Source organism: Algibacter luteus (assembly GCF_030344935.1).
Lineage (GTDB): Bacteria > Bacteroidota > Bacteroidia > Flavobacteriales > Flavobacteriaceae > Arenitalea > Arenitalea lutea.
Genome location: NZ_CP128313.1, coordinates 3435485 through 3493155, shown reverse-complemented (window position 1 = coordinate 3493155; position 57671 = coordinate 3435485). Strand labels below are relative to the sequence as shown.

General features: G+C 33.6%; 56 protein-coding genes and 1 tRNA gene (2 of these 57 running past the window's edge). 28 read left to right on the top strand and 29 right to left on the bottom strand.

What is annotated here, in order from left to right:
* From O5O44_RS14975 to xerA, 9 genes are all read right to left on the bottom strand, one after another.
* Positions 1–911, bottom strand: the 5' portion of a protein-coding gene (locus O5O44_RS14975; protein ID WP_289195023.1) for a transglutaminase domain-containing protein. 109 nt of this gene lie to the left of the window's left edge; 911 of the gene's 1020 nt are visible here — the first part of the coding sequence; the start codon lies at positions 909–911; the stop codon falls past the left edge of the window.
* 345 nt (positions 912–1256) lie between these two features.
* Positions 1257–1496 carry a PLD nuclease N-terminal domain-containing protein gene (locus O5O44_RS14970; RefSeq protein ID WP_289195022.1) on the bottom strand — a complete coding sequence of 80 codons (240 nt, stop codon included), beginning with the start codon at positions 1494–1496 and terminating at the stop codon, positions 1257–1259.
* Positions 1497–1678: 182 nt separating this feature from the next.
* Entirely contained in the window at positions 1679–2257 is a 579-nt protein-coding gene (locus O5O44_RS14965; RefSeq protein ID WP_289195021.1) for a hypothetical protein, read from the bottom strand.
* A gap of 36 nt (positions 2258–2293) precedes the next feature.
* Positions 2294–2776 carry a GIY-YIG nuclease family protein gene (locus O5O44_RS14960; protein WP_289195020.1) on the bottom strand — a complete coding sequence of 161 codons (483 nt, stop codon included), beginning with the start codon at positions 2774–2776 and terminating at the stop codon, positions 2294–2296.
* A 161-nt stretch (positions 2777–2937) separates the two neighbouring features.
* Entirely contained in the window at positions 2938–3330 is a 393-nt protein-coding gene (locus tag O5O44_RS14955) for a hypothetical protein (protein ID WP_289195019.1), read from the bottom strand.
* 151 nt (positions 3331–3481) lie between these two features.
* The gene (locus O5O44_RS14950; protein WP_289195018.1) at positions 3482–4048 is read right to left on the bottom strand and encodes a hypothetical protein; all 567 of its coding nucleotides are present in this window, start codon (positions 4046–4048) and stop codon (positions 3482–3484) included.
* A gap of 231 nt (positions 4049–4279) precedes the next feature.
* A complete protein-coding gene (locus O5O44_RS14945; RefSeq protein ID WP_289195017.1) occupies positions 4280–4825 on the bottom strand; it encodes a TPM domain-containing protein in 546 nt (181 codons plus the stop codon).
* A 160-nt stretch (positions 4826–4985) separates the two neighbouring features.
* Positions 4986–5750, bottom strand: a complete 765-nt coding sequence (locus O5O44_RS14940) for an alpha/beta fold hydrolase (protein WP_289195016.1) — start codon at positions 5748–5750, stop codon at positions 4986–4988.
* Positions 5751–5824: 74 nt separating this feature from the next.
* Positions 5825–7015, bottom strand: a complete 1191-nt coding sequence (gene xerA / locus O5O44_RS14935; RefSeq protein ID WP_289195015.1) for a site-specific tyrosine recombinase/integron integrase — start codon at positions 7013–7015, stop codon at positions 5825–5827.
* A gap of 141 nt (positions 7016–7156) precedes the next feature.
* On the opposite strand from xerA, the gene dnaG reads away from it, so the two are divergent.
* Positions 7157–9115, top strand: a complete 1959-nt coding sequence (gene dnaG, locus O5O44_RS14930) for a DNA primase (protein ID WP_289195014.1) — start codon at positions 7157–7159, stop codon at positions 9113–9115.
* Between the two features lie 2 nt (positions 9116–9117).
* Here dnaG and O5O44_RS14925 read toward each other — a convergent pair whose 3' ends face one another.
* Both O5O44_RS14925 and nadE read right to left on the bottom strand, forming a co-directional pair.
* A complete protein-coding gene (locus O5O44_RS14925) occupies positions 9118–9747 on the bottom strand; it encodes a response regulator (RefSeq protein WP_019388200.1) in 630 nt (209 codons plus the stop codon).
* A gap of 97 nt (positions 9748–9844) precedes the next feature.
* Positions 9845–10633, bottom strand: coding sequence for an NAD(+) synthase (nadE, locus tag O5O44_RS14920; RefSeq protein WP_289195013.1), 789 nt, complete (start codon positions 10631–10633; stop codon positions 9845–9847).
* 92 nt (positions 10634–10725) lie between these two features.
* Here nadE and gldB point away from each other — a divergent pair, with 92 nt between their 5' ends.
* Positions 10726–11688: a gliding motility lipoprotein GldB gene (gldB, locus tag O5O44_RS14915; RefSeq protein WP_289195012.1), complete on the top strand. Its 963-nt coding sequence runs from the start codon at positions 10726–10728 to the stop codon at positions 11686–11688.
* Positions 11688–12023, top strand: a complete 336-nt coding sequence (gldC, locus tag O5O44_RS14910; RefSeq protein WP_019388203.1) for a gliding motility protein GldC — start codon at positions 11688–11690, stop codon at positions 12021–12023. Before gldB ends, gldC begins: the two co-directional genes overlap by 1 nt.
* A 24-nt stretch (positions 12024–12047) precedes the next feature.
* Here the strand turns inward: gldC and O5O44_RS14905 are convergent, their stop codons facing one another.
* The 9 genes from O5O44_RS14905 to O5O44_RS14865 all read right to left on the bottom strand — a co-directional run bounded on the left by O5O44_RS14905 (position 12048) and on the right by O5O44_RS14865 (position 21270).
* A complete protein-coding gene (locus O5O44_RS14905; protein ID WP_289195011.1) occupies positions 12048–12524 on the bottom strand; it encodes a hypothetical protein in 477 nt (158 codons plus the stop codon).
* A 48-nt stretch (positions 12525–12572) separates the two neighbouring features.
* Positions 12573–13196 (bottom strand): peptide deformylase, encoded by a 624-nt coding sequence (gene def / locus O5O44_RS14900; RefSeq protein ID WP_289195010.1) that lies wholly within the window; start codon positions 13194–13196, stop codon positions 12573–12575.
* 31 nt (positions 13197–13227) lie between these two features.
* A complete protein-coding gene (rodA, locus tag O5O44_RS14895; protein WP_289195009.1) occupies positions 13228–14505 on the bottom strand; it encodes a rod shape-determining protein RodA in 1278 nt (425 codons plus the stop codon).
* On the bottom strand, positions 14505–16442 hold the full coding sequence (mrdA, locus tag O5O44_RS14890) for a penicillin-binding protein 2 (RefSeq protein WP_289195008.1): 1938 nt from the start codon (positions 16440–16442) through the stop codon (positions 14505–14507). Before mrdA ends, rodA begins: the two co-directional genes overlap by 1 nt.
* Positions 16439–16945: a rod shape-determining protein MreD gene (locus O5O44_RS14885; RefSeq protein WP_289195007.1), complete on the bottom strand. Its 507-nt coding sequence runs from the start codon at positions 16943–16945 to the stop codon at positions 16439–16441. The genes mrdA and O5O44_RS14885 overlap by 4 nt, the downstream gene beginning before the upstream one ends.
* The gene (gene mreC / locus O5O44_RS14880) at positions 16946–17761 is read right to left on the bottom strand and encodes a rod shape-determining protein MreC (RefSeq protein ID WP_289195006.1); all 816 of its coding nucleotides are present in this window, start codon (positions 17759–17761) and stop codon (positions 16946–16948) included.
* Between the two features lie 23 nt (positions 17762–17784).
* Positions 17785–18813, bottom strand: coding sequence for a rod shape-determining protein (locus O5O44_RS14875; protein ID WP_019388210.1), 1029 nt, complete (start codon positions 18811–18813; stop codon positions 17785–17787).
* Positions 18814–19118: 305 nt separating this feature from the next.
* Positions 19119–20651 carry a bifunctional phosphoribosylaminoimidazolecarboxamide formyltransferase/IMP cyclohydrolase gene (gene purH / locus O5O44_RS14870; RefSeq protein ID WP_289195005.1) on the bottom strand — a complete coding sequence of 511 codons (1533 nt, stop codon included), beginning with the start codon at positions 20649–20651 and terminating at the stop codon, positions 19119–19121.
* Between the two features lie 163 nt (positions 20652–20814).
* Positions 20815–21270 (bottom strand): GAF domain-containing protein, encoded by a 456-nt coding sequence (locus tag O5O44_RS14865; protein WP_289195004.1) that lies wholly within the window; start codon positions 21268–21270, stop codon positions 20815–20817.
* A gap of 71 nt (positions 21271–21341) precedes the next feature.
* On the opposite strand from O5O44_RS14865, the gene xrtF reads away from it, so the two are divergent.
* The 7 genes from xrtF (at position 21342) to O5O44_RS14830 (ending at position 26573) form a co-directional block, all read left to right on the top strand.
* Positions 21342–21893, top strand: coding sequence for an exosortase family protein XrtF (gene xrtF, locus O5O44_RS14860; RefSeq protein WP_289195003.1), 552 nt, complete (start codon positions 21342–21344; stop codon positions 21891–21893).
* Positions 21886–22314, top strand: a complete 429-nt coding sequence (locus O5O44_RS14855) for an exosortase F system-associated membrane protein (protein WP_072794748.1) — start codon at positions 21886–21888, stop codon at positions 22312–22314. Before xrtF ends, O5O44_RS14855 begins: the two co-directional genes overlap by 8 nt.
* Positions 22315–22371: 57 nt before the next feature.
* On the top strand, positions 22372–22773 hold the full coding sequence (locus O5O44_RS14850) for an HYC_CC_PP family protein (protein WP_434088356.1): 402 nt from the start codon (positions 22372–22374) through the stop codon (positions 22771–22773).
* A gap of 81 nt (positions 22774–22854) precedes the next feature.
* Positions 22855–23583: a heavy metal translocating P-type ATPase gene (locus O5O44_RS14845; RefSeq protein WP_289195001.1), complete on the top strand. Its 729-nt coding sequence runs from the start codon at positions 22855–22857 to the stop codon at positions 23581–23583.
* A gap of 1 nt (position 23584) precedes the next feature.
* Positions 23585–25825 (top strand): TonB-dependent receptor, encoded by a 2241-nt coding sequence (locus O5O44_RS14840; RefSeq protein ID WP_289195000.1) that lies wholly within the window; start codon positions 23585–23587, stop codon positions 25823–25825.
* Positions 25826–25835: 10 nt separating this feature from the next.
* Positions 25836–26189, top strand: a complete 354-nt coding sequence (locus tag O5O44_RS14835; protein WP_019388217.1) for a heavy-metal-associated domain-containing protein — start codon at positions 25836–25838, stop codon at positions 26187–26189.
* Between the two features lie 42 nt (positions 26190–26231).
* Complete coding sequence (locus O5O44_RS14830) at positions 26232–26573, top strand: ribose-5-phosphate isomerase (protein WP_289194999.1); 342 nt, start codon at positions 26232–26234, stop codon at positions 26571–26573.
* An 83-nt stretch (positions 26574–26656) separates the two neighbouring features.
* Here O5O44_RS14830 and groL read toward each other — a convergent pair whose 3' ends face one another.
* From groL to miaB, 7 genes are all read right to left on the bottom strand, one after another.
* A complete protein-coding gene (groL, locus tag O5O44_RS14825; protein ID WP_019388219.1) occupies positions 26657–28288 on the bottom strand; it encodes a chaperonin GroEL in 1632 nt (543 codons plus the stop codon).
* 102 nt (positions 28289–28390) lie between these two features.
* Complete coding sequence (locus O5O44_RS14820) at positions 28391–28666, bottom strand: co-chaperone GroES (RefSeq protein ID WP_019388220.1); 276 nt, start codon at positions 28664–28666, stop codon at positions 28391–28393.
* A gap of 165 nt (positions 28667–28831) precedes the next feature.
* Complete coding sequence (gene secG, locus O5O44_RS14815; protein WP_026010101.1) at positions 28832–29191, bottom strand: preprotein translocase subunit SecG; 360 nt, start codon at positions 29189–29191, stop codon at positions 28832–28834.
* On the bottom strand, positions 29191–30135 hold the full coding sequence (locus tag O5O44_RS14810; RefSeq protein WP_289194998.1) for a DUF8458 domain-containing protein: 945 nt from the start codon (positions 30133–30135) through the stop codon (positions 29191–29193). The genes secG and O5O44_RS14810 overlap by 1 nt, the downstream gene beginning before the upstream one ends.
* Before the next feature lie 27 nt (positions 30136–30162).
* The gene (gene lptE / locus O5O44_RS14805) at positions 30163–30672 is read right to left on the bottom strand and encodes an LPS assembly lipoprotein LptE (protein ID WP_289194997.1); all 510 of its coding nucleotides are present in this window, start codon (positions 30670–30672) and stop codon (positions 30163–30165) included.
* 51 nt (positions 30673–30723) lie between these two features.
* Positions 30724–32004, bottom strand: a complete 1281-nt coding sequence (locus O5O44_RS14800) for a sigma-54 interaction domain-containing protein (protein WP_019388224.1) — start codon at positions 32002–32004, stop codon at positions 30724–30726.
* A gap of 92 nt (positions 32005–32096) precedes the next feature.
* Positions 32097–33545: a tRNA (N6-isopentenyl adenosine(37)-C2)-methylthiotransferase MiaB gene (gene miaB / locus O5O44_RS14795; protein ID WP_289194996.1), complete on the bottom strand. Its 1449-nt coding sequence runs from the start codon at positions 33543–33545 to the stop codon at positions 32097–32099.
* A 144-nt stretch (positions 33546–33689) separates the two neighbouring features.
* On the opposite strand from miaB, the gene O5O44_RS14790 reads away from it, so the two are divergent.
* The 11 genes from O5O44_RS14790 (at position 33690) to O5O44_RS14740 (ending at position 46851) form a co-directional block, all read left to right on the top strand.
* Positions 33690–34130 carry a hypothetical protein gene (locus tag O5O44_RS14790; RefSeq protein WP_289194995.1) on the top strand — a complete coding sequence of 147 codons (441 nt, stop codon included), beginning with the start codon at positions 33690–33692 and terminating at the stop codon, positions 34128–34130.
* A 15-nt stretch (positions 34131–34145) separates the two neighbouring features.
* Positions 34146–35390, top strand: coding sequence for an LVIVD repeat-containing protein (locus O5O44_RS14785; RefSeq protein WP_289194994.1), 1245 nt, complete (start codon positions 34146–34148; stop codon positions 35388–35390).
* A gap of 88 nt (positions 35391–35478) precedes the next feature.
* On the top strand, positions 35479–36249 hold the full coding sequence (locus tag O5O44_RS14780) for a hypothetical protein (RefSeq protein ID WP_289194993.1): 771 nt from the start codon (positions 35479–35481) through the stop codon (positions 36247–36249).
* A 12-nt stretch (positions 36250–36261) separates the two neighbouring features.
* A complete protein-coding gene (locus O5O44_RS14775; protein ID WP_019388229.1) occupies positions 36262–37029 on the top strand; it encodes a hypothetical protein in 768 nt (255 codons plus the stop codon).
* A 138-nt stretch (positions 37030–37167) separates the two neighbouring features.
* Positions 37168–39678, top strand: a complete 2511-nt coding sequence (gene topA, locus O5O44_RS14770; RefSeq protein WP_289194992.1) for a type I DNA topoisomerase — start codon at positions 37168–37170, stop codon at positions 39676–39678.
* A 6-nt stretch (positions 39679–39684) separates the two neighbouring features.
* A complete protein-coding gene (locus tag O5O44_RS14765; RefSeq protein ID WP_289194991.1) occupies positions 39685–40851 on the top strand; it encodes a formimidoylglutamase in 1167 nt (388 codons plus the stop codon).
* 164 nt (positions 40852–41015) lie between these two features.
* Complete coding sequence (gene porK, locus O5O44_RS14760) at positions 41016–42383, top strand: T9SS ring complex lipoprotein PorK/GldK (protein WP_489884280.1); 1368 nt, start codon at positions 41016–41018, stop codon at positions 42381–42383.
* Between the two features lie 82 nt (positions 42384–42465).
* Positions 42466–43101: a type IX secretion system motor protein PorL/GldL gene (gene porL, locus O5O44_RS14755; protein ID WP_019388233.1), complete on the top strand. Its 636-nt coding sequence runs from the start codon at positions 42466–42468 to the stop codon at positions 43099–43101.
* Positions 43102–43163: 62 nt separating this feature from the next.
* Positions 43164–44729 (top strand): type IX secretion system motor protein PorM/GldM, encoded by a 1566-nt coding sequence (porM, locus tag O5O44_RS14750; RefSeq protein WP_026010104.1) that lies wholly within the window; start codon positions 43164–43166, stop codon positions 44727–44729.
* A 69-nt stretch (positions 44730–44798) separates the two neighbouring features.
* The gene (gene porN / locus O5O44_RS14745; RefSeq protein ID WP_019388235.1) at positions 44799–45689 is read left to right on the top strand and encodes a type IX secretion system ring subunit PorN/GldN; all 891 of its coding nucleotides are present in this window, start codon (positions 44799–44801) and stop codon (positions 45687–45689) included.
* 118 nt (positions 45690–45807) lie between these two features.
* Entirely contained in the window at positions 45808–46851 is a 1044-nt protein-coding gene (locus O5O44_RS14740) for an NAD(P)/FAD-dependent oxidoreductase (RefSeq protein WP_289194990.1), read from the top strand.
* 143 nt (positions 46852–46994) lie between these two features.
* On the opposite strand, the gene O5O44_RS14735 is transcribed toward O5O44_RS14740, so the two are convergent.
* Positions 46995–47378, bottom strand: a complete 384-nt coding sequence (locus tag O5O44_RS14735; RefSeq protein ID WP_019388237.1) for a DUF983 domain-containing protein — start codon at positions 47376–47378, stop codon at positions 46995–46997.
* Between the two features lie 85 nt (positions 47379–47463).
* Here O5O44_RS14735 and O5O44_RS14730 point away from each other — a divergent pair, with 85 nt between their 5' ends.
* The 7 genes from O5O44_RS14730 to O5O44_RS14700 all read left to right on the top strand — a co-directional run bounded on the left by O5O44_RS14730 (position 47464) and on the right by O5O44_RS14700 (position 56481).
* Complete coding sequence (locus O5O44_RS14730; RefSeq protein WP_289194989.1) at positions 47464–49374, top strand: ABC transporter ATP-binding protein; 1911 nt, start codon at positions 47464–47466, stop codon at positions 49372–49374.
* An 82-nt stretch (positions 49375–49456) separates the two neighbouring features.
* Entirely contained in the window at positions 49457–50584 is a 1128-nt protein-coding gene (locus O5O44_RS14725) for an efflux RND transporter periplasmic adaptor subunit (protein WP_289194988.1), read from the top strand.
* Positions 50584–53781 carry an efflux RND transporter permease subunit gene (locus O5O44_RS14720; RefSeq protein ID WP_289194987.1) on the top strand — a complete coding sequence of 1066 codons (3198 nt, stop codon included), beginning with the start codon at positions 50584–50586 and terminating at the stop codon, positions 53779–53781. Before O5O44_RS14725 ends, O5O44_RS14720 begins: the two co-directional genes overlap by 1 nt.
* Complete coding sequence (locus tag O5O44_RS14715) at positions 53771–55087, top strand: TolC family protein (RefSeq protein WP_289194986.1); 1317 nt, start codon at positions 53771–53773, stop codon at positions 55085–55087. Before O5O44_RS14720 ends, O5O44_RS14715 begins: the two co-directional genes overlap by 11 nt.
* Before the next feature lie 126 nt (positions 55088–55213).
* Positions 55214–56038 (top strand): leucine-rich repeat domain-containing protein, encoded by an 825-nt coding sequence (locus tag O5O44_RS14710; protein WP_289194985.1) that lies wholly within the window; start codon positions 55214–55216, stop codon positions 56036–56038.
* Between the two features lie 68 nt (positions 56039–56106).
* Positions 56107–56289 carry a CPXCG motif-containing cysteine-rich protein gene (locus O5O44_RS14705; RefSeq protein WP_289194984.1) on the top strand — a complete coding sequence of 61 codons (183 nt, stop codon included), beginning with the start codon at positions 56107–56109 and terminating at the stop codon, positions 56287–56289.
* A gap of 119 nt (positions 56290–56408) precedes the next feature.
* Positions 56409–56481, top strand: a tRNA-Met gene (locus O5O44_RS14700).
* A 271-nt stretch (positions 56482–56752) separates the two neighbouring features.
* Here the strand turns inward: O5O44_RS14700 and O5O44_RS14695 are convergent.
* On the bottom strand, positions 56753–57671 hold the 3' portion of the coding sequence (locus O5O44_RS14695) for a phospholipase D-like domain-containing protein (protein ID WP_289194983.1). It continues 227 nt past the right edge of the window; 919 of the gene's 1146 nt are visible here — the last part of the coding sequence; its start codon lies beyond the right edge, outside the window — the gene reads right to left on this strand; the stop codon is at positions 56753–56755.

The following is a 57671-nucleotide window of genomic DNA, read 5'->3' as shown; positions in this document are numbered from 1 at the left end:
ATAATCTCTTTTTTTAATATTTCTACACTTGGAATAACTAAATTATATTTATTTTTTTCTTCGTCAGATAATTTGGAATATTCCTCATCGCTTGGAAATTCCAAGTTGTTTTTTGAAGCATAAGTTTCCCAAGGGAATCCACGTAATAAAATCCAACGTTCTGTATTTTTTGTCTCTAATTCGATTTTAATAATTCGGTTTTTTTCTACATCAATTATTTTTTTATTTGGAATTAGAATTTTGATTCCATCTTCGAAAAAAGTTCGGTCAGTAATTGTTGGTAATTGGTCAAATTCTTTTTTTGTAAGTCCATTTTCAAGCAAAGTCCACTTTTCGTTTTCAGGATAATGAGAATAGACAAAGTATTCTGGGTTTGTCATAAACCAAAAGTCATCTCTCTCTGTATTATCTTCATTTTTACTTGCCCAAGTTACATCAATTAAAAACCAATTATCACCAATAAATACTGCATTCCAAGCGTGGTCAGATACATTCTTTGACACAAAACTATCTAACCATTGTTTAGAGTAACCGTTCACAACTTTACATTCTATTTCAAGGTCGTCACATAACTTTTTAAACAAAAGTGAATAACCGCTACAAATTGCTTTTTTTCGTTCCAATGTTTTATCAATTACATTTTCCTCTGAAGTATAAAATTCTTTTTTTAAACTGTCGCTTTCGTATAATTCAAAATCGTAAGAGATATTGTCAGTTATCCACACAAACAAAGCACGAACTTTTTCCAAATCAGTTTTATATTCCGACGTGATTTTTTCGGCAAGTTTGTCTTTCGAAGTAAATCCAATATTAGCTACTTGTTTATCAATTTCGATAAATTCAGATTGTGCATTGGAAGTAAATCCAATGAAAAGTAGAAGGATTAATATGTTAGATTGCAGTTTCTTCAAATTATTGGCAACGGTTTTGTGTATGGTTAGTTGCGTGTTTCAGCAACTAATTTAGTAAACAAAAACGAACGCGAGAAAATTCCGAAGGAATTTTCCAAATAAACAACGACCAAAGCAATTAATTATACACGTTGTTGGCTTTTAGTGCTTTGATTCAGATTATTTTTTTCAGATTTCAAGTTTTTCAGAGAATACTTATCTAAAATTCTAAAAAAATCGAAAAACTAAACCAAGCTTTTTTCATTTCCGATTTTCATTCCGCAAACTGGCTAAAATTCCGCATGAGTGAGTTTTCGAGTAAGTAGCTCAAATTCCTTTCTGTAATTCAATTCAGATTTGAGAACTTCAATCAATTTTTTTCACCTGTTTTGTTTGTATTTTTTGTTCTTTTCCAATTAAGAAATATATAACTGCACCAAAAAAATTAAACAAAAGAACAACCAAAACCCAAATCAGTTTATTATTCCCTTTAAATTCACTTTTTAAAATATCAATCAATGCAACAATTGTTGGCACTATTCCGATTAATAAAATAAACAATATTGTAATTATTTGCCAAGGTCCAATTGCTCCGAAGTAATTCATAATTCACTTTTTTTATTCTTGTTCAGTTTTTTTGCATTAAAGCCAACGTTGTTGTGTATGGTTAGTTGCGTGGTTAAGCAACTAATTTAGTAAACAAATACTTGCCAGAGAAAATTCCGAAGGAATTTTCCAAATAAGCAACGACCAAAGCAATTAATTATACACGTTGTTGCCAACTGGCTTTATTTTATTATTTCAGTCAGATAAACGATTCCGAAAATCCAACCAACATAGAGTAGAGTATAAGTCAGTGAGTATACAGCTGAAATTCCAATATCTCCTTTTGTATCTTTTGATTTATTAAAAACGAATTTTAATGCTCTGAAAAATATCCAATATAACATTGCTAAAATAATGAATAGCGAAAACCAAAAAACAGCTTCTAAAACTATTAGTAAAATCACAAACAATATTGACATTCCAATCCAGAGTAAAATTGATAAAATCAATCCGCCAATTCCATCTCCAACTGATGGTAATTCCATAGTAGGTCCAGTTCCGCTATTTGCAATGAAATCTCCACTTTTAAAATTCCGAAATTTTGGAAAATCGTCAATTAGTCCAGTTCCGCTATAAAGTCCATAAGTCATAAAAAGAAATAACGCTGTCGCTATAATTCCGAGTGATAAATACAGGTTAGAAGTCAAACTCCGATTGTAATTTATTCCAGTTAGATAAACAGTCAGAATTGTAATTCCGATTACGAGTAATGAAACTATGAAAACGGATTTTCCTTTCAGATATGGTTGTTTAGTTTTCAATTCAGAGTATTTGGTCAGCTTTTAGGAATTTGGTTTTTATTTAAAATCATTCAAATAGTTGATAACACTATTAAGTTTTCTTTCACTCATTGAGTTTATAAGAAATTGTTGGTGATTAGATATTAGAAAAGCTTCGATTTCAAGTCTTCCAAAAAAAACTTCAATAAAAGCCACATAAAGTTCATCATTAAAATACTCATCAAGTTTGGACTCAACCAAATCGTTGAATTTTTTGCTTGTTTTGATTCCATTAAATTTTTGATGTCCAATTTGTTTTCTGAAAGAGTGATTAACAGTTCTATTGATTTCACTCATTCTTTTTCTCAAATTGCCACTTTCTCCAATGTATAGAAGTTTATTATTCTTTTCGAATAGGGCATAAATCCCAGGCGAATCAGGAATTGTATTCCGTCTCCATTCAGCACTTTTTATAAACTTATGTCTTTCCGCTCTTAAAAGCTTTTCTTGGGCTAAATGTAAGGTGTCCAGAAGTTCTTCTGAAGGTTTATAAATATTCATTTGATTTGCTTTCAGCTTGTTGGCAACGGTCTTGTATAAGATTAGTGCGGTTTTGTGTGCGAGGATTTTCCGAAGGAAAATCAGATGTAGCAAAACAGGACTAATCGTTGGATTAAGCACTAGCCCAAGCATTAATTTTATACATTGTTGTACACTGGCTTTTATTTATATTTTTCCGAGTATAAAAATTCAGCACGTTCATTTAATTCGTCCGTCATTTTTATTTGATTCGGTTTATTTTGATTCAAAATCCACGCTTTGTTTCCGATATCGCTACTTTGAAGTACGATTGTATCTCCAATTTCAGTCCAACCAATTGTCCATTTATTAGCATCTCCAGCTCCAGTATTCAATTCAGTCAGTTTATTACTTTCCTTATCGAATAAGTGAATAAAAACATAAGCGTAATTCTCCACATTTTTGTCAGTCCGAATTACAGTTGCTTTAATTCCAAAATTTCCAGTTGGTGACTTTAACAATTCACTTTCATAATCGCTGAAAAAGCAACTTGTAAAAGTCAAAGTCAAAAGTATTAAAGTCAGTTTGCGTTTCATTTGGTAGCTTGTGTACAACGGTTTTGTGTATGATTAGTGGCGTGTTTAAGCACCTAATTTAGGAAATAAAAACCTAATAGAAAATCCGCGAGGATTTTCGTAAGCAAGCTCGAACTAGCCATTAATTATACACGGTGTTGTACTGCGTTTTTTATTTCAATTCCACGTCATAATCCAATGTCCAACTGTCGTTTTCTCTTGTCAAATTAAAGTGTTCTATTTGGTTTTTAGCTTCTATTTTATAATTCCAATTTTCTTTAAACTCAAAATGATTTTCTAATTCTGGGAATAGGTTTTCTATCAGCCAAATTTTCATTTCTTCAAGCACATTTTTGTCATAAACTGAAAATCCCCAAGTTCCACTAACATTAAAAATCCGTTCTGATTGTTGGTCGGCAGAAAAGTAAACTATTCCGCTTATGTATGAGTGTTTTCCAATTTTATAAAGAGAAAGTTTGTCTTCTGCGATTAAATAGTCTTTTATCGTTGGAAAATAATCTTGATAATCCAAATTTGGGTCAATTCTGTAAGTTAGAGTTGAGTCAATTTCGGATAGTTTTTGTCCAATTGAAAAGATTGGTTTTCCGTTGAAATGTAGGCTCAAAGGTTTGTAACTTGAATTTATATTTAAATTCTCCGCTTGATAAATTGAGTCAACAATATTTGTTCTTTGCTCAATTCCATTTTCGGTAAATTTGTTGTCAGCTCTTTTTCCCATAGAAGTTCCGATAAAAATCAAAATTCCTATTAGCAGTAAACTCGCAATTCCGAGCAAGATTAATAATATGTTCAGGACTTTTTTCAAATGCAGTACAACGGTTTGTATATGGTTTGTTGCGTGTTTTAAGCACCTAATTTAGCAAATACAAACCGAATAGAAAATCCGCGAGGATTTTCGTAAGTAGGCTAGAACTAGCAATAAATTATATACGTTGTTGTAAACAGTACTTTATTCCCATTTTGCTATTAATTCCGCCACTCCTTTTTCAATTCCGCTGTAATAATCTCCATTTTTAAATTCAGGAATAATGGTTTGGTCAATTATGTTTTTACAAATTTCGTCCGTCAGAATCTTTTCAGTTCCAAGTCCTGTTGAAATCCTTATTTTTCTCAAGTTTTTGCTGAAAACAATAGAAAGTCCATTGTTCATTTCTTTTAATCCAATTCCGTTATAATTCGATAAGTCAACCGCAAACTTGTCAAAATCCGTATAACTTCCGATTGATTTTATGGAAACGATAGCTATTTGATTAGATGTGTTTTTCTTAAATTCCCTAATCATTAAAGTCAATTTTTCCAGTTGCTCAACAGTAAAAATTAGTTCAAAGTCATTTACTTCTCTTTTTAATTTCGGCAAATCACTTTCTCCTAAATCAAATTCCGAAAATTCAACTTTTGGTGGATTAGTATTCGGTTCTGTTTTTTCGATTTGCTTTGTTTTACAACTATAAATTGTCAAAAAAGCAAAGAATATTATTTTGAATATCAGTTTCATTCGTATTGTTTACAACGTGTTTGTGTATGGTTAGTTGCGTGTTTCAGCACCTAATTTAGTAAACAAAAACGAACGCGAGAAAATTCCGAAGGAATTTTCCAAATAAGTACTTGCCAAAGCAATTAATTATACACGTTGTTGGCTGTAGTTATTTTTGTTATCAGTTTTTGATTAAAAATTTAATAACTGATTTATGTGCTTTCCTTTCAGTTGCTAATTCAAAATGATTAGCACCTTTGATTTCCAAATATTCTCCATTAGGTAAAGTTTGAGCAACTTTTTGCCCTTTTCCAAGTACCAAATCCATTTCACCACTAATTATCAGAGTTGGAACTTCAATTTTGGCAGCATTTTCTGCAGTTAGAGTAGAATACTTTCCAAGACTCATGGCAATCATAGATTCTCTATCTAATCCAACTTCATTTAAAAAATTCCAATAAGCAGATACATGTTTTGGTAAATGGTTTGGGAAGCTATCATATGAAAATACTTTTGCAAAGCCTGGTAAAAGATTTTCTAAAATGTATGGAGGAACTCCAATAAGTCCATCACCTGTTGCCATCAAAACCGCTTTTGAAAAATATTCAGGATGCTTACTTAATAAATCAAAAGCTATTAGTGTTCCCATTGAATATCCAATTAAACACACATTATTTAAATCTAAATGCTTAATTAAATTAATTACATCATTTGAGAAGTTCGTTGTTCCATAAAAGTTTGGATCATTACTTTTATCACTTTCTCCGTAACCACGAAAATTAATACCAATTACTTGAAATCCGTTTTCTGTTAAAGTCTCAATCCATCCAGTTTGTACATAGTTATAATTGAAATCAACTGCTCCACCGTGAAGAAGTACTATTGGTTTTCCTTTGCCGTGAACTTCATAGCTTATTGTAACTTTATTTGTTGTGAATTTCGGCATTTATCTTCTTGTTTAGATGTTCCCTTTAATTACTGCCAACTTATTATATGTGGATAAATATATTATTTAATTTCTTATTTCATTCCGTTTCGGGATGATAAGAGGAATTTTTCTTCCTCTTTTTGTGATTTTGATAATTGCTCTAAAGCGTTGTCTAAAGGACTTGTAATCGACAAAATATCTTTCCGTGCTACATGTGTATAAATCATCGTGGTTTTAGGGCTCGAATGCCCTAATAACTCCTGGATGTGTCTCAACCCAACACCACGCTCTATTAAATGTGTCGCGTAACTATGCCTTAAAGTATGTGGCGTCACCTTTCCTAAAATCCCAGCTTTTTTACAAGATTGATACATAAATTTTCGAACACTGCTCGCAGTGTACGCCTCCTTTTTCTGGCCTTCAATTAAATAAACCGTTGGTTTATAAATTCTTAAATAATGATGCAACAAGGGCAAGGTGCTTTCAGCTAAAACAACATACCTGTCTTTTCTGCCTTTGGCGTTTTTTATATGTATTTGTTTCCTGTCTATTTTTAAATCTTCAATTTTTAAATTAATTAATTCACTTATCCTTAATCCGGCCGAATAAATTAAAGCCAATATCGTTTTATGCTTTAAATTCTCAGTCACTCGCAATAACCTTATCACTTCGTTTTGCGATAACACATTAGGAAGTTTTTTTGAAGCCGATGGGCGCATCAGTTTTAAATCGTCAATATGGGTATTTGGGCAAAAAACAATAAATAACTTCAAAGCACTCACAAATTGTCGTTGTGTGCTAATGGCGTATTTTCGCTTTACAAAAACGGTTTCTATAAATATTTCAGCATCCCTATTATTTAATTTAGAAATATCCTTTGCATTGTAAAACTCTATAAAATCTGCAATAAAATGAGCGTAGGTATCTACGGTACTTTTGCTATAACGCTTCCCTTTTAAGTACAAATAAAAACCATTTAATAAGTTCTTGTTGTCTAGCGTCAAGTTTCTTATGCGTTTTTTAGGAAATTGTTTGGTGGGCATGCTCGTATCTAAAACGGCATCAGCATTCACCTTGGCTTTTCCCTTTAATAACTCAAGAACTAGTTTTAAATGTTCGGGCGTATTCTTTATATACCATGTTTTTAGATTTTGACTCCATGTAATTTCTGGAATGTCTCGCAGAATATTAATTAAAGTCGCATTATACTTGAAATTAATGGTAATTTGATGTGTCTTTCTATGATATTTACGATCTAAAGTAACTAAGGGCAATACGCTCATGTAATGAAATATTTTCTTAAAAATAATAAATTCCTACAAATAATCCATGTTCAAAACTAGGAGTTTATCAACCATGTACATTTTATATATTTTAAAATGCATTATTTTATCTTACTTTTACATTCCACAAAAAAATCAAATTTGATATCACCAGCATCCATAGATCAAGTGTTTGAAACCGCCCGAGTAGAGGAGGTTATAGGTGATTTTGTGCAACTTAAAAAAGCAGGAAGTAATTTTAAAGGACTAAGCCCTTTTAGCGACGAGCGTTCACCAAGTTTTATGGTATCGCCAGTGAAACAAATCTGGAAAGATTTCTCTACCGGAAAAGGCGGTACAGCCGTATCTTTTCTTATGGAACACGAGCATTTTACCTATCCTGAAGCCATAAGATATTTGGCAAAAAAGTATAATATTGAGTTAGAAGAAACACAGCAATCTTCAGAACAAAAAGAAAAAGCTAACGAGCGTGAAAGTTTGTATTTGGTAAGTGAATTTGCAAACGATTATTTCAAGAAAATACTTCATAAAACCGATCAAGGTAAGGCCATAGGTTTAAGCTATTTTAAAGAACGTGGTTTTACTGAAGAAACTATTAAAACATTCGATTTAGGGTATGCCTTAAACGAATGGCAAGCCTTTACCGATGAAGCTTTAAAGCAAGGCTATAATATTGATTATCTTCAAAAAACTGGGCTTACCATTGTAAAAGAAGATAAGCGTTTTGATAGGTTTAAAGGGCGCGTTATGTTTCCTATAAAAAGCATGAGCGGACGTGTTTTAGGTTTTGGCGGACGTATTTTAATTTCCGATAAAAAAGCAGCCAAATATGTAAACTCGCCAGAGAGCGATATTTACCATAAAAGTAAAGTGTTGTATGGTATATATCATGCCAAACAAAGCATTGCTAAAGAAGATAATTGTTATTTAGTTGAAGGCTATACCGATGTCATTCAGTTTCATCAAACAGGAATAAAAAATGTAGTATCTTCTTCCGGAACTGCGTTAACTTCAGAACAAATAAGGCTTATAAACAGACTTACCAAAAACATTACCGTGCTTTTTGATGGTGATGCAGCTGGTATGCGCGCATCGCTTCGCGGGATAGATTTAATTCTAGAACAAGGCATGAATGTTAAGGTGTGTTCGTTTCCTGAAGGTGAAGATCCGGATAGTTTTGCGAAACAAAACACCCTTGAAGAGCTAAACACCTATTTAACCGAAAATGCCAAAGATTTTATTCAGTTTAAAGCCTCTATTTTATTTGAAGATTCAAAAAACGATCCTATAAAAAAGGCAGAAACCGTTCGCGATATTGTAAATAGTATTTCTAAAATTCCAGACCGAATTAAAAAAGAAATCTACATTCAAGAATGTGCCCGAATAATGGATATTAGTGAAGAAGTCCTCTTTAGTACTTTGGCGCAAATCAATAAAAAAGATGTTCAAGAAGAAAATAAAAGGTATAAAACTGAACAAAAAGCCTTCGATGTTATAAAACACGAACAACCTGTTAAAAAAGTTGATGTACAATATATCTTAGAACGAAAAATTATTGAAGTGCTTTTGCTTTACGGTAATAAAACTGAAAATTTTGAAGACCTTGTTTTAAAAGAAAACGATAAAGGCGAATTGGTTTTAGAACCTGTAATCCATCAAGCCAAAGTATTCGAAAAAGTATTTTTAGACTTGCAAGACGATGAAATGGAATTTAGTAATGAAAAGTTTAAAAACCTGTATTACACCATTATTGATAGGTTGAACCAAGATCAAGAGTTTGAACTGAAAACCTTCGTAAATTCAGTAGACCAAGATATGGCTAATGAAATTACAACTATTTTAATGGAAGACGAGCGATATGCTCTAGACAATTGGAATAGAATGAATATTTTTCCTAAAGAAAAAACACACTCCATCGCACAATTGGTAAGCGAAACCATTTTAAGTTTGCGCTGTTTTTTAATCGACCAAAAGGTTAAAGAATTTCAGCAAGAAACACTACAAAATAAAATAGACTCGAATAGAAATATACTTGAAGAAGTAAAAGACTATTCGGGTCTAAAAATGTTGTTGTCTAGAAAATTAAATAGGGTATTGTAAAACTATACCTGTTGGCTAAGTTTTGCTTGGTTTACCAAATCAACTAAATTAGTAACCTTAAGCTTTCTCATAAGTCGAGCTTTGTAAGTACTAACTGTTTTTTCGTTGATATCTAATTCCTTAGAAATTTCTTTGTTTTTTCTACCTATCGTTAGAAGTTTCAATACTTCAGCTTCTCTAGTAGAAAGTTTTTTGTAAAAAGCACCGCCTTTGTTTACTCGAGTACCTAAGGCTAGTTGCTGGGTTAAATCGTTACTTAAATGAATACCGCCATCATGTACTTTTAAAATGGCTTCATTAATAGTAATTACATTTACCGATTTGTTTAAATACCCTGCAGCACCAGCTTTAATGGCGTTTATGGCATAAACTTCTTCGGGCTGTGCACTAAGAATTACGGTTTTAATATCCGGAAAATCATTCTTTAAATGACGCAATACTGTAAGTCCGTTTAATTTCGGAAAATCAGTTTCAGTCAAAATAATGTCTACTGGATTTTTCTTTACAAAATCTAAGATGGCTTCGCCATCGTTCACGCTTCCTACAACTTTAATGTTAGGAGAAGCAGAAAAAAGAACCTCTAGTCCCTTTCTCGTAATTGGGTGGTTGTCTGCTATTAATAATTTTATCATAATTGAAAAGCTTTTTTAAATAACTACGTGAGAGATAGTTAGGTTGAGAGAATAAGCTTGCTGTAAATGTAATACTTTTTTAAATAATCTGCAAAAATTACTGTAAATTACTAGGAATTTCGCAAATCGGTATCGGGATCATCTTGTGTTTGTTAGAATTGTTATAGCGTTTATAAATTTTAAATACCTCTTGTTCTCTACCTTTAAAGTCGTTTGCTGTCTTGCCTTCATCATCCATTTTCATAGCCCACTCTAATTCTGGGTAAGAGGCGCCAATTTGGTCTTCATCACTTCTGGCATCGCCAAATAAACCGTCACTAGGCGCTGCTTTCATAATAGATTCTGGTACTTTTAAAAATTCACCTATTTGGTACACTTCAGATTTTAATAAATCGGCTATGGGGCTTAAATCGACACCACCATCACCATATTTAGTGTAAAAACCAACACCAAAATCCTCCACTTTATTTCCTGTTCCGGCTACCAGTAATTTGTAAAGTCCTGCGTAATAATAAAGAGTTGTCATTCTTAATCTGGCTCGAGTATTGGCTAAAGCCATATCTACAGTGGCTTGGTCGCCTTCCATAAATATTTCAGTTTTAAATTCTTCAAAAACGGGAGTTAAATCGCAACGGGTTTCATCAACATTATCAAAGCGCTCAATTAACTGTGCAATATGCTCATGCGCTCTACTTACATGACTTTCGGCTTGGTGTATGGGCATTTCTACGCATAAAACATTTAAGCCTGTTTTAGCACAAAGGGTAGAGGTTACAGCCGAATCAATGCCGCCAGAAACACCAACTACGAAACCATTTACGCCAGCATTTGTAGCGTATTCTTTTAGCCAATTAACAATGTGATTTACTATTTTTTCTGTTTGCATTATAAATGAATTTTAATCTAAGAATAGTACCTTTGCAAACAAAAATAACCCATACACTCAATTTATAAAAATTTATGCCGTTTAAGTTTTCTATGAAACCTACATTATTGTTTTTATTTATTGGAATAATGGCTGTTTCTTGTAAAAAAGATAAGTCTTTAGAACAAGATATCGCAAAAATAAATACCAATGTGCAGATAGAACGTTTTGATAGACTATTTGCAAATGTTGACTCCCTTAAATTAGATAATTTAAAGACGGCTTATCCTTTTATGTTTTCTGAAAAATATCCGGATTCGCTGTGGCTAGCAAAAAGTAGTGATACCTTGCAAGTACAATTGTTTGAAGCTGTTGAAGAAACTTTTGCTGATTTTGAGAACACAGAAACCGAAATAGAATCCTTATTCAATCATTTAAAATATTATTTTCCAGAGTTTAATCCACCTAGGATTATAACCACAACAAGCGATGTAGATTACAGAAATAAAGTGATTGTTACAGATACCATCGCACTCATTGCCTTAGATACGTATTTAGGAACTAATCACGAATTTTATAGTGGCATTGCAAATTATTTAAAAGCCAATTTAAACAAAGAACAAATTGTTGTCGATTTGGCTGAGGCCTACGCTAAAAAATATGCCTTTCAGCAAGAGCGTAAAACCTTGCTAGATGAAATGATTTACTTTGGTAAACTTCTATATTTTAAAGATGTTATGCTGCCTTTTAAAACCGAAGCGGAGCGTATAGGTTATACCGAAGCGCAACTTAAATGGGCTCAAGCTAACGAAAGTTATATTTGGCGTTATTTTGTGAGTAGGGAAATGCTATTTAGTACAGATTCTAAATTACCGGGCAGATTTATAAATCCAGCACCGTTTTCTAAATTCTTTTTAGAAGAAATAGATACCCATTCACCAGGTAGAATAGGGCAGTATATTGGTTGGCAAATTGTAAGAGCTTATATGTACCAAAACGATGTATCCTTAAAAGAGATGCTGATAAAAAGCACCGAAGATATTTTTAATAATTCTAAGTTTAAACCACGTAAATAATGGCAAATACAATAACTTCAAAAATAGAGCTTAATGTTGAATTGGATGAAAATCGAGTGCCAGAAAAACTGCACTGGACAGCTCAAGATGGAGGCATTACCAATGAAGAAGCTAAAGCTATGATGCTTGCAGTTTGGGACGCCAAAACCCAAGAAACGTTGCGTATTGATTTATGGACCAAAGATATGCCTGTTGATGAAATGAAAGTGTTTTTTCATCAAACCCTTGTGGCCATGAGCGATACCTTTTACCGTGCAACTCAAGATGAAAAAATGAGCGCGACTATGAAAGATTTTTGCGATTACTTCGCCGAAAAACTAGAATTAAAGAAATAAAAGCTTTACCGTTTTTACTAAGGTTTAAAAATTCATAGATAAGCCTAATCCGTTACTATTGGCGATTAAACTAAATTCTGGTTTCATCCAATTCGATGCTTTAGAGTCAACCGACGCGTTATAAAGTTCTACTGCTTGGTTTATGTTTTTGTTAGCACGAGATGCGATTGGTATAGCAACTACGATAATACCTGCACCAACAGCAGCCAAAGTCCAATTCGGATTACCACCACCTATAGAATTCCCAATAGGCCATCCTACGAGCCCGCCACCTACAAAGCCTAAAACTCCAGATAAACTACGATTGGTTCTTCCTTTTTTCATGATTTCAAAGGCTTCTGTGTTCGATTCTATAATATTGGCCAAATCGCCAATAGAAATCAGTTCATCATTATAAGTGTATTTATAGCCTCCAAACACTTTTTCAATATCTATTTTTTGAGCGTTACAAAAGGCTAGACTTAACATCATTAAGGTTAAAGTAAGAAATGGCTTTTTCATTTTTTCAAGATTTAGGTTAAACATGTTTAGCGATGCTTTGATTTTTATTTAAAGTTTTATGGGTATGTTTTCATTTAAATGATCAAGATATAAAATACCATTTAAATGATCTATTTCATGCTGAAAAATAATTGCTGTAAAATTGGTTATCGATTCGGTCTTTTGTTCGTTTTGCATGGTGTCATACGTAATTGTTATGGTATTTGCTCGATTATAAAGCGTTTCACTTCTATCAGGAATGGATAAACAACCCTCGCGCATCGTCTGTTTTTGTTCAGAATAGGAAATAATTTTCGGATTTAAATAAACTTCAAACGGAAAGTTGTCTTTATCAAAACGCTGTACCCAAATGATGTTCTTTAAAATACCTACTTGAGGTGCCGCAATGCCAACACCTAAAGAAGTGCTATCTCTTACCGTGGCGTATAGACGCTTTATGAAATTTTGTAAAATGAGATTGTTAGCATCTGGTTTGATATAGCTGCTTTTCATTCTAAGTAACAAAGAATCTTTTTCATTAGTAATCTTATAAACGCGCATAGGTTTTAAGCTGTCTGCATTCATAATCAATTTAATTTCTTCTTCCGAAAAAGACTTTTTAGTTATGTTTTTCGAACTAGAACATCCAAAAACTAAAACCAATCCAAAAACTAAAATTAATTGTTTTCCCATCCTGGTGAGATAATTAAATGCCGATTATCGGCTACCATTCGTTTATTCTGTTAGAATCTAATTTAATAAAAATAAAAATGAGAATGGTAAAAGCCCATAATCCAGAACCACCATAACTAAACATGGGCAAAGGAATTCCAATGGTTGGTATTAAGCCCATTACCATACCTACATTAATAAAAAAATGAATAAATATAATGGAAGCCACCCCATAACCGTAAACGCGACTAAACTGCGATTTTTGCAATTCTGCCAAATGCAGAATACGCAACAATAATAAAACAAATACAATCACAACAAAGGCACTCCCTAAAAAGCCCCATTCTTCACCAACCGTACTAAAAATATAATCGGTATGCTGTTCTGGAACAAATTTCCCTGTGGTTCGTGTGCCTTCCATAAATCCTTTTCCTGAAAAACCACCAGAGCTTATGGCTTTTTCCGATTCGTTTAAGTTGTAGGCAAACGTGCGTTTCATTTGTTCAAGCTTTTCTGGATCTTTTTCTAAACGCAACCAAAGACTAATCCTATCTTGTTGATGTGGTTTTAAGATGCTCTCATAGAAAAATTTTACACCAAAAGAAATTGCTATGGCAACTAAAACAACGAATATAGATTGAAAAACACGGAGTCTTTTTTTGCTTAAAAAATGAAATCCAATCACTAAAATTAAAGTCACAAATGATGCAATTGTAGCTCCGAATTTTAGAGAAAGAATGGAAACGATAATGGCGCCAACACCAATAGTTAAGTAATATTTAGGCAAGCCTTCGCGATATAAAACAAAAAAGAAGGCGCCATAAACAATCGTACTACCCGTGTCATTTTGAAGTAATACCAAAATGGCAGGAAGAATGATTATTGCAAATGTTTGCAATTGGTCTTTCAATGAATTTATATTCGTGTTAATATCACTTATGTGTTTAGCAACCGCGAGGGCAGTAGCCATTTTTGCAAATTCGCTGGGTTGAATGGTCATGCCGCCAATAGCATACCACGACGTGGCACCATTTACATTTTTTCCAAACAGAAAAAGCCCGACCAAAGACAACATGGATATGATGTAAATGACACTAGAAAACCTTTCGAAAAACTTAGCATCAATAGCCAATAATAGTATGACTAACCCGAATGTTAGAAAAATAAAAACAAGCTGTTTACCAAAAGGCTGAGAAAAATCGAAGTAATTGATGTCTGTTCCCGTATGAGAAGCCGATAAAATATTCAACCAGCCAAAGCCAACCAATAAGAAGAAAAGAATGATGGTTATCCAATCGAATTTAAAGTGCCTGTTAGTTTCTCTAACCATTAATTTTCAGTCTTTTTAATTCGGTTTAATTCTTTTTTTAACCGGTAATATTCTTGCTCTTCAACAATTTGTAAGCTTGTATAGCCATTAATTTTAAAGGGTTCGCCAGAATAAGGTTTGGCATATTCATTTTCAAGACTATGTTTTAAAAGCCATTCTTCTAAATCACGTCTGGTAATATACCCTTTAATGTGTTTTTCAATCATTAAACTCGCTACTTTACCTGCAAATCTACTTCCCCAATACCCATTTTCAACAAAAACGGCAATTGCTATTTTGGGGTTGTCTTTAGGTGCAAAGGCTACAAATATAGAATGGTCGGTTAATTGAGTTTTTACGCTATCAATAATCGCAAAATTTTCAACCGTTCCTGTTTTTCCACAAATATCAATATCCTTTACTTGCAGCGAAGAGGCGGTACCTTTTTTATACACTTGATACATACCTTCAATTACAGGTTCAAAATGTTCCTTGTTTATACTAGTATATTTTGGTTTTGTAAATTGTTCCGGCAAGGTTTCGCCCTCAATATGTTTTATAATGTGAGGGGTGTAATAATACCCTCTATTGGCAATAGCAGCAGCCATATTTGCTAATTGTATAGGCGTTGTAGCTACTTCACCTTGCCCAATAGCATTAGATATGGTGTACGTGGAATAAAACGTACTTGGATAAATACTTTTGTAATAGTCTCTGTCTGGAATTCTTCCTTTTTGACCCACATACAAATCGTTATTTAAGAACTGACCCAAGCCGAAACTTTGGGCGTGATTGCTCCAGGTATCAATTCCCTGGGAAGCGCTTCCAGTTTTGTCTAAAATTTTCCTGTAAGTGGTTGCAAAATAAGCGTTACAAGACCGCTGTATACCTGTAACCATATTATTTCGAGTGCCACGGTTACAATGGCATTTCATAAACCGATTACCGTATTTATAACCTGCATAACATGTTACGGTCTCTTCAGGCGTTAAAACACCTTCTTGAAGCGCGATTAAAGCATTCATTAATTTAAAAGGAGAACCAGGTTCGTAAACACCTTGTAAACTTCTATTAAAAAGAGGTTTTGCAATGGAATCGTTATACAGTTTGGTGAAGTTTTTGGAGCGCGCTCTTCCTACCAATATATTCGGGTCGTAAGTTGGTGCCGCAACCATAGCTAGAATTTCTCCAGTTGAAGGTTCAATGGCAATTACACCACCGCGTTTATTTTTCATTAACAGCTCGCCATAAGCTTGCAATTCGGCGTCAATGGTTATGGTAATGTCTTTCCCTTGCACAGGTATGGTATCAAATTTACCATCTTTATAAGGGCCAATATTTCTATTAAAACGGTCTTTCTGAATGAACTTAATACCTTTTTCGCCTCTCAAGGTTTTTTCATAGGAGGCTTCAATACCTTGTTTTCCTATTAAATCACCCATTTTATAGTACGGGTCTCTTCTAATATTCGCATTGTTTACTTCACCAATATCACCAAGGACATTGGCGCCTATAGTAGTTTCGTAATTACGTAACGATCTTTTCTGAATGTAAAACCCTTCATATTTCCGCATTTTCTCCTGTAAAACGGCATAATCTTCTTTGGATAAATGCGATACAAAAACAGAAGGTAATCGGGGTGAATAATGTCTTGCTCTGTTATACTTTTTTACGAATGTAGCTTTGTCAATTTTTAATAACGAACAAAACTCCAAGGTGTCTAAAGGTTTTACTTCTCGAGGAATAATCATCACATCATAGGATGGTTGATTCGCCACTAATAATTGCCCGTTTCTGTCGTAAACAAAGCCGCGTTTAGGGTAATCATATACCTTTCTAATGGCGTTATCTTCAAAAAGACTATAATTATTAGAATCGTATACCTGTAGATAAAACAGTCTCGACAGAAATAATATGCCTACTGCTATTATCGATATAAAAAGTAATAATTGTCTCATTTGGGTTTTCTACTAAAAATTATGGTTACTACAACACTTAATAAAATAGTAAATATACTTGAGAATAACGTTTTTTGGAAGATTAAAATTATCTTAGAAATGCTAAATATTTCTAAAGTAAATAAAACGAAATGATGTAACACCGCAAGAAATGTAAAATAGGTGAGTTTCGAACCAAAATCTACAGTATTAAATTTCACACTTTGGTGCTCGTAAACAGTGCCAAAAGAAGATTTTAAAATGACTGGGCGCGCATAGGCTATTAATACCGAAGCACCGGCATGAATACCACCTGTGTCTAAAAACATATCGATAGTTATACCTAATAAAAAACTAAGTAAAATAAGAATAATACGATTGTTTTTTACAGGAAATAACGCAATAAATAAAATGTAGATATAAGGGTTTACATACCCCAAAAAGTTAATGTGGTTTAATATTAAAACCTGCACAAATACTAAAGCAATAAAGCGTACGGTATGTATGGAAAAAATACTGTTCATTTAGTTATTGCTTAATAGGTTTTCAATCTCCTCCTTGTCGGCATTTTCAATAATGTAAACATGCTCAACGCTGGTCATATCGTTAAACAACTTCACATTTATTTCGTAATAATTTTCGGCTAAATCCAGCTTAAAATCTTCAACAATCCCTACAGGAACGCCTTTCGGGAAAATCGAGGAACGCCCAGAAGTAACAATAGTATCGCCCTTGCTTACAGGTGCTATTTTAGGAATGTCGATAAGTTGGTTGTATTCTGGCGATTTCCCATCCCAAGTTAAGGTCCCGAAATGATTCGATTTTTTTAATTGCGCACTAATTCTGCTTGTGGTATTTAAGATAGAAATAACCGTAGCATAATTGGCACTTGTTTTATCTACAATGCCAATAATGCCTTTACTTGAAATAACTCCAAAATCTTGCTGTACACTATCGTTTCTGCCTTTATTTATAGTTAAAATATTATTACTTAACGAGTAACTGTTTTTTATAATATTCGCGGTGTAAAAGCGATACAATTGTTTAAACATTACACTGTCGGTAAAAACAGAATCAGCATGTATTTCAGAGTTTCTTAAAAGCACGCGTAAGCGCGTGTTTTCTTCTGAAAGTAGTTCATTTTGCGACTTTAAATCAAAATAGCTATTGATGTTGTTTAAAGAATTATAAACGCCTCCAGTTAAAAAGTTAGCCGAATTTATAAACTTACTTTTATGGTAAGAATGTGTTTGAATAGTAAACAAAAGCGATAAACCAAACAGCAACAAGAACAACAAAAAGTTTTTGTTTCTTATTATAAAATTAATAATCTGTTGCATGGGTTATATACCTGTTTGGAGCTCTATTTTATCAATACACTTTTGTATTTAGGTAAATTTTTAAGTGTAATACCAGTTCCTCTCACTACCGCACGTAATGGGTCTTCAGCAATGTAAACAGGTAGATCTGTTTTTTGCGATAAACGTTTATCTAAACCGCGTAACATCGATCCACCACCAGCTAAATAAATACCTGTATTGTAAATATCGGCAGCCAATTCTGGAGGGGTTTGAGATAAGGTTTCCATTACGGCATCTTCTATACGAAGTATTGATTTATCTAAAGCTTTAGCAATTTCTCTGTACGATATAGAAACTTGTTTAGGTTTACCAGTTAATAAATCACGTCCTTGAACACTCATATCTTCTGGTGGCAACTCTAAATCTTCAGTAGCCGCACCTATTTGTATTTTTATTTTTTCAGCAGTACGTTCTCCAACGTATAAGTTGTGTTGCGTACGCATGTAATACACAATATCATTAGTAAAAACATCACCCGCAATTTTAACCGATTTATCGCAAACAATACCACCTAAGGCAATTACCGCAATTTCTGTAGTACCACCACCTATATCAACTACCATGTTTCCTTTGGGTTGCATAATATCAACACCAATACCAATAGCCGCAGCCATAGGTTCGTGTATTAAATACACTTCTTTACCATTCACACGTTCCGCACTTTCTTTTACCGCTCGCATCTCCACTTCTGTAATCCCCGAAGGAATACAAATTACCATTCGTAATGCAGGCGTAAAAAACTTCTTTTTAAGTGCAGGTATGTTTTTAATAAACATACTTATCATTTGTTCAGAAGCATCAAAATCGGCAATTACACCGTCTTTTAACGGACGTATTGTTTTAATATTTTCATGAGTTTTTCCTTGCATCAAGCTAGCTTCCTGCCCAACGGCAATAATTTTACCAGAAATGCGATCGCGAGCCACTATCGATGGCGCATCAACAACAACCTTGTCATTGTGAATTATAAGTGTGTTTGCAGTACCTAAATCTATTGCAATTTCTTCAGTTAAGAAGTCAAAAAATCCCATGTGTTATTAAAAATTATTAGTGGTTTTAAATCGAATGTTGTAAATGTAATAAAAGTAAATAAATATATATGTTTTATGGTATTCAAATTTCATTTAAGCTTCAACTCAATATGCTAAACGCATTTCAACGATAATTATTTGGGCGCCTGCCTGCCGGCAGGCAGGTTACCACAAGGGTCGGGCTTTCCGCTATATCTTTTTTACAGAAAAAGTAAAAAGGATGCCGCTGCAATCCCTAACGCACTTGCCAATTAACTCACCTCATAATTGTAAGTTGGTTGGGTCTAGCGCAGTTCAGTGGTCGTTTAATGCTTAAAGTGACGTGTACCAGTCATTACCATAGCAACACCATTATCGTTACAATAATCAATACTCAGTTGGTCTTTTATAGAACCTCCAGGTTGAATTACTGCCGTAATTCCGGCATTGTTGGCAATTTCAACACAATCCGGAAAAGGAAAGAATGCGTCACTAGCCATTACAGCACCATTTAAATCGAATTTAAAAGTCCCAGCTTTATGAATGGCTTGCTCTAAAGCATCAACACGACTTGTTTGTCCGGTACCACTAGCGCATAACTGCTTGTTTTTAGCTAAAACAATGGTGTTCGATTTGGTGTGTTTACATATTTTCGATGCGAAAATTAAATCGTCTATCTGTGCCTGAGTTGGCGCAGTAGTCGTTACATTCTTTAAATCTTCAGCCTTATCGGTAATGTTATTTCTATCCTGTACTAAAACACCATTCAAGCAACTTCTTACGTTGGTTTGTGGCATTTCAACATCATGAATTTTTAATAAAATTCTATTCTTTTTACCTTTAAGAATGTCTAAAGCTTCAGCAGAAAACGAAGGCGCAATAACCACCTCACAGAATAATTTATGAATTTCTTCAGCCGTAGCTAAATCAATTTCTGTATTACTAATTAACACACCACCAAAAGCAGAAACAGGATCGCCAGCTAAGGCATCAACATAAGCTTGGTGTAGCGTTTCGCGTTGTGCTAAACCACAAGCATTATTGTGTTTTAAAATCGCAAACGTTGGGGCATCATTTTTAAACTCTAACATTAAATTTACTGCGGCATCAACATCTAAAAGGTTGTTGTAACTCAATTCTTTACCGTGAAGTTTGGTGAATAATTCGTCAAAATTCCCAAAGAAAAAACCGCGTTGGTGTGGGTTTTCACCGTAACGTAGCACCTTACCATTCGTTTCGCTAATTTTTAAAACTGCTTCATCATGGTTTTGATTAAAGTAATTAAAAATTGCTGTATCGTAATGCGATGATACGTTAAATGCTTTTCCTGCAAAACGTTTTCTGTCTTCTTCAGAAATGCTTCCATTATTTTTTGAAATCAACTCTAAAAACTCTGCGTAATCATCAACAGACGAAACACATATCACATCAGCATAATTTTTAGCTGCAGCGCGAATTAGAGAAATACCACCTATATCAATCTTTTCAATAATATCTTGATTGCTAGCACCCGAAGCTACTGTTTTTTCAAACGGATATAAATCAACAATAACCACATCAATTTGTGGGATTTCATATTCCGATAATTCAGCAACATCACCGTCGTGGTTTTGTCTGTTTAAAATACCACCAAATACCTTTGGATGCAACGTTTTTACACGACCACCAAGAATAGATGGGTAAGAAGTTACATCTTCCACCGGAACAACATTAACGCCTAAATCGTTTATAAATTTCTCGGTACCACCAGTAGAATATATGGTTACACCTTGTTTGTCTAGTTCTTTTACAATGGGTTCTAAACCGTCTTTACTAAATACAGAAATTAAAGCCGATTTTATTGTTTTTTCGTTGCTCATTAGTGTTTTGTTAGTTTTCTAAAATGAAATTATTGCTTGTTTTTCAGGGTTTTAGCATGAATTTTTCAATGCTCTGCAAAAGTAGTTATTTCCTTTAAAAAACAAGCCTCGAATTATCAAAAAACGGGGTATTTTTTTAACGAAAAATGGAAGTTGTTAACAACTATAAAATTTCAGAAATTTTTTGGCAAACAAACTCTAAAAATCGCTCGTCGGCTTCAGTAAATGGGTCTGGAGTATTCGAATCGATATCTATCTGTCCAATATTCTCACCATTCACAAAAATAGGAACCACAATTTCTGCTTTTACCGTGAAGCTACAGGCTATATAATTATCTTGTGCCGATACATCTGGTACCACAAAGTTTTGATTACTTAGGGCCACTTGTCCGCAAATCCCCTTGCCAAAAGGAATTACCGTATGGTCTGTGGGCTCACCTACATAAGGACCTAAAAGTAATTCTTCTTTTTGCCCATTTCTAAAATAAAAACCAACCCAGTTATAATAATCAATGTTCGTTTCAAGTAATTGGCAAATTGATAACAGGCGCTCATCAACCGTTTTAGTGCTGTTCGAGATAATGTTTTCAACTTGAGGTTTTAGGGTTTCAAAAATCATAACTTTAAAAGTTTTGGTAAATGTATTTAAAAAGGTGTAATTTCGATATTCTGTTACGCAAAAATTTATAATTGAAATCACTTTTCGTTAAATATAAGTCGGTAATAAAATTTATCATGACATTTTTGGTGGTGTATGTGGTGCTTTCAGTTTTTTATAAATTGTACTTGCAATATTCTGACGGCTCTAAATTTTACCCCGATTATGTAACCAACTTAGTGGCTATTCAAAGTCAAGAGTTGTTACAATCTTTCGGCTACCAAACACAAGTATTACCGCATCCAGATGAGCCTTCCATGAAACTAATTTTAAATGGCGAATATCTCGGGCGAATTATTGAAGGCTGTAACTCCATAAGTGTAATTATCCTTTTTGTTTCTTTTATTGCAGCGTTTTCTGGAAAACTGAAAACAACATTTTTCTATATTTTGTCGGGTAGCGTTTTAATTTACATTGTTAATTTATTGCGTATTGTTGTTTTAACTGTCGGGTTGTATCACTACCCAGAATATGGCGATGTGTTACACACCGTAATATTTCCAGCTATTATTTATGGAATGGTGTTTTTACTATGGATCTTTTGGGTGAATAGATTTTCTAAATTGAATAAAAAGCATGCATAGAGCTACTAAATTAATATTGATTTCAATACTCATATTGATGCTGATGTTAATTCGGTATTTTGAAGACGTACTGTTCTATGATCCTTACTTAACTTTTTTTGAAAACGATTATTTGTACATTGATAGTCCTAGACGGGAAGTGCTTAAATTGGTTGCCTTTACAACTTTGCGCTATTTGCTGAATACACTCATTTCTCTAGCAATACTGTTTGTTGTTTTTAAGGATAAAAGCATTATAAAATTTTCAACATTGGTATATGCAGTCGCCTTTTTTATTTTGATGCTTTTCTATTTGTATTTTGTTATCAACCCAAGACAAGAAGATTATTATTTGTTTTTTAATATCAGAAGATTTTTAATTCAGCCTATTATATTAATTCTGTTACTGCCCGCATTCTACTATCACAAGCTTAAAAATTGAATGTTAATCATTTGATAAAGTCAACCGCTTCACTTCAAAATTTTGTATTTTTGTATTGTGATAAAAGCCATTTTACATAAAACGTTTTCGGTAACTTTAGCATTACTGGTGTTGTTTTCAACGGTATCTTTTACCATTGAAAAGCACTATTGTGGTGATGTTTTAGTTGATGTTGCAGTATTTACTGAAGCTGAAAAATGCGGAATGGAAGCTATGGAAATGCTTCAGAAAAAAACCTGCTGTAAAGATGAAGTAGATCTTGTAAAAGGACAAGACCAACTTAAATTCTCTTCTTTTGATGATTTAGAATTTGAAAAGGTTCAGTTCCTAACGGCCTTTTTTCACACTTATATTTCTGGTTTCGAAAGCCTACCTAAAGAAACCATACCTCATAAAGATTATTCTCCACCCAATTTGGTCACCGATATTCAGGTGTTAGAACAAGTTTTTTTGATTTGATTTATTAATTTTTTTTCTGAAATAGATTCGGAATCTATTTCCATTGAAAATTTTATTTAAAAATTGATAATCAAATAAATCATGAAACATACATATACAATTACAGGCATGACCTGTAATAATTGCAAAGCATCAGTTGAAGAAAAACTCAACAAGCTAGATTATGTCGTTAATGCAGCGGTAGATTTAGAAAGGGCTGAAGCTACCGTTGAAATGTCTCAACATATTCCAGTCGAAACACTTCAAAAAACATTACCAAATAAATATACAATTTCTGAAAAACAGAAGATAAATGTGTTTAAATCTTCAGGAATTGTTGAACCAGAAAAAACCGATTTACAACAACTATTTCCTTTGTTTTTAATCTTTGGATATATTACCATAGCGTCTGTTCTTCTCAATTACAATCCGTGGAATAGTAGTGAATTTATGCTCGATTTTATGGGCTTATTTTATATTGTCTTTAGCTTCTTTAAAATACTTGATTTAAAAGGGTTTCCAAAGTCGTTTAGAATGTACGACCCAGTTGCCAAAGTAGTCCCCGTTTACGGTTGGATTTATCCTTTTATTGAAACCATTCTTGGTGTGATGTTCTTAATGCGTATTGAAATTCCAATAGCATTAATCATTACCTTAATTATTTTAGGAATCACCACGATAGGTGTTACTAAAACATTACTTGATAAAAAAGCAATACAATGTGCTTGCCTAGGGACAGCATTAAAACTGCCCATGACTAAAGCAACCTTTATTGAAAACTCCATCATGATTGTGATGGCTATAGTTATGTTAATAAAAACCTTCAATTAAAATGAAACAGTTCTTATATATACTATGGCTATTCCCAATTATGGTTTTGTCTCAGGATAAAATTACAGGTGTAGTCTTTGAAGCCAACGATAAAAATCAAGAAATAGCATTGGCAGGAGCCAACGTGTATTGGTTAAATACCGAAGTTGGAACAGTAACCGATATTGATGGTAAGTTCAATTTAACCTACAAACCACAGTACAAAAAGCTTATTATTAGTTACGTTGGCTTTAAAACCGATACGTTAACCATCAATGGACCAAAAACTATTAAACATTGGTTACAATCCACAGATAATTTGGATGCTGTAACTATAAAATCTAGAAAGCAAACAACGGCAAAATCGTTCTATAAAGCCACAAATGTAATTAATGTAAGTAGTGAAGAGTTGTTGAAAGCGGCCTGTTGTAACCTCTCTGAAAGTTTTGAAACTAACCCGTCCATCGATGTTAATTTCGCCGATGCCATTTCAGGAACACGACAAATAAAGATGTTAGGATTAACAAGTCCGTATATTTTAATTGCTACTGAAAATATTCCATCCATTCGTGGTGCGTCACAAGCCTACGGATTGAGTTTTATTCCCGGAACATGGGTGGAAAGTATTCAAATTACCAAAGGCGCGGGGAGTGTAGTGAATGGTTTTGAAAGTATTGCAGGCCAAATTAATACGGAGTTGGTCAAACCATCTACCGATGATAAATTGTTTGTTAATTTATATGGCGCATCAAGCGAACGTTTGGAACTCAATACACATATAAATACGAAAGTGAATGATAAATGGCATACCGGATTGTATATCCATGGAAATACACATAACAAGGAACACGACGTTAACAACGATGGGTTTTTAGATATGCCGAAATTCAATCAAATCAATCTGATGAATCGTTGGCAGTACATCGATACCGAAAAAGGGTTTGTAAGTTTCATTAATTTGAAGTTTTTAAACGACGAAAAGCAAACGGGCCAGTTAGATTTTAATCCGGATTCCGACAAATTAACAACCAATGCCTGGGGCAGTGAGATTGATACTCAACGCTATGAAATATCAACGAAATTTGGTTATGTAAATCCAGAAATACCTTGGCAAAGTTTGGGGGTTCAAACGGCATTTAGTAGTCATAAGCAAGATTCATATTTCGGATTGAATTTTTATGATATTACCCACAATAGTTTATATGCAAATGCCATTTATAACTCTATAATTAGCGATTCTCGTCATAAAATAAAAACCGGAATTAGCTATACTTACGATCATTATGATGAGCAGGTAAATGCCTCTGATTATGAACGAACAGAAAACTCTGTTGGTGCCTTTTTTGAATACAGTTTTGATAATTTAGAACTACTGAATTTAACAGCAGGGGTTCGTGTGGATCATCATAATTTATTAGGCACATTCATAACGCCTCGAGTGCACGCACGCTATTCACCTTGGAGTAAATCTGCCTTTAGGGCTTCATTTGGAAGGGGAAAACGTAGCGCTAATATTTTTACTGAAAACCAGCAATTATTTTCAACATCCAGACAAATACAAATTTTGGATTCTGGCGGAACAATTTATGGCTTGGATCCAGAAATTGCATGGAATTATGGATTTTCATATTTACAAGGATTCAATCTTTTTGGAAGAAAAGCAGATATCACCTTTGATTATTATAAAACCGATTTTAAAAATCAGGTGGTAGTAGATTGGGAAACACCTACTGAAATAAATTTTTACAACCTTAATGGCAAGAGTTTTGCCAATAGTTTTCAAGTAGAATTGAATTATAATGCTTTTGAAGGATTCGATTTAAGAACCGCCTACAAGTTTTATGATGTAAAAACAGATTATAATTCTGGACGATTAGAAAAACCATTAACACCCAAACACAGAATTTTTGCTAATATGGGTTATGAAACAAAACAAGAAGTTGAAGAATCTGGACATTGGAAATTTGATATTACCTATAATTGGTTGAGCGATCAGCGTTATGCTTCAACAGTAAGTAACCCTGTGGAATATCAGTTGCCAGAAAGAACACCAACCGTGGCGACTTTAAATGCGCAAATTACAAAGGTATTTTCGCCAAGATTTGAAGTATATTTAGGGGGTGAAAACATAACCAATGTGAGACAGCCAAATCCTATTTTAGGGGCTGATGATCCTTTTGGTGCGAATTTTGATTCTACTTTTGTATATGGCCCCATTTTTGGGAGTATGTATTATGCAGGATTACGATATAAATTAAATTAAAACAAATAAAATGAAAAAATTAATAATTATAGCTTTAATGCTAATCGGGACATTATCCTTTGGGCAAAATAAAAATGCCAAAGCTTCTCTTGAAGTAGATGGAGTTTGTGGCATGTGCAAAGCACGAATTGAAAAGGCATGTTTAAATACCAAAGGTGTTAAGTTTGCCGATTGGAATATTGATACCCACGAGCTGAAATTAATTTTCGATGCACGTAAAACAGATGTTGAAACTATTGAAAAGCAAGTATTAGCTGCGGGTCATGATACCAAGGCATTTAAAGCTACTGATGAAGCTTATGCATCTGTACATGCCTGTTGTAAGTATCGTGATGATGAGGTTATAGATGATCACAAAGATTAAATCACATAGCTTTATTTGATATAGATTTTAAGTTTATCTAGAATGCCATATAGAATTTATGTTGTTGAATTAAAAAAACGGGTTTATAGTGAAAATGCTAAATTTCGGGCCGCAAATCCGCAGTTTAATGGCGTTTTGGAATGTTTGTATGTTGGTATGACCAGCAAAACTCCAAAAGAACGTTTTCTTCAGCATAAAACTGGTTATAGAAACAAAAAAGGCTATAAGTTATCGTCTAATATTGTTGAGAAATATGGCTCTTATTTAAGACCGAGCTTATATAATCACATTGATCCTCTTGCTACTCGAGAAGAAGCACTTAAAATGGAAAAAGCTTTAGCTTTAGAGTTACGCCGACAACGCTACGCGGTTTGGTTTAACTAAAAAATAATTTGTTACAAATAAAAAAACGCTTCAAAATGAATTGAAGCGTTTTTTTTATATGATTTGTGTGTCGAAGTTTTCGACTACATCATTCCTGGCATTCCGCCACCTCCCATTGGAGGCATGGCAGGAGCATCTTCTTTAACATCAATTAAAGCACACTCAGTCGTTAAAATCATACCAGCAACAGATGCGGCATTTTCTAAGGCGATACGTGTAACTTTTTTAGGATCGATAATACCAGCTTTAAGCATATCTACATATTCTTCAGATTTAGCATCGTATCCAAAGTCTTTTTTCCCTTCTAAAACTTTATTGATAACAACAGAGCCTTCGCCACCCGCATTTTCAACAATAGTTCTTAATGGCGCTTCAATAGCTTTATTTACAATTTGAACACCTGTTGTTTCATCTAAATTATCGGTAGTAATTTTAGTTAATACTGCTTTTGCTCTAACTAAGGCAACACCACCACCAGCAACAATACCTTCTTCAACAGCTGCTCTTGTAGCATGTAAAGCATCATCAACACGATCTTTCTTCTCTTTCATCTCCACTTCACTTGCAGCACCTACGTAAAGTACAGCAACACCACCAGCTAATTTAGCTAAACGCTCTTGAAGTTTTTCTTTATCGTAATCCGAAGTTGTTGTTTCAATTTGTGCTTTAATTTGGTTTACTCGCGCTTTAATATCCGCAGCTTTTCCAGAACCATTTACAATAGTTGTATTGTCTTTATCAACGGTTACAGTTTCAGCAGTTCCTAACATTGAAAGATCTGCATTTTCTAAAGTAAATCCTCTTTCTTCTGAAATTACTGTTCCTCCAGTTAAAATTGCGATATCTTCAAGCATCGCTTTACGTCTGTCGCCAAATCCTGGAGCTTTTACAGCAGCAATTTTTAAACCACCACGTAATTTGTTAACTACTAAGGTTGCTAAAGCTTGTCCGTCAACATCTTCAGCAATAATTAATAACGGACGACCAGATTGTGCTACTGGCTCTAAAATAGGTAGGATTTCTTGTAAGTTAGAAATCTTTTTATCGAATAATAAAATGTATGGATTTTCTAAATCGGCAATCATTTTATCTGCATCTGTAACAAAGTAAGGTGATAAATAGCCTCTATCGAATTGCATACCTTCAACAACATCAACATATGTTTCCATACCTTTTGCCTCTTCAACAGTAATAACACCTTCTTTTCCAACTTTACCAAACGCTTGAGCGATTAACTCACCAATAGTGTCGTCGTTATTAGCAGAAATAGCTGCAACTTGTTTTATTTTTTCAGAAGAATTGCCAACTTGCTTTGATTGCTTTTCTAAATCTGCAGTAATAGCTTCAACAGCTTTGTCAATACCACGTTTTAAGTCCATTGGATTTGCTCCAGAAGCAACGTTTTTTAAACCTTCTTTTACAATAGCTTGGGCTAAAACGGTAGCGGTAGTTGTTCCATCACCAGCTAAATCGTTAGTTTTGCTAGCTACTTCTTTTACCATTTGAGCGCCCATATTTTCGTGCTCGTCTGCCAATTCAATTTCTTTTGCAACCGAAACACCATCTTTGGTTACTTGTGGCGCACCAAAGCTTTTGCTTATAATTACGTTACGTCCTTTTGGTCCTAAAGTTACTTTAACTGCATTTGCTAATGCATCTACACCGCGCTTTAAACCGTCGCGTGCTTCAATATCAAATTTTATATCTTTTGCCATTTTTTTAGTTTTTGCTTTTAGCCTTTAGCTGTGTGCTATTGGCCAAGTATTAATAATAATTTATTTTGAGCTAAAAGCCAGAGGCTAATAGCAAATAGCCATTTAAATAATAGCCAATATGTCGCTTTCGCGCATGATTAAATAATCGTTTCCTTCTAATTTAAGCTCTGTTCCAGCGTACTTTCCATATAAAACGGTATCACCAACTTTAACTGTAATCGGGTCGTCTTTTGTGCCAGGTCCGGCAGCTACAACGGTTCCTTTTTGTGGTTTCTCTTTTGCATTATCTGGAATTATAATTCCTGATGCCGTTTTAGTTTCGGCGGCAGCTGGTTCAATTAGAACTCTATCTGCTAATGGTTTAATGTTTAATGCCATTTTTTATATGTTTTTGATTTTAAAAATTTTTATTAACGCTTATGCGTTATGCTAAAAATGTGCCAATGCTTCCGAACTGACAAACTTACAGACTCTTCTACCGATTGGTAGAAATAAAAAATGCCAACTGTTAAGGTTGGCATTTTTTGTTTTGTTTTATGTCGCTTAGTTACCCGTTGAATCTGCAGGGGTAGCCGTTGTATTATCTGTAGCAGCAGGAACTGCTGGTAAAGGTTGTGCAGTTTGTGTATCAGGATCTAAGGCTTTAGATTCTGTATTAGCTGAACCACCTCTGTCAATAGCTACATTTGATATAAGTATTAAAACCAATAATAATGTTGCTAATGTCCAGGTACTCTTGTCTAAAAAGTCGGTTGTCTTTTTAACACCTCCTAATTGTTGTGTGCCACCACCACCGAAAGATGATGATAAACCTCCTCCTTTTGGGTTTTGCACCATGATTACTACAACTAGTAAAAATGCTACAACGACGATAAGGACTAAAAATATTGTAAACGTACTCATTATGATTTATTATTTTGTTCTTGTAATTGTTCTACCGCTTTAATTTGGTTTGCAAAGAAACTACTTTTTTCTGGATATTTCAAACTTAAAATTTTATAAGATTGAATAGCTTTTTTGTAATTTTTTTGTTCAACATAAATACGTGCTAAAGTCTCTGTCATTAAAGACTCTGGCTGTATCATTTGGGCTTGTGCTAAGTTTATATTTGGCGTACTCGTTTTGCTCGGTTTAATTTTTGGATTTTCTGAAATAAATTTATCGATAAGTTCAAATTTCTTTTCTTTATTCAAACTTTCAGAAGTTTTATTTTCAACGAGTTCTTCTTCTTCTTTAGTTGATCTTTTTATAGGCTTGAAATGCGCTAATTTTAGCCATTCATTGAAAGAATGCTTTTCTTTTTTATCAAATTTAAGAGGTTCTCCTAATTTTAAAATATCTTCTGCTGAAGCTTCTTGGGTTTTGGTTTCTTCGGTTACGTTTTCAATGGCTTCAGATTCATCTAGTCTGAAACTCGACACCTTAATTGGTCTGGGTTCTTTAGGTTGAAATAAAGTAGGGTCTAAAACACCAGCAGTTTCTTTTATTTGTTGTTTTAAGGCATCATCAATAGCAACACTTTTATTGACTGAGAGGTCTTCTATATCAACACTAATACCTTTGAGGTTTTCTGTATTGCTTTTTATATGTTTTGAAACTTCATTTTGAAGAAAAGCATCCGATGTAATAAAATCGAATAGTATACTTCTATCAGTAGTGTAAGCAGCAGTTGTTTTGAGTTCTTGATTATAAGAAATACTACTTTGGTTTTTTAAACCTTTAAGGTAAATGGCGCGTGCCGGTTGAAAATAAGGATAGGCGTCAATAATAGATTTTACATCCTCGATTTGCCCATGAGATATGGCTTGAGGGTTTTGTAATAAATATGTAAAATCTGTTTGATGCATTGGTTTATCCCAATTTAATTAAAAATTTTACCATTTTGCTAATGTAGCATTAAAAATATCTTGAGTAAGGCGTTCAAATATTTCTTCGTGCGCTGTGGTTTTTTGTGAGCCTATAAGCTGTTCGCTTCCTGGATAATCATAAAAGAATGTAAAACTTTGTTCTAAATCGTCTTCTTCTTTTTTTCTGTTGAAAAACCTCAGTTTTACACCAATAGTTAATCTGTTTTGAGCTGCCGTATTATCAGAGGTTGCTGTAGTTGGCGAGATTCTATATTCTGTAATTTCACCTTCATAAACCAAATCGCCATTAGATGGAACCAATCGTAAGTTCGTTTGATTTTGTATTAGGTCTTCCAAAGCCAATTTAAAATCTCGTTCTAACCCTGGTTCAACTAATAACGCCGTATTTTCGAACCTATTGACTTGATATGTCTCCGTTCCTGGAGGTATGGAAGCACCCGTAAAAGAGTAAATGCCACAACCTACAAGCGTAAAGCAGAAAGTTAAAAATAAAAAAGGGATACTATATTTTTTCATATTCACAAATTCTGATGAATTAAGAACTTTAGTTTCTTGTTTAACGATAAGTTATAAATCGTATTGTTTTATCTTTCTGTACAACGTACGTTCGCTAATGCCTAATTCTGCAGCTGCTAATTTACGTTTTCCGTTGTGACGTTCAAGCGATTTTTTAATTAATTCTAATTCTTTGTCTTGTAATGATAAGGTTTCTTCTTCTTCAATTTCTTCAGCAAAATAATATTTATCTTGAACTGGAGTTGCTTCTTCTTCAGTAGTTTTATGCTCTGGAATAGCAATAATATCGTCGTTTATGGTGTTTTCTTCAAAATCTAAATCCATGTCCTGCTCCTCTTCATCATTGCCATAAATTTTTTGGATTAAGCTCTCGTTATTTTTTTCAACATCCTTAACATTACCATTTTTCATTAATTCTAGCGTTAACTTTTTTAGGTCGTTGAGGTCGCTTTTCATATCAAAAAGAACTTTGTACAAGATTTCGCGTTCGCTACTAAAATCGCTTTGAGATTTTGATGTTTTTATAACCGCAGGCAAGTTTGTATTTGCAGTAGCTGGTAGGTACCCACGCAATGTTTCAGCAGAAATAGTTCTGTTTTGCTCTAATACAGAGAGTTGTTCTGCAATGTTTCTTAACTGTCTTATATTACCTGCCCATCGGTGTTTCAATAAAACTTGTACAGCATTATCGGTTAATTTGATGGTAGGCATTTTGTATTTCAATGCAAAATCACTAGCGAATTTTCGGAACAATAAATGAATATCTTCTTGACGATCTCTTAGTGGAGGTAAATGAATATCTACCGTGCTTAATCGATAATATAAATCTTCGCGAAATTTTTCTTTTTCAATGGCTTCGAACATATTCACGTTTGTAGCGGCTACAATACGTACATTGGTTTTCTGTACTTTACTGGAACCTACTTTTATGAATTCACCATTTTCTAAAACACGCAATAAACGCACTTGAGTTGTTAAGGGCAATTCGCCAACTTCATCTAGAAAAATGGTTCCGCCATCAGCTACTTCAAAATACCCTGCACGTGTTTGTGTGGCACCTGTAAAAGATCCTTTTTCATGTCCAAATAACTCACTGTCTATGGTGCCTTCTGGTATAGCACCACAGTTTACAGCAATGTATTTATTATGCTTTCTGTGAGATAATTGATGTATTATTTTAGGAATACTTTCTTTACCAACACCACTTTCTCCAGTTACTAAAACCGAAATATCTGTAGGTGCTACTTGAATCGCCTTTTCAATAGCACGATTTAGCGCTGGTGCATTACCAATAATACCAAAACGTTGTTTTATAGCTTGAACTGATTCCATGTTTATTTAGATGAGAGAATCAAGAAACAAGAGGTTAGACTTTAATTTTGGGGTCTATTTTCTCTATTCTATTTTCTCTGTGCTTTTTTTAATTAATTATTCTCACTCAACCCAATACCCTCGCCAATAAGCGTTGCACTGGTGCAATCTGTAACTTTTACATTTACAAAATCGCCTACTTTATAGTTTGCTTTTGGAAACACACAGACAATATTTTGAGGTGTGCGACCAGACCATTGGGCATCTGATTTTTTTGATTCTTTTTCAATTAAAACTTCCACAGTGGTGTTAAGCCATTCTTTGGTTTTAATTTCACTGTGAATCCGTTGTAAGTCTACTATATCTTGTAGTCTACGTTTTTTAATTGCTTCAGGAACATCATCTTTCATATTTCTACCTGCCATAGTTCCAGGGCGCTCAGAATAAGTAAACATATAACCGAAATTATATTTTACATAATCCATAAGTGAAACGGTATCTTGAAAATCGGCTTCCGTTTCGGTAGGAAAACCAACAATCATATCTTGACTTATAGCACAATTTGGAATAATTTTTCGGATGTTATCAATTAAAGCCATGTACTCTTCGCGGGTGTGTAAACGATTCATTTCTTTTAAAATACGATTACTACCGCTTTGTACAGGTAAATGAATATGATTACAGATGTTTTGATGTTTCGCCATGGTTTCAACAACATCTAAAGTTAAATCTTGAGGATTCGATGTTGAAAAACGAATCCGCATTTTGGGTTGTGCCACTGCGCAAAGATCTAACAACTTCGAGAAGTTTACCGATGTTGCCTTTTGAATATCGCTAGCATCCTTAAAGTCTTTTTTTAGTCCGCCGCCATACCAAAGGTAGCTATCAACATTCTGGCCCAAAAGAGTAACTTCTTTATAGCCTTTATTCCATAAATCGTTTATTTCTTCAATAATACTCTGCGGGTCTCTACTGCGCTCTCTACCACGCGTAAAAGGTACTACACAAAATGTGCACATGTTATCGCAACCGCGGGTTATCGATACAAAAGCTGTAACACCATTGGTGTTTAAACGCACTGGCGAGATATCGCCATAGGTTTCTTCTTTTGAAAGAATGACGTTTATAGCATCTCTTCCTTCGTCAACTTCGGCCAATAGGTTAGGCAAATCTTTGTAAGCATCCGGTCCAACAACTAAATCTACAATTTTTTCTTCTTCAAGAAATTTAGTCTTTAAACGTTCAGCCATACAACCTAATACGCCTACTTTCATTTTAGGGTTATGGTCTCTTTTTACAGCGTTATATTTTTCAAGACGTTTACGAACTGTTTGTTCTGCTTTATCTCTAATGGAGCACGTGTTCACTAAAACCAAATCGGCTTCTTCAAGGTTTTGTGTCGTATTAAACCCTTGATTTTGCATGATAGATGCTACAATTTCGCTATCGCTAAAATTCATAGCACATCCGTAACTTTCAATAAAAAGTTTACGTTTGTTCCCCTCTTTTTGATCTAATACTAAAGATTCTCCTTGTTTTTTTTCGTCTATTGTCTTTTCCATAATTTACTGAATCCTATCTGAGTCAATAAGCATGCAAAGATACAATTTATTTGTATTTTATGACAAAGTGTCAGTTTATTTTATTATATAATTAACGCAACCAAAAGGCATTCGCTGCATCTTTTGTAAAACCATACATTTAATATGCAGCATTTCAAAAAGATAGTATTTATATTACTTACGGCGTTTTGTTTTATGAATACCCAATGTGATGAAGATGATGATTATTATTTTGGAAATTGTGATGATGTCGTAATAGTAGACGAAGGCCTATATAATAGTTTGAGTTCTGAAAACTTTACATTTATTGATACTGAAATTATTGATGACTGCTTAAGTATAACTATTGGAGCTTCTGGTTGCGATGGAAATTCATGGAGTTTTAGTTTAGTAGCTTCTGAAGCTATTGCTGAATCGTTCCCAGAACAACGTTATTTAAAGTTTCAATTAGATAATAAAGAAGAATGTTTGGCCGTTTTTGAACGAACGGTAACATTTGATTTAACCCCAATTCAAATTGAAGGAAGTCAAGAAATAATATTGAATATTGAAGAATTAGAGTCTTCATTAAATTATAAATATTGAATAAAACCAAGTCGTATGAAATTAAAACACCTTTTTTTGCCTCTATTTTTTTTAATGGCTTTGTCTTGCGATAAAAACGACGATGCCGATTATGAATTTATTCAAGTGGCATCGCCAAAGCTCATGAGTAAGGCGGCGTTTAGAAGTGCTGTAAAAGTCAATGCTCCTAAAACCATAGAAGAGCCAGGTAAAATTTATGTATACCAGGACTATATTTTTGTAAGTGATGTAGATTCTGGGGTCCATATTATAGATAATACTAACCCTGAAATGCCACAGGCGATAAAATTTATTGAGATTCCAGGAAATGAAGATATCTCGGTTAAGGACAATTTTTTGTTTGCTGATAGCGCCACAGATTTAGTTGTTTTTGATATTTCAGATATCAATAATGTGGTTATGTCTGAACGTTTAGAAGATGTTTTTACGGTATATGATTACGATATCCCTATTGAAGCGCAAGAGGTTGATTATGGAAAATACAATTATGAAGAAGAAATTATAATTGGTTGGACGTTAAGTACAGAGCGTCGGAAAAAAGTGGATAATACACGTGTTATTGACGTTATTTTTAATGATGGTATGGTAGGCTCACAAGCCGAATCATCAACAGGAACGGGAGGATCTTTAGCACGTTTTCAAATTGTGGATAATTATTTGTATACCGTTGGAAATTATGAAATGGCTATTTTTAATATTCAGAATTTGGAGGAGCCATTTCTTGTAAATACGCAATATGCAGGATGGAATATAGAAACTATGTTTCAAGCAGAAGGCTATTTATATCTTGGTAGCACAAACGGCATGTATATATATAATTTAAAGAATCCGTCCGCTCCAGAATATGTTTCGGAATTTACACATTGGGAAGGTTGCGATCCTGTGGTTGTAAATGGTGACTATGCCTATTTAACTTTAAGAGGCGGTAATCTTTGCGGGCAATTAGAAAGTGTGTTAGAAGTTATAGATATTAGCAATAAATCGAATCCTACCTTATCAGCACGTTACGATTTAGAAAATCCTTATGGCTTAGGAATAAGAAATAACATGCTTTATGTGTGCGACGGAACAGCGGGCTTAAAACTATTTGAACTAGAAACGCCAAAAGATTTAAAACTAGTAAATACCTTAGACGATATTCAAGCTACTGATGTAATTCCTCTGGAAAATAATTTAATTATGATAGGAGGAAATACCTTGTATCAATACGAATATAAAGAAAACAACATCGAGCTGATTAGCTCATACTTGCTAAACTAAACTAAACAAATGTTGTTTACTAATCTGCCTTCGGGCAGATTTTTTTATGTATAATTGTAAAGAAAATCATCGACTAACCAAACCAATAATGAATTCATTTGATAGTTTATCAAAAAAAATTGATAACGCCAAAGCATTAGATTTTAGTAACTTATTTGATAGCATAATCGCATTATTTAAAAAAATCTGGATTAAAGGATTTTTAGTTGTTTTACTAATTGTTGTATTTGCCATGGGAATTAATATTGTATTCTCATTAATAGGCTTAGCACCTCAAACTACGCTACCCTTTGGTCAATTTAATATCGACTCTTTTGTTGATTTTTATTTAGAATCTATAATTTTTAGTATTCCTCAAACTATTTTAGTAACTACCATATCCATGGCTATCGTAGCTGGATTTTATAGAATTTGTAGAAATCAAGTTTCAGGTATTATAGAGCCAGACGATTATTTTTATTTTTTAAAAAAGGCCTACTTTTCTAAATTACTCATGCTTGGTTTAATTCATACCGGTATTGCGGTAGTAGCCCAGTTCATGTTTTTTATTCCTTATATTTATGTATTTGTGCCATTGGCTTACTTTACTATAATATTTGCTAATAATCCAGATTTAAGCGAGGCTGAAATTGTAAAAGCAAGTTTTAAATTAGGAACAAAAAAGTGGCTTATTAGCTTTGGGACAATCTTCGTATCGGTTGTCATTGGTATGTTGGGTGTTTTAGGATGCGGTATAGGGCTTCTGTTTACCATGTCTATTATTTATTTGCCCGTATTTTTTATTTATAAAGAGGTTATAGGTTTTGAGGATACCAATGAAATAGAACAAATTGGGGTTAGAGACGATTACGAAAATTAAAATATATTTATAATGAACACAACTGAAACATTACTCACTAAAATTGAAAATGCAAAAGATCTAGACTTTGGCGATATTTTTAATAAATCAATCGAGCTTTTTAAGAAAGTTTGGTTACAAGGATTGGTTATAATGCTTTTAACAATGGTTATGATGATACCTTTTTACATCATCATGTATCTGCCATTAATAGCAATGGGGATTTTAGATCCAGATTCTTTACAACAAGGCTCAGAGGCTAATATGATGTTGTTAATACCATTTTATTTATTAATGACGGTATTTATGTTTTTCGCAATGATTATTACTTTCGGATTTAAGTCGGCATTCTTCAGAATTTGTAAAATGAAAGATTTGAATGAAGCAGGGTCAGATGATTATTTTTATTTCTTTAAAAAACCATACTTGGGAAAAACTATAAAACTCGCCGCCATAACTTTTGGTATTAGCTTGCTTGCTATTTTACTTTGTGTTTTACCAATGTTTTATGCGATGGTGCCCATAGCTTTAATTAATGTAATTTACGCCTTTAATCCAGATTTATCGGCTTCAGATATCACAAAAATCGGATTTAAACTAGGAAACAAAAAGTGGCTTATCACCTTTGGTTTAATTATAGTTGCTGGGTTTCTGGCACAATTAGTTGGAATTGTCTTGTGTTTTATTGGTGTTTTTGTAACCAGTTCATTCGCTTACGTGCCACTATATTATATATACAAAGATTCAATTGGGCATAACGAGCAAAGTGTTATAGATGAGATAGGAATCGTAACAGAATAATATTTATAATAATTAAATAAAAACCTGTTTTTAAAATGTTAAAAGCAGGTTTTTTTATTCAAATATCATCCAGATAATCCATAAAATGCTACAGATAAACTTTTTTTCATATACATTTGTAGCTTCAAAAAACGAAGTATGGCGAAGAATTTAGTGATAGTAGAGTCACCTGCAAAGGCAAAAACCATTGAAAAATTTCTAGGAAAAGATTTTAAAGTAGAATCTAGTTTTGGGCATATAGCCGATTTACCTTCCAAAGAATTAGGGGTAGATGTGGATGGTGATTTTAAACCAAAATACGAAGTTTCCAAAGATAAAAAAGCAGTAGTAAAAAAGCTTAAAGATTTAGCTAAAAAAGCAGAAATGGTTTGGTTAGCAAGTGATGAAGATCGCGAGGGAGAAGCTATTGCGTGGCATTTAGCAGAAACTTTAAAATTAGATAAAGACAAAACTAAACGTATTGTTTTTCATGAAATCACTAAAGATGCCATTTTAAAAGCAATCAATAACCCAAGAGGTATAGATTACGATTTGGTGGATGCACAACAAGCGCGTCGTGTTTTAGATAGGATTGTAGGGTATGAATTATCGCCAGTACTTTGGAGAAAAGTAAAAGGCGGTTTATCTGCTGGTCGAGTACAATCGGTTTCTGTGAGATTAATTGTTGAAAAAGAACGTGAAATTCAAGAGTTCACACCTGAAGCATCCTATAGAATTGATGCTGAGTTTTCAAATGAAGACGGGCAAACTTTTAAAGCTAAACTACCTAAGAATTTTTCAACTAAGGCAAAAGCACAAAAATTTTTAGAGCAAAATGCAACGGCTAATTTTAAGGTAGCAGATTTACAAAAAAAACCTGCTAAAAAATCACCTGCTGCTCCATTTACAACGTCAACATTACAACAAGAAGCCTCTAGAAAGTTATATTTCTCAGTAAGTAAAACCATGACGATGGCGCAACGCCTTTATGAAGCAGGTTTAATTACTTACATGAGAACAGATAGTGTAAATCTATCAGATGAAGCTAGAAAAGGTGCCGAAGCCGAAATCAAAGATGCTTACGGTTCAAAATATAGTAAACCAAGAAATTATAAAGGCAAAGCTAAAGGAGCTCAAGAAGCGCATGAGGCTATTCGACCAACAAATTTCGCAACGCATTCAGTGGATATCGATCGTGATCAGGCTCGTTTATATGATTTAATTTGGAAACGCGCTATAGCCTCACAAATGAGTGAAGCTGAGTTAGAGCGAACGAATGTGAAAATTAGTGCTTCTACGCATAACGAAACTTTTACTGCAAATGGTGAGGTTATTACTTTTGATGGATTCTTGAAAGTATATCTTGAAGGTACGGATGATGAAGATGTAGAACAAGACGGTATGCTTCCAGCAATGAAAGTAAATGAAACGCTATTAAACAATTACATCACGGCTACAGAGCGTTATACGCGTCCGCCAGCACGATACACAGAAGCGTCATTAGTAAAGAAATTAGAAGAGCTAGGTATTGGTCGTCCATCAACTTATGCACCAACAATTTCAACAATTCAAAATAGAAATTATGTGGAGAAAGGTTCTGTTGAAGGTGAAGAGCGTAATTATACACAACTTACCTTAAAAAGCGGAACAGTTAAGGATGTTACTCTAACAGAAAAAGTTGGCTCAGATAAAGGGAAATTGGTTCCTACAGATATTGGAATGATTGTAACTGATTTTTTAGTGAATCATTTTGAACATATTTTAGATTATAATTTTACGGCAAAAGTAGAGGCCGATTTTGATGAAATCGCTGAAGGCAATGAAGATTGGACGAAAGTGATGAAATCGTTTTATAAAGATTTCCATCCTGTAGTTGAAGATGTAAAAGAAAATGCCGATAGAGAATCTGGTGAGCGTATTTTAGGTAAAGACCCAAAAACTGGGAAACAAGTAAGTGTGCGTTTAGGAAGATTTGGACCAATGGTGCAAATAGGAACAGTTGATGATGAAGAAAAACCTCAATTTGCGAGTTTAAGTCCAGACCAGCAATTAAATTCAATTACTTACGAAGAAGCCATGGATTTATTCCAGCTTCCAAAAACACTTGGTGAATATAAAGGTGAAGAAGTTCAAGTAAACAATGGGCGTTTTGGTCCTTATGTAAAATTTGGAGATGCTTTTGTATCATTACCCAAAGGTGTAGACCCATTAAGTGTTGAATTGGATGATGCGATTGTTTTAATTAAAGAAAAGCAAAAAGCAGACGCCCCTATTTATATGTACAAAGATTTACCTGTACAAAAAGGGAAAGGTCGTTTTGGTCCATTTATAAAATGGAACAATATGTTTATTAACGTAAATAAAAAATACGATTGGGATAATTTATCAGACGAAGATATAGTAGAGCTGATTGAAACCAAAATACAAAAGGAAATCGATAAGGTTATCCATAATTGGGAAGACGAAGGGATTCGAGTTGAAAAAGCACGTTGGGGAAGACACAATGTGTTAAAAGGTAAAATAAAAGTTGAATTACCTAAAACAGTTGATGTTTCAGAAATGACTTTAGAGGAAGCAAAGGCCATTATTGAAGCCAATGCTCCGAAGAAAAAAACACCAGCAAAGAAAAAAACTGCTGCAAAAAAGAAAGCACCAGCAAAAAAGAAATAATACAAAATGAATTTTAATTTTTTATCTCCTGTCTCAGATTCAGTATTGGCACATAACGAGTTATTGCCTGCTCAAGCACTAGGAAGAAAACTTAAAATACATTCTGCACAACATGGTATTCCAGACCTTGAAGATGTGAATATTGCTATTCTTGGCGTTCTTGAAAACAGAAACGACGTTAATTATATAGGTGAAGAATTTCAACTTAATGAAATAAGAAAGTCATTTTATGGTCTTTTTCCAGGAAGTTGGAATACTACCGTCGCCGATTTAGGTGATATTAATAAAGGTGAAAGTGTAGAAGATACTTATTTCGCACTTAAAGAATCAATAACAATATTAGTTAAAAAGAATATCATTCCTATAATTTTAGGAGGCTCTCAAGATTTAACTTATGCGAATTACAGGGCTTATGATGCCTTAATTCCTATGGTTAACATCGTAAATGTTGATGCTCAATTTAACTTAGGAGATTCTACAAAACCAATAAAAAACAATAGCTTTGTTGGAAAAATAATTCTCGATAAACCCTATAACTTATTTAATTATGCCACAATCGGCTATCAAACCTATTTTAATTCGCAAGAAGAAATAGATTTGATGGATAATCTGTATTTTGAATCGTATCGATTAGGTGCAGTTTCAAAAGATGTTACCATAGTTGAGCCTGTATTAAGAGATGCGAATATTGTAAGTTTAGATTTAACCTCGGTAAAAGGAGCCGAAGTAAGTTTGAAACAAAAATATTCACCAAATGGTTTAGATGGTAAAGAAATTTGTGCCATTGCAAGATATGCTGGTATTAGTAATAAAGTAACATCGTTTGGTATTTATGAATATAAACCATCAAATGATGATGAGCTTACATCAATGCTCGTAGCTCAAATTTTATGGTATTTTATTGAGGGTGTTAATTACAGAGTAAAAGACGATGATTTTTCAGATGATAGAAATTATCAAAAATATATAACACTGGTGGACTCTGAAGAATTAGTTTTTTACAAGAGTAATAAAACTGGAAGATGGTGGATTGAGATTCCTTTTTTAGCAGATGTTAATAATAAATTAAAAAGACATACGTTATTACCATGCATGCACCAAGATTATTTGGATGCCTGTAATAATAAGGTCCCAGACCGCTGGTATAAAGCATTGCAAAAGAACAGTGTGTAGTACAGGTAAGACAGTTCAAATACCATTTTCATCGTTGAAATGCTTAATTTTTACGATGAAACGTAAATTTTTTAGACAAATAGTTGTTTTTTAAAAAATATATAAATATGTTTACGCTCTCAAAAATGAAGCTTAAAATAATTAACCTCAAGTTTTCTATGGATATTAAGAAGTTTTTATTATTAACCACAGTATTCGCTATGCTAGCGAGTTGCGGCTCAAAAGATAGGGGCGAACTAGTTGGTGTTAAAGGGAAAAAATGGCATCCAGAAAAGCCTTATGGTATGGAGCTAATACCTGGCGGAGCATTTATAATGGGTAAAGCGGACGACGATCTTGCTGGTGTAAACGATGCACCCTCAAAAACAGTTACTGTTAGAGCCTTTTATATGGATGCAACTGAAATTACAAATAGCGAATATCGTCAATTCGTAAATTGGGTAAGAGACTCAATTGTTAGAATGAGACTAGCTATATTGGCCGATGAGGTTGGATTGACCCAAGCAGATGAAGGTACCATAGGTGAGTTTGCTTTTAGTGATGCGGACCCAGAGAATATGTCGGTTTACGAAAAATACATGTATGATAACTATACTGGATTAGGTCCAACGGGTTATGAAGGAAGAAAAATCAATAAAGATGTAGACTTAATTTTTGATACTTCAGAATATTTAGATGAGTATTACGCAGAAGTTATGGATACTATGTACTTACCTTTAGAAGAATCGTATAACGGACAACGAACTTGGGATGTAACCAAGTTTAAATTCCAGTACAATTATATGGATATTCAAGAAGCAGCTAGAAGTAGAGGTGTAAAACGTAAAGACGTTATAATAAAAGAAGAAGTAGAAGTTTATCCAGATACTACGGTATGGATTAGAGATTTTGCATATTCATATAACGAACCAATGCATAACGATTATTTTTGGCATGATGCTTATAGCGATTATCCTGTAGTAGGCGTGACTTGGAAACAAGCAAAAGCTTTCTGTGAGTGGAGAACGTTATGGAAAAATACATACCAAAAATCTAAAAAAGGAGCTGCTATGGTAAATACGTTCAGATTACCATCAGAAGCAGAATGGGAGTATGCCGCGAGGGGCGGATTGCAAGCTGCAACTTATCCTTGGGGTGGTCCGTATACAAAAAGTGATAGAGGTTGCTTTATGGCAAACTTTAAACCAGTTCGAGGAGATTACGCTGCAGATCAGGCATTATACACTGTTGAAGCCAAGTCTTATGATCCTAATGATTATAACTTATACAATATGGCTGGAAATGTTTCAGAATGGGTGAATGCCTCTTACGATCCTTCATCTTATGAGTATACATCAACCATTAACCCAAGTGTAAACGATAATAACAATCAACGTAAAATTGTTAGAGGTGGTTCTTGGAAAGATGTGGCTTACTTTTTACAAGTAAGTTCCAGAGATTACGAATATGCAGATTCTGCAAGAAGTTATATAGGATTTAGAACGGTACAAGATTACATGGGGACTCAAGTAACAAGTAACGGAAATCAATAATTCAAATCAAATCAATTATAAACACTATTAATTAACCTACTTAAGTAAAAAAAAACCTACTTAAAATTTAAAACCGAAAATTATGGCAAAGTCAAAAGCAAACAAGAAATTCATGAATATGGCCTATGGATTAGGGGCAGCAATTGTAATCGTTGGTGCACTATTCAAAATTATTCACTTTGAAATTGGACCTTTAACTGGTAACGTAATGTTAACCATTGGTCTTGTAACCGAGGCAATCATTTTTGCATTATCTGCATTCGAACCTGTAGATGAAGAATTAGATTGGGCTCTAGTATATCCTGAATTAGCTGGCGGACAATCAGTTAAAAGAGAAGGAAAAGAAGATGCACAAGGATTATTATCTAAAAAATTAGATGATTTATTAAAAGAAGCAAAAATTGATGGCGAATTAATCGCAAGTTTAGGCGATAGTATCAAAAACTTTGAAGGTGCTGCAAAAAACATGTCTTCTACTGTAGATTCAATTGAAGCTACTAAGAAATATGGTGAAGAATTATCATTAGCTGCTGCTCAAATGGAGTCGTTAAATAGCTTATACAAAATGCAATTAGAAAGTGTAAACAAACAAGCTACAATTAACGAAGAATCAATTGAAAATGCTGCTAAATTAAAAGAACAAATGCAATCTTTAGCGTCTAACTTATCGTCATTAAATGGTGTATATGGTGGCATGTTATCTGCAATGAACAAATAATTAGGAGAGTTAATAAATAATCCCAAATTACATTAATTAACCAAAAAAAAACCTAATTACACATGGCAGGAAATAATTTATCACCAAGACAGAAGATGATTAATCTGATGTATTTAATATTTATAGCGATGCTAGCGTTAAATATGTCTAAAGAAGTGCTTTCAGCCTTCGGATTAATGAACGAGAAGCTTACTGAGTCAAATCAAGCTACAGAATTAAGAAATAAAACTTTTGTAGATAATTTAGCTGAGAAAGCAAACGATCAGCCTGAAAAATACAAGCCTTTAAAAGCTAAAGCAGATCAAATAGATGACCTAGCGCACAAATTTGATGGTTACTTAGAAGAATTAAAAGGCAAAATGACGGCAAAACTTGATGATCCTACAGATTATGAAATAATGGATAAAGGAGATTACCTTGACCAAAATTTCTTTAAAGGAGACAAGTTAAAACCAGACGGACAAGAATTTTTAAATCAGATTAATGGATTTAGAGATGGTGTTGTAAAAATCCTTTCTACTGAAGAAGGTATGGAAGACATTATCAAACAAGTTAAAGATAAATTTAATACCGACCAAGAAGTAAACAGAGATGGTATTAAAGTTGATTGGTTAGACTATCACTACAAAGGTTTCCCTTTAGTAGCTTCTTTAACGAAAATGACCCAATTACAATCTGATATTAAAACTACAGAATCTGAAGTATTGTCAACAATGTTGGCTGGTGAACTTGGTAAACAAGTTTCTATGACCAATTATTCAACTTTAATGGAAACATCTAAATCAGCTTATTTTAATGGTGAGCGATTTGATGGAGAAATTGTATTAGGTCGTACTGATGCAACTACCGTTCCTAGTAGAGTAGAATTAACTTTAGATGGTAGAAAACTAGTAAAAGATAGAGATTATACCTTAGAAGGTGGAAAAGTAAAATTAAAAGTTGGTGCCGGAGGCGTTGGCGAACATAAAATTGAAGGTAACTTGTTTTTTGGCGAAGGCGGAGAAGAAATTCCTGTGCCTGTTAAGTCATCGTTCGCAACGGTAGCTAAACCAAACTCAGCAACAATTTCTGCTGATAAAATGAATGTAGTTTACAGAGGTGTTAAAAACCCAATGACTATTTCGTTTGCTGGTATTCCGGATAATAAAGTGACTGCTAGTGCTCAAGGATTATCAAGAAGTTCTGGTAGCAGCTATGTCATGGATGCATCTAGAATTCAAGGTAGAGAAGTAACTATTAACGTTACTGGTACATTGCCGGATGGTGGTAAAGTAAGCGATAATGCTAAATTTAGAATTAAAGATTTACCAAAACCAACAGGTACTGTAAGAGGTGAAGATGGAGCATTAAAAATGCAACGTAATAGTCTTAAAATATCTACTATTGGCGCAAAATTTGATGACTTTGATTTTGAATTACCGTTACGTGTAACAGGATTTAAATTTAAAGTCCCTGGGCAACCAACAATAAATGTTAGAGGAAATAAGTTAGATAGTAGAGCACAACAAGCTTTAGCAAAAGCTAAACGTGGATCTGGTGTTCAAATATTTGACATAGAAGCCAAAGCAAGTGGTGTTAGTGTAATACTTAAAAAAGTATCACCAGTATTTGTTGAGCTTACAAATTAAGAATAGATTATAAGAGGTAATCTTGCAAAAAGATTACCTCATATAGTTAAAATGTAAAACAAAATTAAGATGAAATTAAAACGTTTTTTATTAACCGCTGTTACAGTTTTTACAGCATGTGGTATGTTTGCGCAAGCCAATATACTTAATGCTAAAAGCCCTGAAGAAATTGGTGTAAGAACTGAAGCTCAAAAAGCAGTTGACAATGATAAACCTTTAGAATACGGTTATGTTGATGATAGAGACATCCTATTTTCTAAAATGGTTTGGGAAAAAATTGTTCTTGACGAACGTGCTAACTTCCCATTGTATTACCCAATAGATACAAATAATATTGGTAGTGATAGAAGATCATTATATCATGTGCTAATGAAGAACATTAAAAACGGGAAAATAAAAAATATTTATGACGATTCTTATTTTACAACAAAAAGAACTTTAAAAGATATTCAGTCTGCATTAACTATGGTTGATACTACAGAGTTAGGTATCGAACAGTTAAATGCTGGTGAAGAATTATCGGCAGAGTTTATCAATAAAAGAGATATTACTGCTGCAGATATTAAAGAATATCACATTAAAGGACTTTGGTATTTTGATAAGCGTCAAGCTGAAATGAAATACAGACTTCTTGGAATTGCTCCGGTAGCGCCAGATGTGAACTTTATTGATGATGCTGAACCAGATTTAGTACCTTTATTTTGGGTATTTTTCCCAGATGCTAGAGAGGTATTACACGAAGCGAAATCTTTTAACAATCAAAACAGTTCGATGCCATTTTCTTTTGATCATGTGCTGAACGCAAGACGTTTTCAAGGATATATCTTTAGAGAAGAGAATGTTCAAGGCGATAGAGCAGTTAACGAATATGTGTCTCAGAACGCTTTGATGCAATTACTTGAATCTGAAAGAATTAAAGATAAAATTCGAGATTTTGAATTGGATATGTGGACTTATTAAGCCATAATAATAAACAAATAAATGAAAAACGCCCGCTTATAAAGTGGGCGTTTTTTTATTGTCATTTGAGGTAAATCGTCGCTTAAACCTATAAAACTGATTATCTTCGCAATTCATTATGCAAGTAGATTATATTATAGTTGGGATTGGGATTGCAGGCATTAGCTTTTGCGAACAGTTAAGAGCACATGGAAAGCGTTTTGTAGTGTATGATAACGCATCTCAGCAATCTTCAACCGTTGCGGGTGGACTATACAACCCTGTGGTGTTAAAACGTTTTACATCGGTTTGGAAAAGCACGGAGCAGTTGGAGATTGCTTTACCAGTTTATGCCAACATTGAAAAAAGGTTAAAGGTAAAACTAGATTATAAAATTCCCGTTTATAGAAAGTTTGCATCACTGGAAGAGCAAAATGATTGGTTTACAGCTTCTGATAAGCCTTTGCTTACTAGATATCTTTCTCCAAAAGTTATAAAAAACGATAATAAATTTATTGATGGTAATTTCGGTTTTGGGGAGGTGTTAGAAACTGGTAGGATAGACGTGAAAACCTTGATTGATAGCTATAAAGCTGATTTGTTAGCTAATAAGCTTTTATTTGAAGAACCTTTCAATTATGATACCATTCAGATTCAAGAAAACGCCATTACCTATAAAAATATTGATGCAAAATATGTTGTTTTTGCTGAAGGTTTTGGGGTTAAAAAGAACCTCTATTTTAAAAGTTTACCGCTCGTACCTGCTAAAGGTGAATTGCTCACTATACATGCACCAGAATTAAAAATTGAATTTGTTTTAAAAGCGGGCGTGTTTTTAATTCCGTTGAACAACGATTTATATATTGTGGGCGCCACTTATGAGTGGAAAGATTTAAGCCATGATACAACAAATAAAGCAAAAGAGGAGCTTTTAAGTAAATTGAAAAAGCTTATTAGTTGTCCGTTTGAAGTTGTTAATCAGGTAGCTGGAATACGGCCAACTGTTAAAGACAGAAGACCTTTAGTAGGACGCCATAAATCACATAAAAACCTTTTAGTTTTAAATGGCCTTGGTACTCGGGGTGTGATGATTGGACCTTATGTGGCTAAACAATTGTACGATTTTGTTGAAAATAGCTTACCACTGCAAAGCGATATTGATATTAATCGTTTTGAAAACTAATGGTTTAATTTATACTAAAAAGGTGCGTTTATTTATGCGTTAGGGATTGTAGTGGCTAGCTTTTGCAGAGGCGCACATCGAGGCAAAACTAATAACGTAAAGCTCGACCCTTGCGGTAACCTGCCTGCCGGCAGGCGCCCAAATTATTTTTTAGCTAAAGTTTTATCGTAACTCATAAAAAAGTTAATCCAAATGTTTCTTGAAAGTCTCATGATTATTGGCATAAACACGATTAATGTGGCAATTATTGAAATAAACATAGCATTTAAGCCTGCGTTGAAAATATAGAAACTGATAACGAATGCTGCCACAGCAAAAGCTATACCAACAGCATAACTTACGTACATAGCTCCATAAAAAAATGAGGGTTCTATTTTGTATTTAGTGCTGCAATTACTGCAATTTTCGTGCATGCTTAAGGCCTCGGAAAGGATATAAGGATTTTTGTTTTTATACATTGATTCCTCGTGACATTTTGGGCATGTGCCTGTGAATATGCTATATAATTTTGAGCCTTTTGTAAACATATAATTTAATGTATTTTTGCATCCTGAATTGCAGTGCAAAAATACTATATTATTAATATTGTATTGTGACTAAAGTTACATTTCTATGATGAACATTCATAATTTATCGATTTCATTTCAAGGCGAATACTTGTTTGAGGACCTTACTTTTAAGTTGGGTAATGGTGATAGGATAGGGCTTATTGGGAAAAATGGTGCCGGTAAATCTACGATGCTTAAAATTTTATCTAAAGAAATGGAGCCTGATACGGGCCAAATTGCTGCCGATAAAGAGCTTAAAATAGGATTCTTAAAACAGGATATTGATTTTGTTTTTGGAAGAACCGTTTTAGAAGAGTCTTACGAGGCATTTACCGAAATTAAGGCTATTGAAGCTAAAATGGAAACGGTAAATAACCAACTGGCAGAACGTACAGATTATGAAAGTGACGGTTACCATCAATTAATGGTTGATGTTAACGAACTGCAGCATCAATATGAGATACTAGGCGGTTATAACTACCAAGGCGATACCGAGAAAATTTTACAAGGATTAGGTTTTAAACGCGAAGATTTTGATAAACTAACAGATACATTTTCTGGAGGATGGCGTATGCGTATTGAGTTGGCAAAACTCCTACTTCAAAATAACGATATTTTACTTTTAGATGAGCCTACAAACCACTTGGATATTGAATCTATTATTTGGTTGGAGGGGTTTTTAAAAAATTATGCAGGCGCCGTAGTTATTGTATCGCATGATAAAATGTTTTTGGATAACGTGACTAACAGAACCATTGAGATTTCTTTGGGGCGTATTTACGATTATCCGAAACCTTACTCCAAATATTTAGTATTACGTGATGAATTAAGAACGCAACAATTAGCATCTCAAAAAAATCAGCAAAAACAGATTGAACAAACCGAGAAATTAATTGAGAAATTTAGAGCCAAAGCTTCAAAAGCTACCATGGCTCAATCTTTAATTAAAAAGTTGGATAAAATTGATAGGATTGAAGTTGATGAAGACGATAATAGTGTAATGACACTTAATTTCCCTGTTTCAATTACTCCAGGTAAAGTGGTTGTTGAAGCGGAAAATATTTCGAAAAATTACGGGGACAACGAAGTTCTGAAAAGCATTGATTTATTTATTGAGCGCGATAGCAAAACAGCTTTTGTTGGGCAGAATGGTCAAGGAAAATCAACTTTAGCCAAAATAATAGTTGGCGATATTAAATACAATGGGTCTTTAAAACTAGGGCATAATGTGCAAATAGGGTATTTTGCTCAAAATCAAGCTGAATACTTGGACGGAAATAAAACCGTACACGATACTATGATTGATGCAGCTAATGAAACCAACCGAACTAAAGTGAGAGATATTTTAGGCTCGTTTTTATTTAGAGGCGATGAGGTTGATAAATATGTTCGTGTGCTTTCTGGTGGTGAGCGTAATCGTTTAGCTTTAGCGAAGTTGATGCTGCAACCTTTTAATGTGCTTATTATGGATGAGCCTACAAACCATTTAGATATTAAATCTAAAAATGTTTTAAAGGAAGCGCTGAAACGTTTTGAAGGAACACTTATACTAGTATCGCATGATCGTGATTTTCTTCAAGGACTAACAAATATTGTTTATGAATTTAAAGATCATAAACTCAAAGAATATTTAGGCGATATTGATTTCTATTTAGAGCAACGTAAAGTTGAAAGTTTGCGTGAGGTTGAAAAACGAACAGTTGTAAAAGAAACACCTAAAGTAAAAAAGCAGCAGTCTTACCAAGATCAGAAAAAGGCCAAATCATTGAATAATAAGTTGAGTAATGTTGAAGCCAAGATTAATCAATTAGAACGCGATATTAAAGCTATTGATTTTGAACTTGAAACCAACTATGAAGAAACGACGGCAAAACCCGATTTTTTTAATAAGTACCAAAAAAAGAAATCTGATTTACAGGACTTAATGGATAAATGGGAAGGGATTCAGCTGGAAATTGAAGCCCTAGAAAATTAAGATTTTTTTTAAGTTTTTTTTAAGAACCTTAAATTAAACTAACAGGTAGATTTGTAGTCTAAAAAGTTATACAAATTAACCAATGCGAAAAATTATACTTTCTATAATAGGCGTTTTGCTTATTATTCTTTCTGTTTTATTTGCCAAAAATCTTATAGCGAATAAAAATAAACCCAAACCGGTAAGAGAAAAAGTTGTTAAAACTGTATTTGTCGATACGGTTGTAAATGGCAATGTGAAAATTGTCATTCCTGCTAACGGTAGCTTAGTGGCTAAACGCAGAGTAGAATTGTATGCTGAAGTTCAAGGTGTTTTTAAGCCTTCAAATGTGCTTTTTAAACCAGGTCAGAAATACAATAAAGGACAGGCTCTAATTCGCATTGATGCTTCTGAATATTATGCAAGTGTGCAATCTGCTAAAAGTAATTTGTATAACACCATTGCAGCTATTATGCCAGATTTACGCTTGGATTTTCCTGATGTGTATCAAAAATGGCTAGCTTATTTAAATGGTTTCGATTTGAATAAATCAACACCAGAACTTCCTAAATTAACTTCAGATAAAGAAAACTATTTTATAACGGGTCGGGGTATTGTATCGAGCTATTATAACGTTAAAAATTTAGAACAGCGGCTTTCTAAATATACCATAACGGCACCATTTACTGGCATTTTAACTGAAGCTTTGGTTACTGAAGGATCATTGATTAGAAGCGGTCAAAAATTAGGTGAATTTATAGATCCAACAATTTATGAAATGGAAGTGGCATTAAGTAAAACTTATGCGAGTTTACTTAAAGTTGGAGAACCCGTTAAGCTTAATAATTTGGATAAAACGGAAACTTATAAAGGGGTTGTTTCACGTGTTAATGGAAGTATAGATGCGACTACACAAACCATTACCGCATATATTGAAGTTCGCGATGAGAGCATAAAAGAAGGCATGTATCTTGAAGCAAATTTAGATGCTAAAGAAGAGCAAGATGTTATAGAAATAGATCGAAATTTACTTTTAGAGAATAATCAAGTTTTTGTTATTCGCGATAGCATATTGGATATTATTGATGCTAAACCTATTTATTTTTCAGATACCAAAGTGGTTTTAAAAGACATTCCTAATGGTACTGTAATTCTTAAAAAATCGGTACCTGGAGCCTATGCTGGTATGCTGGTAAAGCCATTTAAAAATTCTGAAAATAACCAAAACTAATGAGGAAGTTAATAAGTTATTTTATTAAATACCATGTTGCTGTTAATGTTTTTATTATAGCATTTATAGTATTCGGGGTTATTGGGGTTAGGTCTCTAAAATCATCCTTTTTTCCGTTAGTTGATTCCAAAATAATAACCGTTAGTATTGCTTACCCAGGAGCTTCACCACAAGAGATAGAAGAAGGTGTTGTTTTAAAAATAGAAGATAATTTAAAAGGCCTAAGAGGCATCGATAGGGTAACTTCAGTGTCTCGCGAGAATAGTGGAACAATAACTGTAGAAATTGAGAAGGGCGAGAATATTGATTTTATGCTGCTCGAAGTTAAAAATGCGGTTGACCGTGTGCCATCGTTTCCAACTGGTATGGAGCCATTGGTTGTTTCAAAAAGGGAAGAAGTAAGAGAAACTATTTCTTTTGCTATCAGTGGCAAAGACATACCATTGGCCACATTAAAGCAATTGGGCAGACAAGTAGAAAATGATTTGCGAGCAATTGATGGCATTTCGCAAATAGAGGTCACCGGATATCCTGAAGAGGAAATTGAAATTGCTGTTAATGAAACGAGTCTTTTGGCTTATAATTTAAGTTTTCAAGATGTTGCTAATGCGGTTAGCAGATCGAATATTCTGGTAACAGGAGGAAATATAAAAACCGATACCGAAGAGTATTTAATACGGGCTAATAATAGGTCTTATTACGGTGTTGAGCTTTCAAATGTGATTATTAAAGCAAGTGGAGATGGTAAAACGGTACGTTTAAAAGACGTGGCTATTGTTCGAGATCGATTTTCGGAAACTCCAAACGCTTCTTACTTCAATGAAGATTTGGCTGTAAATGTTTCGGTTACCAGCACCAATACTGAAGATTTGATTTCAGCTGCCGATAAGGTTAAAGCTTATATTGAAGATTATAATCAAAGTCATAACAATGTTAAGCTAAATGTGGTTAGAGATTTATCCATTACATTAAATCAACGAACACAACTTTTAATAGAAAATGCTATTGCTGGAATCTTCCTAGTATTAATATTTCTATCCCTGTTTTTAAATACGCGTTTAGCCTTTTGGGTAGCTTTTGGACTTCCTATTTCGTTTCTAGGTATGTTTATTTTTGCTGGGCAGTTTGATGTTACTATTAACGTGCTTTCGCTTTTTGGGATGATAATTGTTATTGGTATTTTGGTAGATGATGGAATAGTTATTGCCGAAAATATCTATCAGCATTACGAAAAAGGAAAAACACCTAAACAGGCAGCTATTGATGGGACTTTAGAAGTTATACCTCCTGTAGTTTCAGCAATTATTACAACCCTTTTAGCATTTTCATTATTCCTGTTTTTAGATAGTAGAATAGGCGAATTTTTTAGCGAAGTATCTGTAATCGTTATATTGACATTAGTAGTTTCTTTAGTTGAAGCCTTAATTATTTTGCCAGCACATTTGGCACATTCTAAAGCATTGACCAAGCAAGTTGAAGTAGAGAACCCTTCAAAACTTAAGCAATTCTTTACTAAAATGCGCGTCATTAATCGTTTTGGCGATAAAATAATGGTCTTTTTAAGAGACCGCGTTTATACGCCAGTATTACAATTTGTATTAAGTTTTAAAATGCTTTCATTAGGAATTTTTGTAGCATTACTGGTGCTTACTATTGGCTCAATAGGTGGAGGTATTATTGGGGTTACCATTTTTCCTTCCATTGCAAGTGATAGAATTACTGTAGAACTAGATATGCCAAATGGAACTCATGTTCAAATAACAGATTCGATAATTTCTATGATTGAACAGAAATCTTATATTGTAAACAAGGAATTAACAGACGAATATTTAAAAGGAACTGATAAAGAATTATTTGAAAATACCATTTTAACCATAAGCAGTTCATCTAGTGCACAACTTCAAATAAACATGTTGCCTGGTGAAGAAAGACCAGATGCTATTAACTCCTCATTAGTAGCAAATCGACTAAGAGAGTTGGTTGGCCCAATTATAGGTACAGAACGGTTAGTTTTTGGTTCGGGTGGAAATTTTGGTGGAAGTCCAGTTTCAGTAGCCTTATTAAGTAATAATATTGAAGAATTAAAAGCGGCGAAATTAGAGCTAAAAGAAGTGCTTCAAACCAATCCGTTATTAAAAGATATTGAGGATAATGACCCTGCCGGTATTAAAGAAATTCGATTACAACTAAAAGAAAGCGCTTATTTATTAGGTTTAGACTTAAGTACCGTCATGTCTCAAATAAGGGCTGGTTTTTTTGGTGTTCAATCACAGCGCTTTCAACGTGGGCAAGACGAAATTCGCGTGTGGGTGCGTTATGATAGAGCGAACAGAGAATCAATCAATAATTTAGATGATATGCGTATTGTAACACCTTCTGGAGAGCGGGTGACATTAAAGGATATTGCAAGTTATAGTATTGAACGAGGTGATGTTGCAATAAACCATTTGGAAGGTCAGCGCGAAATTCAAATTTCTGCAGATTTAAAAGACCCAAGTAGCAGTGCAACTGATATTTTAGATGATATAAAATCGAATATAATACCAAATATTCAATCTAAATATCCAACAATTTCGGCTTCTTTTGAAGGACAAAATAGAGAAGCTACAAAATTATCAACGTCCTTAAAAAATGCAGGAATCCCAATTTTACTGCTCATATATATAACCATAGCATTCACTTTTAGAAGTTATAGCCAGCCCATTTTATTAATATTATTGGTGCCATTTAGTTTAACCGCAGTGGCTTGGGGTCACTGGTTATTAGGCTTCTCGGTTAATGTATTATCAATGCTTGGAATTATTGCTTTAATTGGTATTATGGTTAATGACGGTTTGGTGTTAATTGGTAAATTCAACACCAATTTAAGAGAAGGTATGACGTTTGATTTGGCATTATCAGAAGCCGGAAAATCACGATTCAGGGCTATTTTCTTAACCTCTTTAACTACGGTTGCAGGATTAGCGCCGCTGTTATTAGAAAAAAGTAGGCAAGCGCAATTTTTAAAACCTATGGCCATTTCCATTTCATTTGGTATAGCCTACGCAACGGTTTTAACCTTATTGGTGTTGCCTTTATTTTTGTCATTTAGTAACAGTATTAAAAAGAATGCAAAATGGCTAGCTACGGGTAACGACGTGACAAAAGAAGAAGTAGAACGCGCTATTAAAGAACAAAAAGAAGAAAATGAACATTAAAGTATTCTGTATTATAGCTTTGTTATTGTCGCAAATATTATTGTATGGACAAGAAATAATTACACCCAATAAAGCTGTACAATTAGCATTAGAAAACAATTACGGTATAAAATTGGCTAAAACGGATGTTGAAATTGCTCAAAACAATGCTAGTATTTTAAACTCGGGGTACTTACCTACGTTAACAGGAAATGCTGGCGGAACTTATAATTTAGATAATACAGAAGCTGAATTTTCTGACGGAAGAGTTACTACTCTTAACGGAGCCGAAAGTTCGCGTTATTCAGCTTCTTTAGATTTGAATTACACTTTGTTTGATGGATTAGGGCGTATTTATAACTATAAACAATTAAAGGAAACGGAACAGCTCACCGAAATGCAAGCGCGAGAAACGATAGAAAACACGATCGTACAATTGTTTACAATTTATTACAGCGTTGCAGAACTAAAAGAAAACACCAATGCTATTAATCAAACTTTGTCTATATCCAAGGATAGGTTGGTTCGATCTGAATATCAATTTAATTATGGGCAGAGTACAAAACTAGCTGTACTTAATGCTGAGGTTGATATTAACAACGATAGCATAAGTTTGATGAATTCGCAGCAGCAATTGAAAAATTTTAAACGCGATTTGAACCTTGTTTTAGGTAATACGCTGAATGAAGTATTCGATGTAGATACTTCTGTCGAATTTAAAAACCTATATGATAAAGAATTGCTATTAGAAAAGGCTAAAGCCAATAATATAAGCCTATTGCAGATTGATAAAAGTATTGCAATAAACAAGTTAGGTGTAAAATCTCAAAAATCTGCTTACTTGCCAACTATAGGTCTTACTGGGAGTTATGGATGGAATAAGAATAATAATAACGCCGCATCTTTTGTTGCTGTATCTACTAATACTGGATTGTCAGGAGGATTGAATTTAAGCTGGAATCTATTTGATGGTGGCCGGACTGTAACGAATGTTAAAAACGCAAAAATTAGCTTAGAGGCCAAAACTATTCAGAAAGAACAACAGTTAGTTACTTTAGAACGCGATTTTAAAAACGCTTGGGAAGACTTCCAAAATAAGCTCAGTATTTATAAGCTTCAAGAAGAAAATATTGAAACAGCCCGAAACAATTTTGAGCGTACAGAGGAAAAGTTTAAGTTAGGTCAAGCAACTTCAATTGAGTTTAGACAGGCTCAACTTAATTTATTAAGCGCAGAGTTTAATAAAAATCAAGCTAAGTACTTAGCGAAAATCGCTGAATTACAGATGCTTCAAATAAGTGGAGAGCTATTAAATGTAGATTTTTAATTAGTGAAAGTGTACTTTGTCGACTTTTAAATGTTAAAATTATACGCATTTCATCGATAAAAATAGTTTTTAGTCTGGTTTAGTTCTATATTCGTATAAGAATTAATCCCAAATTTGACCAAAAACATGAAATCACTAAAGTTAATCGCAATTTGTTTCTTCGTTACAGCGTATTCGTTTGCTAACGTTTCTTCTAAAGATAAAAATGCTTTAATCGCTTTATATAAAGCGACTAACGGAGCAGAATGGAATTCCTCTTGGGATTTAAGTACGTCTGTAGATAATTGGTATGGTGTTAAAATCGAGAACGATAAAATCATTGAAATTAATCTTCAATTTAATAACTTGAATGGAGAGTTACCAAAAGAAATTGGGAACTTATCAAGTTTAAAGGTATTGAATTTAGGATTTAATAAATTAAAAGGATCTCTTCCTACTTCATTAAAAAACTTAAAAGAATTAAAGTCTCTAGAATTATTCATGAATGGTTTTGAAGGTGAAATACCTGCAGAATTAGGAGAATTAAAAAATCTTGAGATACTAAAATTATATAGTAATAAACTGTCTGGAGAAATTCCAACGTCGTTAATGGGTTTAACTAACCTTAAAGAACTTTTATTAGGAAGTAATTTTTTAACAGGACAGATTCCAACAGAAATTTATGCATTAAGTAAGTTACAAAAACTTAGTCTTATGGATAATAAAATGGATGGTGAAATTCCTGCAGAAATTGCACAATTAAGAAATTTAGAAGAGTTGTTATTATCAACTAATAAATTTTCTGGAGATTTACCAAAAGAATTTATGAACCTTACAAAACTAAATACAATGATGGTTAGTGATAATAACTTAAACCAAGAGTATATTAGTGTTTCTGGTAAAAATCCTCCTTCATTGATGCAATTAGACATTGAAAATGCAACTGCAACTATGGACATTGAAAAAGAATAAATTATATTTTATAAATGAGTTTATGTTAAAAGGCCATCTTAATTGATGGCTTTTTTTTATTTTTAGTTATGCTAGAACATCATTTTACATGCCCTTATTGCTGGGAAACTATTTCTATGTTGCTTGATAATTCAATTTCTAATCAATCGTATATAGAAGATTGCGAGGTTTGTTGCAATCCAATCCAGGTTTCTTTGCAGTTCGCAAATTCAGAATTATCGAGTTTTCAAGCTCATAGTATTGAACAATAATATTTTCTAAAATTATTATTGCAGAAATTAAAAAGGGTTGTATATTTGCAGTCCGAAATGATTTGGTCGGCATTATGAACCGAAAGTTAAGAGCTAAGAAAATCATTTTAAGATTACATCGCGGGATAGAGCAGTAGGTAGCTCGTCGGGCTCATAACCCGAAGGTCACTGGTTCGAGTCCAGTTCCCGCTACTAGTAAAATCAAGGCTTCACAGAAATGTGAAGCCTTGATTTATTTGATAGGTACAGAATAGGTACAGTATAAGGCTATTTTCACCCTCTTAATAGTATTTGTTGTTATTTGGTTTAAAACCATAAAGTTATGGAGAAAGAGGGACTATCCATAATTTAGTTTTCCCTTTATCTATTGGTGTTCAAAGAGCCCACTAATTTTTACGAACCGAATTCCATACCTTTTATATGTTTCTCTCATAGAATTGGCATTAAATTATTAGTGAAAACATTAAAACCTGTAATTTTTTAAAAACCTTAAATGTGGAAGAAAGGTGAGAAAAAGCATAGATGTGCGTACAATTTGATAAGAAACCCAATTAACCAAATTTTTAAACATCCCTGATCTTTTTCTTAGAGTCTCCAATGTAATTTCAGAGCACTCATTCATTACCTTTTTAAAGTCTGATTGAAGGTTTTTGGCAAATTTGACGGATTGAATTTCTACATTCATTTCAATACTTCCATAGCAGCTAAGACTGTTCAGATTAAACGAGCCTACAATAGACCATTTGTTATCTACCATAGCCGCTTTACCATGTACAACGGATTTGTTCCACTCATATATCTTTAAATTGTGACCAAGTAAAGATGTATACAAATGTTCTGTAGCTCTGCGCACTAATGGCACGTCGCTAACACCTGCTAAGATTATTTTGGTTTTTATTCCTTTGGCACAAGCTTTTTTCAATGCCTTTGTCAATTTGCTTCCTGGCAAGAAATACGAGGCTATAATAACTATTTCCTTTTCGGCATTACTAATAGCTCTCGTGTAGGCATCACAAACTTCTGTTTTTCCTTGCAGGCAATCGTTTTGTAAAACTCCAATACGAGCACCATCAGCAGAATGTAAAACTGGTTGTATTTTTCTAGAACTTCCCTTTTTGAAAAAATAATCGCTACATAATTTTTGTAAATCTTCTGCAGCGGTACAGTATAATTGTACTGCGTAATCAAGCCAGGGCTCGGTATTCATGTTTCCATGATATTTATCACCAATATTAATACCACCAATCAATGCCTTACTTCCATCAGTTACAACAACTTTATGATGCATCCTTCTGCCTAAATAAAAATTGTTGAAAGAAAATAACGGCGAAAAAAATCGAAAAAATATTCCATTCTGTTGCAAGTCCTTTGTAAAATTATCA

Coding starts and splice junctions, on each gene's coding strand:
- O5O44_RS14970 (WP_289195022.1), bottom strand. CDS start 1,496: ATGAATTACTTCGGAGCAATTGGACCTTGGCAAATAATTACAATATTG.
- O5O44_RS14960 (WP_289195020.1), bottom strand. CDS start 2,776: ATGAATATTTATAAACCTTCAGAAGAACTTCTGGACACCTTACATTTA.
- O5O44_RS14955 (WP_289195019.1), bottom strand. CDS start 3,330: ATGAAACGCAAACTGACTTTAATACTTTTGACTTTGACTTTTACAAGT.
- O5O44_RS14950 (WP_289195018.1), bottom strand. CDS start 4,048: ATGGGAAAAAGAGCTGACAACAAATTTACCGAAAATGGAATTGAGCAA.
- O5O44_RS14945 (WP_289195017.1), bottom strand. CDS start 4,825: ATGAAACTGATATTCAAAATAATATTCTTTGCTTTTTTGACAATTTAT.
- O5O44_RS14940 (WP_289195016.1), bottom strand. CDS start 5,750: ATGCCGAAATTCACAACAAATAAAGTTACAATAAGCTATGAAGTTCAC.
- xerA (WP_289195015.1), bottom strand. CDS start 7,015: ATGAGCGTATTGCCCTTAGTTACTTTAGATCGTAAATATCATAGAAAG.
- O5O44_RS14925 (WP_019388200.1), bottom strand. CDS start 9,747: ATGATAAAATTATTAATAGCAGACAACCACCCAATTACGAGAAAGGGA.
- nadE (WP_289195013.1), bottom strand. CDS start 10,633: ATGCAAACAGAAAAAATAGTAAATCACATTGTTAATTGGCTAAAAGAA.
- gldB (WP_289195012.1), top strand. CDS start 10,726: ATGAAACCTACATTATTGTTTTTATTTATTGGAATAATGGCTGTTTCT.
- gldC (WP_019388203.1), top strand. CDS start 11,688: ATGGCAAATACAATAACTTCAAAAATAGAGCTTAATGTTGAATTGGAT.
- O5O44_RS14905 (WP_289195011.1), bottom strand. CDS start 12,524: ATGAAAAAGCCATTTCTTACTTTAACCTTAATGATGTTAAGTCTAGCC.
- def (WP_289195010.1), bottom strand. CDS start 13,196: ATGGGAAAACAATTAATTTTAGTTTTTGGATTGGTTTTAGTTTTTGGA.
- rodA (WP_289195009.1), bottom strand. CDS start 14,505: ATGGTTAGAGAAACTAACAGGCACTTTAAATTCGATTGGATAACCATC.
- mrdA (WP_289195008.1), bottom strand. CDS start 16,442: ATGAGACAATTATTACTTTTTATATCGATAATAGCAGTAGGCATATTA.
- O5O44_RS14885 (WP_289195007.1), bottom strand. CDS start 16,945: ATGAACAGTATTTTTTCCATACATACCGTACGCTTTATTGCTTTAGTA.
- mreC (WP_289195006.1), bottom strand. CDS start 17,761: ATGCAACAGATTATTAATTTTATAATAAGAAACAAAAACTTTTTGTTG.
- O5O44_RS14875 (WP_019388210.1), bottom strand. CDS start 18,813: ATGGGATTTTTTGACTTCTTAACTGAAGAAATTGCAATAGATTTAGGT.
- purH (WP_289195005.1), bottom strand. CDS start 20,651: ATGAGCAACGAAAAAACAATAAAATCGGCTTTAATTTCTGTATTTAGT.
- O5O44_RS14865 (WP_289195004.1), bottom strand. CDS start 21,270: ATGATTTTTGAAACCCTAAAACCTCAAGTTGAAAACATTATCTCGAAC.
- O5O44_RS14855 (WP_072794748.1), top strand. CDS start 21,886: ATGCATAGAGCTACTAAATTAATATTGATTTCAATACTCATATTGATG.
- O5O44_RS14845 (WP_289195001.1), top strand. CDS start 22,855: ATGAAACATACATATACAATTACAGGCATGACCTGTAATAATTGCAAA.
- O5O44_RS14840 (WP_289195000.1), top strand. CDS start 23,585: ATGAAACAGTTCTTATATATACTATGGCTATTCCCAATTATGGTTTTG.
- O5O44_RS14835 (WP_019388217.1), top strand. CDS start 25,836: ATGAAAAAATTAATAATTATAGCTTTAATGCTAATCGGGACATTATCC.
- O5O44_RS14830 (WP_289194999.1), top strand. CDS start 26,232: ATGCCATATAGAATTTATGTTGTTGAATTAAAAAAACGGGTTTATAGT.
- groL (WP_019388219.1), bottom strand. CDS start 28,288: ATGGCAAAAGATATAAAATTTGATATTGAAGCACGCGACGGTTTAAAG.
- O5O44_RS14820 (WP_019388220.1), bottom strand. CDS start 28,666: ATGGCATTAAACATTAAACCATTAGCAGATAGAGTTCTAATTGAACCA.
- secG (WP_026010101.1), bottom strand. CDS start 29,191: ATGAGTACGTTTACAATATTTTTAGTCCTTATCGTCGTTGTAGCATTT.
- O5O44_RS14810 (WP_289194998.1), bottom strand. CDS start 30,135: ATGCATCAAACAGATTTTACATATTTATTACAAAACCCTCAAGCCATA.
- lptE (WP_289194997.1), bottom strand. CDS start 30,672: ATGAAAAAATATAGTATCCCTTTTTTATTTTTAACTTTCTGCTTTACG.
- O5O44_RS14800 (WP_019388224.1), bottom strand. CDS start 32,004: ATGGAATCAGTTCAAGCTATAAAACAACGTTTTGGTATTATTGGTAAT.
- miaB (WP_289194996.1), bottom strand. CDS start 33,545: ATGGAAAAGACAATAGACGAAAAAAAACAAGGAGAATCTTTAGTATTA.
- O5O44_RS14790 (WP_289194995.1), top strand. CDS start 33,690: ATGCAGCATTTCAAAAAGATAGTATTTATATTACTTACGGCGTTTTGT.
- O5O44_RS14785 (WP_289194994.1), top strand. CDS start 34,146: ATGAAATTAAAACACCTTTTTTTGCCTCTATTTTTTTTAATGGCTTTG.
- O5O44_RS14780 (WP_289194993.1), top strand. CDS start 35,479: ATGAATTCATTTGATAGTTTATCAAAAAAAATTGATAACGCCAAAGCA.
- O5O44_RS14775 (WP_019388229.1), top strand. CDS start 36,262: ATGAACACAACTGAAACATTACTCACTAAAATTGAAAATGCAAAAGAT.
- topA (WP_289194992.1), top strand. CDS start 37,168: ATGGCGAAGAATTTAGTGATAGTAGAGTCACCTGCAAAGGCAAAAACC.
- O5O44_RS14765 (WP_289194991.1), top strand. CDS start 39,685: ATGAATTTTAATTTTTTATCTCCTGTCTCAGATTCAGTATTGGCACAT.
- porL (WP_019388233.1), top strand. CDS start 42,466: ATGGCAAAGTCAAAAGCAAACAAGAAATTCATGAATATGGCCTATGGA.
- porM (WP_026010104.1), top strand. CDS start 43,164: ATGGCAGGAAATAATTTATCACCAAGACAGAAGATGATTAATCTGATG.
- porN (WP_019388235.1), top strand. CDS start 44,799: ATGAAATTAAAACGTTTTTTATTAACCGCTGTTACAGTTTTTACAGCA.
- O5O44_RS14740 (WP_289194990.1), top strand. CDS start 45,808: ATGCAAGTAGATTATATTATAGTTGGGATTGGGATTGCAGGCATTAGC.
- O5O44_RS14735 (WP_019388237.1), bottom strand. CDS start 47,378: ATGTTTACAAAAGGCTCAAAATTATATAGCATATTCACAGGCACATGC.
- O5O44_RS14730 (WP_289194989.1), top strand. CDS start 47,464: ATGATGAACATTCATAATTTATCGATTTCATTTCAAGGCGAATACTTG.
- O5O44_RS14725 (WP_289194988.1), top strand. CDS start 49,457: ATGCGAAAAATTATACTTTCTATAATAGGCGTTTTGCTTATTATTCTT.
- O5O44_RS14720 (WP_289194987.1), top strand. CDS start 50,584: ATGAGGAAGTTAATAAGTTATTTTATTAAATACCATGTTGCTGTTAAT.
- O5O44_RS14715 (WP_289194986.1), top strand. CDS start 53,771: ATGAACATTAAAGTATTCTGTATTATAGCTTTGTTATTGTCGCAAATA.
- O5O44_RS14710 (WP_289194985.1), top strand. CDS start 55,214: ATGAAATCACTAAAGTTAATCGCAATTTGTTTCTTCGTTACAGCGTAT.
- O5O44_RS14705 (WP_289194984.1), top strand. CDS start 56,107: ATGCTAGAACATCATTTTACATGCCCTTATTGCTGGGAAACTATTTCT.